General features: G+C 70.4%; 54 protein-coding genes and 1 pseudogene (1 of these 55 running past the window's edge). 30 read left to right on the forward strand and 25 right to left on the reverse strand.

The window, feature by feature from the left end:
• Positions 1-99 precede the first annotated feature (99 nt).
• A complete protein-coding gene (locus ABZ930_RS10175) occupies positions 100-972 on the forward strand; it encodes a hypothetical protein (RefSeq protein ID WP_361544545.1) in 873 nt (290 codons plus the stop codon).
• On the opposite strand, the gene ABZ930_RS10180 is transcribed toward ABZ930_RS10175, so the two are convergent.
• Entirely contained in the window at positions 956-1,561 is a 606-nt protein-coding gene (locus tag ABZ930_RS10180; protein WP_361544547.1) for a hypothetical protein, read from the reverse strand. The two genes, ABZ930_RS10175 and ABZ930_RS10180, sit on opposite strands and share 17 nt — an antisense overlap.
• 114 nt (positions 1,562-1,675) lie before the next feature.
• On the opposite strand from ABZ930_RS10180, the gene ABZ930_RS10185 reads away from it, so the two are divergent.
• The 9 genes from ABZ930_RS10185 to ABZ930_RS10225 all read left to right on the forward strand — a co-directional run bounded on the left by ABZ930_RS10185 (position 1,676) and on the right by ABZ930_RS10225 (position 11,255).
• Positions 1,676-2,449 (forward strand): IclR family transcriptional regulator, encoded by a 774-nt coding sequence (locus ABZ930_RS10185; protein ID WP_361544550.1) that lies wholly within the window; start codon positions 1,676-1,678, stop codon positions 2,447-2,449.
• The gene (locus ABZ930_RS10190; protein ID WP_361544553.1) at positions 2,446-3,285 is read left to right on the forward strand and encodes an SMP-30/gluconolactonase/LRE family protein; all 840 of its coding nucleotides are present in this window, start codon (positions 2,446-2,448) and stop codon (positions 3,283-3,285) included. Before ABZ930_RS10185 ends, ABZ930_RS10190 begins: the two co-directional genes overlap by 4 nt.
• A gap of 235 nt (positions 3,286-3,520) precedes the next feature.
• Positions 3,521-4,870: an extracellular solute-binding protein gene (locus tag ABZ930_RS10195; RefSeq protein WP_361544556.1), complete on the forward strand. Its 1,350-nt coding sequence runs from the start codon at positions 3,521-3,523 to the stop codon at positions 4,868-4,870.
• On the forward strand, positions 4,867-5,811 hold the full coding sequence (locus tag ABZ930_RS10200) for a sugar ABC transporter permease (RefSeq protein WP_361544559.1): 945 nt from the start codon (positions 4,867-4,869) through the stop codon (positions 5,809-5,811). Before ABZ930_RS10195 ends, ABZ930_RS10200 begins: the two co-directional genes overlap by 4 nt.
• Positions 5,808-6,683, forward strand: a complete 876-nt coding sequence (locus ABZ930_RS10205) for a carbohydrate ABC transporter permease (RefSeq protein WP_361544562.1) — start codon at positions 5,808-5,810, stop codon at positions 6,681-6,683. The genes ABZ930_RS10200 and ABZ930_RS10205 overlap by 4 nt, the downstream gene beginning before the upstream one ends.
• Before the next feature lie 32 nt (positions 6,684-6,715).
• Positions 6,716-8,221, forward strand: coding sequence for an alpha-N-arabinofuranosidase (locus ABZ930_RS10210; RefSeq protein ID WP_361544565.1), 1,506 nt, complete (start codon positions 6,716-6,718; stop codon positions 8,219-8,221).
• Between the two features lie 267 nt (positions 8,222-8,488).
• Positions 8,489-9,745 (forward strand): peptidase S8, encoded by a 1,257-nt coding sequence (locus ABZ930_RS10215; RefSeq protein ID WP_361544935.1) that lies wholly within the window; start codon positions 8,489-8,491, stop codon positions 9,743-9,745.
• Positions 9,746-9,873: 128 nt separating this feature from the next.
• Positions 9,874-10,800, forward strand: coding sequence for a sulfite exporter TauE/SafE family protein (locus ABZ930_RS10220; protein ID WP_361544568.1), 927 nt, complete (start codon positions 9,874-9,876; stop codon positions 10,798-10,800).
• Positions 10,797-11,255 (forward strand): Rrf2 family transcriptional regulator, encoded by a 459-nt coding sequence (locus tag ABZ930_RS10225; RefSeq protein ID WP_361544571.1) that lies wholly within the window; start codon positions 10,797-10,799, stop codon positions 11,253-11,255. The genes ABZ930_RS10220 and ABZ930_RS10225 overlap by 4 nt, the downstream gene beginning before the upstream one ends.
• A gap of 33 nt (positions 11,256-11,288) precedes the next feature.
• Here ABZ930_RS10225 and ABZ930_RS10230 read toward each other — a convergent pair.
• The 8 genes and pseudogenes from ABZ930_RS10230 to ABZ930_RS10265 form a co-directional block, all read right to left on the reverse strand.
• Positions 11,289-12,494: pseudogene (locus tag ABZ930_RS10230) on the reverse strand (histidinol-phosphate transaminase); the annotation flags it as partial.
• Positions 12,495-12,577: 83 nt separating this feature from the next.
• Entirely contained in the window at positions 12,578-13,726 is a 1,149-nt protein-coding gene (locus ABZ930_RS10235; protein ID WP_361544574.1) for an aldose epimerase family protein, read from the reverse strand.
• 128 nt (positions 13,727-13,854) lie between these two features.
• Positions 13,855-15,099 (reverse strand): multiple monosaccharide ABC transporter permease, encoded by a 1,245-nt coding sequence (gene mmsB, locus ABZ930_RS10240; protein ID WP_361544577.1) that lies wholly within the window; start codon positions 15,097-15,099, stop codon positions 13,855-13,857.
• Complete coding sequence (gene mmsA, locus ABZ930_RS10245; RefSeq protein ID WP_361544580.1) at positions 15,096-16,646, reverse strand: multiple monosaccharide ABC transporter ATP-binding protein; 1,551 nt, start codon at positions 16,644-16,646, stop codon at positions 15,096-15,098. The genes mmsB and mmsA overlap by 4 nt, the downstream gene beginning before the upstream one ends.
• A 53-nt stretch (positions 16,647-16,699) precedes the next feature.
• On the reverse strand, positions 16,700-17,815 hold the full coding sequence (chvE, locus tag ABZ930_RS10250) for a multiple monosaccharide ABC transporter substrate-binding protein (RefSeq protein WP_361544583.1): 1,116 nt from the start codon (positions 17,813-17,815) through the stop codon (positions 16,700-16,702).
• Between the two features lie 139 nt (positions 17,816-17,954).
• Entirely contained in the window at positions 17,955-18,911 is a 957-nt protein-coding gene (locus ABZ930_RS10255; protein WP_361544586.1) for a hypothetical protein, read from the reverse strand.
• A gap of 165 nt (positions 18,912-19,076) precedes the next feature.
• A complete protein-coding gene (locus tag ABZ930_RS10260; protein ID WP_361544589.1) occupies positions 19,077-20,081 on the reverse strand; it encodes an alcohol dehydrogenase catalytic domain-containing protein in 1,005 nt (334 codons plus the stop codon).
• A complete protein-coding gene (locus ABZ930_RS10265) occupies positions 20,078-21,238 on the reverse strand; it encodes a mandelate racemase/muconate lactonizing enzyme family protein (protein WP_361544592.1) in 1,161 nt (386 codons plus the stop codon). Before ABZ930_RS10265 ends, ABZ930_RS10260 begins: the two co-directional genes overlap by 4 nt.
• A gap of 201 nt (positions 21,239-21,439) precedes the next feature.
• Here ABZ930_RS10265 and ABZ930_RS10270 point away from each other — a divergent pair, with 201 nt between their 5' ends.
• Positions 21,440-22,114 carry a hypothetical protein gene (locus ABZ930_RS10270; protein ID WP_361544595.1) on the forward strand — a complete coding sequence of 225 codons (675 nt, stop codon included), beginning with the start codon at positions 21,440-21,442 and terminating at the stop codon, positions 22,112-22,114.
• Between the two features lie 29 nt (positions 22,115-22,143).
• Here ABZ930_RS10270 and ABZ930_RS10275 read toward each other — a convergent pair whose 3' ends face one another.
• Positions 22,144-22,581, reverse strand: coding sequence for a MarR family transcriptional regulator (locus ABZ930_RS10275; RefSeq protein ID WP_361544598.1), 438 nt, complete (start codon positions 22,579-22,581; stop codon positions 22,144-22,146).
• 122 nt (positions 22,582-22,703) lie between these two features.
• Between ABZ930_RS10275 and ABZ930_RS10280 the strand changes: the two genes are divergently transcribed.
• The 4 genes from ABZ930_RS10280 (at position 22,704) to ABZ930_RS10295 (ending at position 25,457) form a co-directional block, all read left to right on the forward strand.
• On the forward strand, positions 22,704-23,729 hold the full coding sequence (locus tag ABZ930_RS10280) for an NADP-dependent oxidoreductase (protein WP_361544601.1): 1,026 nt from the start codon (positions 22,704-22,706) through the stop codon (positions 23,727-23,729).
• Positions 23,730-23,829: 100 nt separating this feature from the next.
• A complete protein-coding gene (locus tag ABZ930_RS10285) occupies positions 23,830-24,252 on the forward strand; it encodes an organic hydroperoxide resistance protein (protein WP_361544604.1) in 423 nt (140 codons plus the stop codon).
• Between the two features lie 39 nt (positions 24,253-24,291).
• Positions 24,292-25,131 carry an EI24 domain-containing protein gene (locus tag ABZ930_RS10290; RefSeq protein WP_361544607.1) on the forward strand — a complete coding sequence of 280 codons (840 nt, stop codon included), beginning with the start codon at positions 24,292-24,294 and terminating at the stop codon, positions 25,129-25,131.
• Positions 25,128-25,457, forward strand: a complete 330-nt coding sequence (locus tag ABZ930_RS10295; protein WP_361544610.1) for a YrdB family protein — start codon at positions 25,128-25,130, stop codon at positions 25,455-25,457. The genes ABZ930_RS10290 and ABZ930_RS10295 overlap by 4 nt, the downstream gene beginning before the upstream one ends.
• On the opposite strand, the gene ABZ930_RS10300 is transcribed toward ABZ930_RS10295, so the two are convergent.
• Positions 25,458-26,042, reverse strand: coding sequence for a TetR/AcrR family transcriptional regulator (locus ABZ930_RS10300; protein WP_361544613.1), 585 nt, complete (start codon positions 26,040-26,042; stop codon positions 25,458-25,460).
• A 120-nt stretch (positions 26,043-26,162) separates the two neighbouring features.
• Here ABZ930_RS10300 and ABZ930_RS10305 point away from each other — a divergent pair, with 120 nt between their 5' ends.
• The gene (locus ABZ930_RS10305; protein WP_361544616.1) at positions 26,163-28,628 is read left to right on the forward strand and encodes a glycoside hydrolase family 3 C-terminal domain-containing protein; all 2,466 of its coding nucleotides are present in this window, start codon (positions 26,163-26,165) and stop codon (positions 28,626-28,628) included.
• 61 nt (positions 28,629-28,689) lie between these two features.
• On the opposite strand, the gene ABZ930_RS10310 is transcribed toward ABZ930_RS10305, so the two are convergent.
• Positions 28,690-29,700 carry an aldose epimerase family protein gene (locus ABZ930_RS10310; protein WP_361544619.1) on the reverse strand — a complete coding sequence of 337 codons (1,011 nt, stop codon included), beginning with the start codon at positions 29,698-29,700 and terminating at the stop codon, positions 28,690-28,692.
• A 31-nt stretch (positions 29,701-29,731) separates the two neighbouring features.
• Entirely contained in the window at positions 29,732-30,652 is a 921-nt protein-coding gene (locus ABZ930_RS10315; RefSeq protein ID WP_361544622.1) for an SGNH/GDSL hydrolase family protein, read from the reverse strand.
• Positions 30,653-30,942: 290 nt separating this feature from the next.
• Between ABZ930_RS10315 and ABZ930_RS10320 the strand changes: the two genes are divergently transcribed.
• Positions 30,943-31,437 carry a DUF3145 domain-containing protein gene (locus ABZ930_RS10320; protein WP_361544625.1) on the forward strand — a complete coding sequence of 165 codons (495 nt, stop codon included), beginning with the start codon at positions 30,943-30,945 and terminating at the stop codon, positions 31,435-31,437.
• Positions 31,438-31,690: 253 nt separating this feature from the next.
• Here the strand turns inward: ABZ930_RS10320 and ABZ930_RS10325 are convergent, their stop codons facing one another.
• From ABZ930_RS10325 to fasR, 5 genes are all read right to left on the reverse strand, one after another.
• Complete coding sequence (locus ABZ930_RS10325; RefSeq protein WP_361544628.1) at positions 31,691-32,962, reverse strand: beta-ketoacyl-[acyl-carrier-protein] synthase family protein; 1,272 nt, start codon at positions 32,960-32,962, stop codon at positions 31,691-31,693.
• A gap of 88 nt (positions 32,963-33,050) precedes the next feature.
• A complete protein-coding gene (locus ABZ930_RS10330; protein ID WP_111662126.1) occupies positions 33,051-33,299 on the reverse strand; it encodes an acyl carrier protein in 249 nt (82 codons plus the stop codon).
• A gap of 72 nt (positions 33,300-33,371) precedes the next feature.
• On the reverse strand, positions 33,372-34,403 hold the full coding sequence (locus ABZ930_RS10335) for a ketoacyl-ACP synthase III (protein WP_361544632.1): 1,032 nt from the start codon (positions 34,401-34,403) through the stop codon (positions 33,372-33,374).
• 18 nt (positions 34,404-34,421) lie between these two features.
• Positions 34,422-35,345, reverse strand: a complete 924-nt coding sequence (locus tag ABZ930_RS10340) for an ACP S-malonyltransferase (RefSeq protein ID WP_361544635.1) — start codon at positions 35,343-35,345, stop codon at positions 34,422-34,424.
• 89 nt (positions 35,346-35,434) lie between these two features.
• Positions 35,435-36,574: a fatty acid biosynthesis transcriptional regulator FasR gene (gene fasR, locus ABZ930_RS10345; protein WP_361544937.1), complete on the reverse strand. Its 1,140-nt coding sequence runs from the start codon at positions 36,572-36,574 to the stop codon at positions 35,435-35,437.
• 190 nt (positions 36,575-36,764) lie between these two features.
• Between fasR and ABZ930_RS10350 the strand changes: the two genes are divergently transcribed.
• Entirely contained in the window at positions 36,765-37,415 is a 651-nt protein-coding gene (locus ABZ930_RS10350) for a pirin family protein (protein ID WP_361544940.1), read from the forward strand.
• A 4-nt stretch (positions 37,416-37,419) separates the two neighbouring features.
• Here ABZ930_RS10350 and ABZ930_RS10355 read toward each other — a convergent pair whose 3' ends face one another.
• Both ABZ930_RS10355 and ABZ930_RS10360 read right to left on the reverse strand, forming a co-directional pair.
• Positions 37,420-38,229: a serine hydrolase domain-containing protein gene (locus tag ABZ930_RS10355; protein ID WP_361544638.1), complete on the reverse strand. Its 810-nt coding sequence runs from the start codon at positions 38,227-38,229 to the stop codon at positions 37,420-37,422.
• A 52-nt stretch (positions 38,230-38,281) separates the two neighbouring features.
• Positions 38,282-38,749 carry a GNAT family N-acetyltransferase gene (locus tag ABZ930_RS10360; RefSeq protein ID WP_361544641.1) on the reverse strand — a complete coding sequence of 156 codons (468 nt, stop codon included), beginning with the start codon at positions 38,747-38,749 and terminating at the stop codon, positions 38,282-38,284.
• Positions 38,750-38,845: 96 nt separating this feature from the next.
• Between ABZ930_RS10360 and ABZ930_RS10365 the strand changes: the two genes are divergently transcribed.
• A complete protein-coding gene (locus tag ABZ930_RS10365) occupies positions 38,846-39,301 on the forward strand; it encodes a MerR family transcriptional regulator (RefSeq protein ID WP_361544643.1) in 456 nt (151 codons plus the stop codon).
• A 3-nt stretch (positions 39,302-39,304) separates the two neighbouring features.
• Here the strand turns inward: ABZ930_RS10365 and ABZ930_RS10370 are convergent, their stop codons facing one another.
• The 3 genes from ABZ930_RS10370 to ABZ930_RS10380 form a co-directional block, all read right to left on the reverse strand.
• Positions 39,305-40,183 (reverse strand): DUF4429 domain-containing protein, encoded by an 879-nt coding sequence (locus ABZ930_RS10370; RefSeq protein ID WP_361544646.1) that lies wholly within the window; start codon positions 40,181-40,183, stop codon positions 39,305-39,307.
• A gap of 76 nt (positions 40,184-40,259) precedes the next feature.
• Positions 40,260-41,471, reverse strand: a complete 1,212-nt coding sequence (locus ABZ930_RS10375; RefSeq protein WP_361544649.1) for an alpha/beta hydrolase — start codon at positions 41,469-41,471, stop codon at positions 40,260-40,262.
• Between the two features lie 184 nt (positions 41,472-41,655).
• Positions 41,656-42,297: a TetR family transcriptional regulator gene (locus tag ABZ930_RS10380; RefSeq protein ID WP_361544652.1), complete on the reverse strand. Its 642-nt coding sequence runs from the start codon at positions 42,295-42,297 to the stop codon at positions 41,656-41,658.
• A gap of 110 nt (positions 42,298-42,407) precedes the next feature.
• Here ABZ930_RS10380 and ABZ930_RS10385 point away from each other — a divergent pair, with 110 nt between their 5' ends.
• The 3 genes from ABZ930_RS10385 (at position 42,408) to ABZ930_RS10395 (ending at position 44,972) form a co-directional block, all read left to right on the forward strand.
• The gene (locus ABZ930_RS10385) at positions 42,408-44,018 is read left to right on the forward strand and encodes an MFS transporter (protein WP_361544655.1); all 1,611 of its coding nucleotides are present in this window, start codon (positions 42,408-42,410) and stop codon (positions 44,016-44,018) included.
• Between the two features lie 192 nt (positions 44,019-44,210).
• A complete protein-coding gene (locus ABZ930_RS10390; protein ID WP_361544658.1) occupies positions 44,211-44,585 on the forward strand; it encodes a peptidase inhibitor family I36 protein in 375 nt (124 codons plus the stop codon).
• A 75-nt stretch (positions 44,586-44,660) separates the two neighbouring features.
• Positions 44,661-44,972, forward strand: coding sequence for a small hydrophobic protein (locus ABZ930_RS10395; RefSeq protein WP_361544661.1), 312 nt, complete (start codon positions 44,661-44,663; stop codon positions 44,970-44,972).
• A gap of 231 nt (positions 44,973-45,203) precedes the next feature.
• Here the strand turns inward: ABZ930_RS10395 and aceE are convergent, their stop codons facing one another.
• On the reverse strand, positions 45,204-47,936 hold the full coding sequence (aceE, locus tag ABZ930_RS10400) for a pyruvate dehydrogenase (acetyl-transferring), homodimeric type (protein ID WP_361544664.1): 2,733 nt from the start codon (positions 47,934-47,936) through the stop codon (positions 45,204-45,206).
• Between the two features lie 430 nt (positions 47,937-48,366).
• Here aceE and ABZ930_RS10405 point away from each other — a divergent pair, with 430 nt between their 5' ends.
• From ABZ930_RS10405 to ABZ930_RS10430, 6 genes are all read left to right on the forward strand, one after another.
• The gene (locus ABZ930_RS10405; RefSeq protein ID WP_353942365.1) at positions 48,367-48,798 is read left to right on the forward strand and encodes a DUF3052 domain-containing protein; all 432 of its coding nucleotides are present in this window, start codon (positions 48,367-48,369) and stop codon (positions 48,796-48,798) included.
• Positions 48,799-48,977: 179 nt separating this feature from the next.
• Positions 48,978-49,436, forward strand: a complete 459-nt coding sequence (locus tag ABZ930_RS10410; RefSeq protein ID WP_361544668.1) for a peroxiredoxin — start codon at positions 48,978-48,980, stop codon at positions 49,434-49,436.
• Between the two features lie 144 nt (positions 49,437-49,580).
• The gene (locus ABZ930_RS10415) at positions 49,581-50,156 is read left to right on the forward strand and encodes a TerD family protein (protein WP_111662106.1); all 576 of its coding nucleotides are present in this window, start codon (positions 49,581-49,583) and stop codon (positions 50,154-50,156) included.
• Between the two features lie 116 nt (positions 50,157-50,272).
• Entirely contained in the window at positions 50,273-50,848 is a 576-nt protein-coding gene (locus tag ABZ930_RS10420; RefSeq protein WP_361544671.1) for a TerD family protein, read from the forward strand.
• A gap of 70 nt (positions 50,849-50,918) precedes the next feature.
• On the forward strand, positions 50,919-52,061 hold the full coding sequence (locus ABZ930_RS10425) for a DUF475 domain-containing protein (protein WP_361544674.1): 1,143 nt from the start codon (positions 50,919-50,921) through the stop codon (positions 52,059-52,061).
• A 165-nt stretch (positions 52,062-52,226) separates the two neighbouring features.
• The gene (locus tag ABZ930_RS10430) at positions 52,227-52,964 is read left to right on the forward strand and encodes a Tellurium resistance (RefSeq protein ID WP_361544677.1); all 738 of its coding nucleotides are present in this window, start codon (positions 52,227-52,229) and stop codon (positions 52,962-52,964) included.
• 13 nt (positions 52,965-52,977) lie between these two features.
• On the opposite strand, the gene ABZ930_RS10435 is transcribed toward ABZ930_RS10430, so the two are convergent.
• Complete coding sequence (locus ABZ930_RS10435) at positions 52,978-53,841, reverse strand: TerD family protein (RefSeq protein WP_361544680.1); 864 nt, start codon at positions 53,839-53,841, stop codon at positions 52,978-52,980.
• A 252-nt stretch (positions 53,842-54,093) separates the two neighbouring features.
• Here ABZ930_RS10435 and ABZ930_RS10440 point away from each other — a divergent pair, with 252 nt between their 5' ends.
• Complete coding sequence (locus tag ABZ930_RS10440) at positions 54,094-55,269, forward strand: HpcH/HpaI aldolase/citrate lyase family protein (protein ID WP_361544683.1); 1,176 nt, start codon at positions 54,094-54,096, stop codon at positions 55,267-55,269.
• Positions 55,266-56,378: the 5' portion of a phosphoribosyltransferase gene (locus tag ABZ930_RS10445; protein WP_361544686.1), read on the forward strand. The gene runs 1,368 nt beyond the window's last position; only the first 1,113 of its 2,481 coding nucleotides appear in the window; the start codon lies at positions 55,266-55,268; the stop codon falls past the right edge of the window. Before ABZ930_RS10440 ends, ABZ930_RS10445 begins: the two co-directional genes overlap by 4 nt.

Below are 56,378 nucleotides of genomic sequence, written 5' to 3' on the forward strand. Positions count from 1 at the left end.
GCGGGTGGAGTACTGCCTAGGGGCGCGGGGAACTGCGCGGGAAGCCCCGCCGGGTGGTGAGCGGGCTGTGGTCGGGTGGGTAGGTCGTAGCCTCGGGGGATGTCTCGTATAGCTCTCGTCACTTGCCGGCCCGGCCCCGAGATCAGCGTCGACCGCGATCTGCCGCTGCTCGTCGCGGAGCTGAGACGCGGGGCCGACGCCGTCGCCGTCGCATGGGACGACCCGGACGTCGACTGGGCCGCCTTCGACCTGGTCGTCCTGCGCTCCACCTGGGACTACAGCTGGCGGCGCGCGGAGTTCCTGCGGTGGGCCGCGCGGTGCGCCGCCGTCACCCGGCTCGCCAACCCCGTCGACGTGCTCCGCTGGAACACCGACAAGCGCTACCTCGGCGAACTCGCCACCGCCGGGGTGCCCACCGTGCCCACCGCGTACATCGCGCCCGGCGAGACCCCCGACCTGCCGGACGACCGCGCGTACGTCGTCAAGCCGGCCTCCGGCGCCGGCGCCCGGTACGCGGCCCGCTACACCCCGGGCGAACGGGACACGGCGCTACGGCAGTTGGTCCACATGCACGCCGAGGGGCTGACCGCGATGGTGCAGCCGTACATCGACGGGATCGACATCAGCGGCGAGCGCGCCGTGCTGTTCTACGGCGGGCAGTTCCTGCACTCCGTGCGCAAGGGCGCCGTCCTGGCCCCGGGCGTCGCCTTCGACACCCGTAAGCTCGCGCACCCCGCGCTGGAGCCGTGGCAACCCACGGACGCCGAACATGCCGTCGCCGAGCGGGCGTTGGCTGCCGTACCGGGCGGCCCGGAGCAGCTGCTCTACGCGCGCGTCGACCTGGTGGACGGCCCCGACGGGCAGCCGTGCGTGATGGAGCTGGAACTCGTCGAGCCCAATCTGTTCCTCGCCGCCGTGCACCCCGGATCCCTCCCGGCCGTCGCCGAGGCGATCCTCAAGGCCGCCCCGTGAGCGTCCAGCGCTGAAGCAGCCCGTACGTGAACTCGGCCCGCACCCCGCGCGGCGTCCCCGACGGATCCGGCGCCGTGAACGCCAGCCCCCAGCGGGTCGGCGCCGAGCCTTCGAGGGGGCGGGCCGGGGCGAAGGCGCGGGCCGCCTCGTCGACCGTGCACGACCACGGGGCGAGGTCGTCGAGCGTGCGCAGGTCTGGGCCCGGGGCGCCGGGCGCGCGGATCAGCCAGTCGTTCCACACCGCGCCCTGCGGGGAGAGCAGCACCTCGAAGCGCAGGTCGGGCCAGAGAGGCACCGGCCACAGCAGCGCCTCGCACTCCATGTCCCCGATGCGCCGGATCAGCGTGCGCTCGGGGGCGCCGAGGACCGAGCGGTAGCGGGAGACGGCCGCCCGCGCCCGGGGCGAGCGGACCATGGCCTGCCAGCGGCGGTTCGCCTCCCGCATCTCGGCGACGGAGACGCCCAGGTCGGCGCGGGCGGTCTCGACCAGCTCCGGGTTGTGGTCGGCCATCCTGCGCAGCAGCACCAGCTGGAAGTGGAGCGGGGTGAAGGGTTCGGCGGGACCTGGGGACGGTGTGGGGCGCGGCATGCCCTCCATGGTCGCGCAGCGTCGGCCCATTGCCCGGTCAAGGGCACTGTGCATAGCCTATGTTCGCCATACCGACCGTCAGTTGAAATATCGAACATAGGGAGGGGATCGGTCGTGGGACGCCTCGTACCAGCCGTGACCCGGGCTCTGGACATCCTGGAGCTCTTCCTCGACGGGGACGGCACGCTGTCCGCCCCCGACATCGTCCGCAAGCTACAGCTGCCGCGCACTACGGTCCACGAGCTCGTCACCACGCTCGCCGCCCGTTCGTACATCGTGCAGGTCCCCGGCCAGCCCGGGCGCTACCGGCTCGGGGTGCGGCCCTACCAGCTCGGCAGCCGGTACGCGGAGCAGCTCGATCTCGCCGCCGAGGGCCAGCAGGTCGCGCGCTCGGTCGCCGAGACGTGCGACGAGACGGTACACGTGGCGATCCTCGAAGGCACCGACGTCATCTACATCGCCAAGGTCGACTCCACGCACGCGGTGCGGATGGTCTCGGCGGCCGGGCGCCGGCTGCCCGCGCACTGCACCTCGGTCGGCAAGATGCTCCTCGCGTCCCTGCCCGAGCCCGAGCTGGCCGCCCGCTTCCCGGACGACGCCCCGCTCTCGGCGATGACGGAGAACTCGATCACCGACCCGGGCGCCCTACGCGAGGCCCTGCACGCGATCCGCGAGCGCGGGGTCGCCGTCGAGAGCCGTGAGTCGAACCCGGACGTGAGCTGCGTCGCCGCACCCGTGCGCGACCGCACCAACCGGGTCGTCGCCGCGCTCTCCATCTCCGTACCGATGATCCGCTGGACGGACGCCCGCGAGGAGGAGCTGGCGCAGCTCGCCGCGAAGGGCGCGGCCGATCTGTCCGAGCGCCTCGGCCACCGGGGCACGCCGTGATACCCGAGCCGGCGGTGCGCGAGACCGCCGAACTCGGCGAGGGGCCCACCTGGGACGCGGCCGCCGGACGGCTGATCTGGGTCGACATCCTCGGCTCGCGCGTGCACACCTACGAGCCCGGCAGCGGTCGTCGCACGGTCCTGGCGACCGAGCAGCACGTGGGCGCCGCCAAGCCGGGCGCCGACGGCTGTCTGATCGTCAACCTCCGTGACGGAGTGGGCCGTTACGCCCCGGACGGCACCTTCGGCTGGCTGCACCGAGAGCCGGTCCCCGGGCGCCGGGGCAACGACGCGGCGGTCGCCCCCGACGGCGCGCTGTGGGCGGGCTCGATGGCGTACGACGAGCGGCCCGGCGGCGGCAATCTGATCCGCCTCGCCCCCGACGGCACGGCGACCGAGATCCTCGACGACGTGACCGTCTCCAACGGCACCGGCTGGAGCCCCGACGGCTCGCTCATGTACTACGTCGACACGGCGACGAGCCGCATCGACGTCTTCGACGTGGACGGCGAACGCATCGCCAACAGGCGGGAGTTGGCGACCGTCGAGAAGGGCGCGGGCCTCCCTGACGGGCTCACCGTGGACGCCGACGGCTGTGTCTGGGTGGCCCTGTGGGACGGCGGCGCGCTGCGCCGGTACACCCCGTCCGGCGCCCTGGACCGGGTGGTCCCGCTGCCCGTGCGCCGCCCGACCGCCTGCGCCTTCGGCGGCCCGGACCTGCGCGACCTGTACGTCTCGACGGCCCGGGTGGGCCTGGACCGCCCGACCCCGCTCGCCGGATCGCTGCTGGTCCTCCCGGGGATCGGCCAGGGCCTGCCTCAACCCGCCTTCGGATAGCCCCGCCAGGGGCGCGGGGCCGTGTCGATATGCGGCTCCGCCGCGTGGGCGGGCTCAGTCACGACGAAAGCCGCGGACGCGTCTGCTCATGAACCAGGCTGACGCATCCGCGGCTTTCGCCTGTGGCGGGTCGCGGCAATTGCTGCGCGAACCATTGACGTCGAAGCGCTTCGAATCTACGGTCCCGTTCGAAGTTACGGGCACCATTCGACATTTCGAACAGTAAGGGCAGGGCATGGGACGACCTGGCCTGAATCGCAGGCAACTTCTCGCCACAGCAGGCGGGTTGACCGTCGCCGGAAGTGCCGCCTTCGCGGCGCTCGGCACCGGAGCCGACGCGCTCGCGTCCGGCGCCGACACCCGCGTGCGCTACTGGAACCTCTTCAGCGGCGGCGACGGCTCCAACATGATCGCGATGCTGGACGCCTTCCGGAAGGAACACCCGGACATCGCGGTCAAGGACTCCACGCTCCAGTGGGGCAACCCCTTCTACACGAAGCTCGCGATGGCCGCCGCGGGCAACCGGGCCCCCGAACTCGGCGTCATGCACCTCGGCCGCGTCGCGGGCTTCTCACCCGGCCGCCTCCTCGACCCGTGGGACGAGAACCTGCTGGCCAAGTACGGCGTGCGCAGGGCGGACTACAACCCGGCGCTGTGGAACCGCGGCGTGATCGACGGCAAGCTCTACGCCCTGCCGCTCGACATCCACGTACAGCTCTGCTTCTACCGCAGGGACGTGCTGAAGAAGGCGGACCTGCTCGGCGACGACGGCCGGATGATCGACGTCACCTCCACCGCCGACTGGTTCGACGTGCTGAAGAAGGCGAAGAAGGTCCAGAAGAAGGGGCTGCAGACCATCGGCCTGTGGACCAACGACCAGAACTTCCAGTGGTGGTTCTTCGTCGCCTTCTACACCCAGCTCGGCGGGCAGTGGTTCGACGACGAGAACACCGAGGTCCTCTTCGACGCCGACAAGGCCGCCGAGGTCCTGGAGTTCCTCCGCAAGCACGTCACCGACGGATACGTGATCCCGGGCGCCCCGACCGGCGAACAGTTCATCAACGGCGCCCCGTTCACCTGGGAGGGCAACTGGTCGGTGCCGGTCTTCTCCGGCGCGAAGCTGGACTACGGCGCGACCCCGCTCCCGCCCGTCTTCGGGAAGAAGGCCACGCACGCGGAGTCCCACTCGTTCGTCCTGCCGCACCAGTCGGGCCGCGGCGGCGCCACGAACGAGGCGGCCCACGAACTCGCCGCCTACGTCGTCACCCACGCCCTGCAATGGGCGGCCGGCGGCCACATCCCCGCCTACACGCCGACGCTGTCCACGGCCGCGTACAAGAAGCTCACCCCGAACAACGAGTACGTGACCGCCATGGACCACCAGGCCACCGAGCCGAAGGTCTGGTTCGCGGGCTCCACCGGCGTGCTCGCCCAGGACCTCGGCCCGATGGTCGTCTCCTCGACGATGGGCTCCGCCAAGCCCGCCTCGGTCGCCCAGCGCATGAAGAAGGAGCTGGGCAAGCTCCTCGCCTCGAAGAACCCGATGGACGGCACGACTGCCGCGCAAGGAGGTGCCGTCGCATGACGACGACCAGTGCGGAGACGACCCTGCTCCCGCCGTCGCGGGCGAGCAGCGCGACCGCGACGGCCACCGTCCGCCGCAAGCAGGGCTTCCAGCACGGTGGCTGGTTCATCGCCCCGTTCCTGCTCCTGTTCGCGCTGTTCGTGATCTGGCCGCTGCTGCGCGGCGTCTGGCTCAGCCTCACCGACGCCAACATCTCCGGCGACGGCGCGAGCTTCGTCGGCCTCGACAACTACCGCGAGGCGCTGCACGACGCGGCGATGTGGGACGCCCTCGGCCACAGCGCGTACTTCACGCTCCTCGTCGTCCCCTGCATCACCGTCCTCGCCTTCCTCCTCGCGATGCTCGCCCACCACATCGAGCGCGGGAAGTGGCTGTGGCGGCTCTGCTTCTTCGTCCCGTTCCTGCTGCCGTCGACGGTCGCGGCCAACATGTGGCAGTGGCTGTTCACCCAGGGCATCGGCCTGTTCAACGAGACCTTCGGACTCACCACACCCTGGCTGACCGACAAGTCGTACGCGATGCTCGCCATCGTCATCGAGACCCTGTGGTGGACCGTCGGCTTCTCCTTCCTGCTCTACCTGGCCGCGCTCCAGGGCATCCCCGCCCATCTCTACGAGGCCGCGAAGCTGGACGGCGCGAACGCCTGGCGCCGGATCGTCCACATCACGCTGCCGATGCTGCGCCACATCACCGGGCTCGTCGTCGCCCTCCAGATCCTCGCCTCGCTCCAGCTCTTCGACCAGGCGGTCGTGATGATGGACTTCGGCCCCGGACCGGAGACCAGCACCCGCTCCTTCGTCCAGTACACCCTCGAACAGGGCTTCACCAGCTACCGCGTGGGCTACGCCTCCGCGATGTCCATCATCTTCTTCGTGATCATCGCGGCCGTCGCGCTCGGCCGGATGGTGCTGCTGCGCAACCGTGAGGAGGGCACCCGATGAGCACCACGGAGCCGAGCACCACTGAGACACGGGTGGTCAGATCCCGCACGCCGTGGACGCCGGGCCAGATCGTGCTGACCCTCCTCGGCGCCGCCGTCTCCGCCGTCTTCGTGGCGCCGATCGCCGCGGCCCTGTTCACCTCGCTCAAGTCCGAGGCGGAGGCCGCCGAGATCCCGCCGCACTGGCTGCCGAAGACCTGGACCGTCCAGGCGTGGAAGGGCCTGTGGAACACCGGCAACATCAGCGACTGGTTCCTGAACTCGCTGGTCGTGTCGGTCCTCGTGACGGCCGTCGTGCTCACGGTCGCCGCCCTCGCCGGATACGGCTTCGCCCGCACGGAGTTCAGGGGCAAGTCCGTGCTGATGGGCGTGGTGATGTCGGGCCTGATGATCTCCCCGGCGGTCCTCGGCGTGCCCCTGTTCACCACCGTCCAGCAGATGGGGATGGTCGACACCTACTGGGGCATGATCCTGCCCCAGTGCGCGCCCGCGGCGATGGTCTACATCCTCTACAAGTTCTTCCAGGGCATCCCGCGCGAACTGGAGGAGGCCGCCTTCATCGACGGCGCGGGCCGCTGGCGGGTCTTCTTCACGATCGTCCTGCCGCTGTCCCGCCCCTCGCTCGCCGCGGTCGGCATCTTCACCTTCATCAGCTCGTGGAACAACTTCCTGTGGCCGTACATGGTCACCAACAACCCCGACCTGATGACCATGCCGAACGGCATCGCGACCGTCATGAACTCCTACGGCATCCAGTGGGCCCAGCTCATGGCCGGCGGCCTGATGGCGGGCCTGCCCCTGATCGTCGTCTTCGTCTTCTTCCAGCGGCAGATCGTGGCGGGCGTCGCCCACACGGGACTCGCCGGACAGTGACGGCACCTGCCTCCCGCAACGAAAGGAACGCATTGAGCACCGCACGCTTCACCCTCGACCCCGCCTTCACGATCGGCACGGTCGACCCGCGCCTGTTCGGGTCGTTCGTGGAACACCTCGGCCGCTGCGTCTACACCGGCGTCTTCGAACCGGACCACCCGAGCGCGGACGAGGCGGGCCTGCGCACCGACGTCCTCGACCTCGTACGGGAGCTGGGCGTCACCGCCATCCGCTACCCCGGCGGCAACTTCGTCTCCGGCTACAAATGGGAGGACTCGGTCGGCCCGGTCGAGGACCGTCCGCGCCGCCTCGACCTCGCCTGGCGCACCACGGAGTCGAACCGCTTCGGCCTGTCCGAGTACATCGCGTTCCTGCGGAAGATCGGCCCGCAGGCCGAGCCGATGATGGCGGTGAACCTGGGCACGCGCGGCGTCGCCGAGGCGATCGAACTCCAGGAGTACGCCAACCACCCCTCGGGGACCGCGCTTTCGGACCTGCGCGCCGAGCACGGCGACAAGGACCCCTTCGGCATCCGCCTGTGGTGCCTGGGCAACGAGATGGACGGCCCCTGGCAGACCGGCCACAAGACGGCCGAGGAGTACGGCCGGATCGCCGCCGAGACCGCCCGCGCCATGCGCCAGATCGACAAGGACGTCGAGCTCGTCGCGTGCGGCAGCTCCGGCCAGGGCATGGACACGTTCGCCGCGTGGGAGTCGACGGTCCTCCAGGAGACGTACGACCTCGTCGACTACATCTCGCTGCACGCCTACTACGAGGAGCACGACGGCGACCGCGACTCCTTCCTCGCCTCCGCGGTGGACATGGAGTCGTTCATCGAGAACGTCGTCGCGACCTGCGACCACGTCGGCGCCCGCCTCAAGTCGAAGAAGAAGATCAACCTCTCCTTCGACGAGTGGAACGTCTGGTACATGACGCGCACCGAGGCTCAGGTCTCCGCGCTCGACTGGCCCGAGGCCCCGCGCCTCCTGGAGGACGTCTACTCGGTCACCGACGCCGTCGTCTTCGGCTCGCTGCTGATCGCCCTGCTGCGCCACGCCGACCGCGTCACCGTCGCCTGCCTCGCCCAACTGGTCAACGTCATCGCCCCGATCATGACCGAGCCGGGCGGCCCGGCCTGGCGGCAGACGACGTTCTTCCCGTTCGCCCAGGCGGCGAAGTACGGCCGCGGCGAGGTCCTCGACGTCCGCGTCGACTCACCGACGTACGAGACCGCGCGGCACGGCACCGCCGATCTGCTGCACGCGACAGCGGTCCGCGCGGAGGACGGCACGGTCACCGTCTTCGCGGTCAACCGCAGCCAGACGGAGCCGCTGCCCCTCGAAGTCGCCCTCAGCGGACTCGACCTGACCTCGGTCACCGAGCACTCGGTCCTGGCCGACGCCGACCCGGACGCCCGCAACACCCTCGCCGACCCCGAGCGGGTCGCCCCGCACGTGACGACGGGGACGGTCCTGGAGGACGGCACGCTGCGGACGACCCTGGAGCCGCTGTCCTGGAACGTGATCCGCCTGGGATGAACCGGCGGGCGCAAACCGTGGGTTTCCTGTGACCACGGTCAACTACCGTCCATCTACGCCTCGTCGAAGGGACCGGATTCGGTAAAGCGGAGGCCTGGACTCCCCGCTGTCTCTTGTTGAAGTGTGCGCAACAAAGCAAGCATCGTCGCGGCCGCCGGGGACACAGGACCGGCGGTCGCACAGCACCCGCACCGCCCCTGTCCACCCTTCTCAGGAGGCAGTACGTTGCGCGACACACACCCCCCAAGAAAGCACCGCCGCGGCCGGATAGGCGCCGGCGTCCTCGGCGTCGCGGCCCTCGTGTTCGCCGGATTCGGCACGGCGGCCCAGGCCGACGCCGCCGCCTCGCCCACGGCGCACGTGACCTGGAAACGAGCCTGTTCCGAGCCCGCCAGGGCCGGCGAGATGGCCTGCGGCGCGAAGCGGGTGACCGGCGGCACCACCGCGTACGCCGTCCAGCGCGCCAGGGCCGGGCACGCCGCCCCCGACGCGGCCGACGCGTCCACCCCCTCCGGGTACGGGCCGACCGACCTCCAGGCCGCCTACGGCCTGACCTCGGCGGCCGCGGCGAAGGGCGCCGGTGAGACGATCGCCGTCGTCGACGCCTACGACGACCCGAACGCCGAGGCCGACCTCGCCAAGTACCGTACGTACTACGGCCTTTCCGCCTGCACCATGGCCAACGGCTGCTTCAAGAAGGTCAGCCAGACCGGCTCCACCACGTCCCTGCCCACCGCCGACACCGGCTGGGCCGAGGAGATCTCCCTCGACCTCGACATGGCGAGCGCCGTCTGCCCCAAGTGCAACATCACGCTCGTCGAGGCCAAGTCCGCGACGATGGCCAACCTCGGCACCGCCGTGAACCGGGCCGTCACCCTCGGCGCCAAGTACGTCTCCAACAGCTACGGCGGCTCCGAGTCCTCCTCGGACAGCTCCTACGACTCCTCGTACTTCAACCACCCCGGCGTCGCCATCACCGTCAGCGCGGGCGACGAGGGCTACGGCGCCGAGTACCCGGCGGCCTCCCGCTACGTCACCGCGGTCGGCGGCACGGCCCTCACCAAGGCCACCTCCACCACCCGCGGCTGGACCGAGTCCGTGTGGCGGACCAGCAGCACCGAGGGCACCGGCTCGGGCTGCTCCGCGTACGACACCAAGCCCGCCTGGCAGACCGACACCGGCTGCGCGAAGCGGACCATCGCGGACGTCGCCGCGGTCGCCGACCCGGCCACCGGCGTCTCCGTCTACGACTCGTACGGCATCACCGCCGGCTGGTACACCTTCGGCGGCACCAGCGCCTCCGCGCCGATCATCGCGGCGGTCTACGCGCTCGGCGGCGTCCCGTCGGCAAGCTCGTACCCGGCGAAGTTCCCGTACGCCGTGGCCGGGACCTCCGCGCTGAACGACGTCACGTCCGGCAACAACGGCAGCTGCTCCAGCAGCTACCTGTGCACCGCGAAGACCGGCTACGACGGTCCGACCGGCTGGGGCACCCCGCAGGGCGTGTCCGGCTTCACCGGCTGACAGCCGTCCCGTGAGGGGGGTGCGGGCCGTGGCGTGGAAGCGCCGCGGCCCGCACCGCCGATTCCACCCAGTGAGACCGGACGGCTATTCATACCTTTTCCCTAGGGATGGTGTGCATAGTGGCCGCCATGGACTTCTCGTGGACGATCGTCGTCGCCGGCGCCCTGGTCGGTCTCGCCGTGGGACTCACCGGCATGGGCGGCGGCGCCCTCATGACCCCGATCATGGTCATGTTCTTCGGGGTCAACCCCACCGCCGCCATCGGCAGCGACCTGGCCACCTCCCTGTTCATGAAGCCGTTCGGCGCCGCCGTGCACCACAAGGCGGGCACGATCCGCTGGGACATCGTCCGCTGGCTGCTGCCCACCGCCCTGCCCGCCGCCTTCGGCGGAGCCCTCCTGCTCCAGGCGCTCGGCGACGGCGACACCCTCCAGACCCGGGTCAAGTACGTCATCGGCGGCGCCCTGCTGCTCGCGGTGACCGGCATGCTCGCCCGGATGTGGCTCGACCGGCGCCGCGGCCTCGGCTCCGCCGCGGCCGAGGACGCCGAGGTGCGGGTCAGGCCGGTGGCCACCCTGCTGATCGGACTGGTCGGCGGGGTCGTCGTCGGGATGACCTCGGTCGGCTCCGGCTCCCTGATCATCGTGATGCTGATGCTCGCCCACCCCCGGCTCCGGGCGAACCACCTGGTCGGCACCGACCTCGTGCAGGCCGTCCCGCTGGTCGGCGCCGCCGCCCTCGGCCACCTCCTCGTCGGCGACGTGTCCCTCGGCCTCACCGGCACCCTGCTGATCGGCGCGATCCCCGGTGTCGTGGCCGGCGCCCTGCTCTCCACCCGGGTCTCCGGACCCGCCCTGCGCTGGGCCCTCATCGTGCTGCTCACCGGCTCGGGACTCGCCATGTGGGGCGTGTCCGGCACCCCGCTGGTGGCGGTCTGCCTGGCGCTCGCCGCCGTCGGCGCCGTCGTGACCCTGCGCACCCGCCGCGCCGCGCCCGCCCGCCCCGACGACGAGCGGACCGAGGAGCGGGAACCGTCCCCGACAATGACGGCATGAGGATTTCAGCCCGAGCCGACTATGCCGTGCGCGCGAGCCTGGAGCTGGCCGTCCGCGGCGGCGCAGAACCGGTCAAGGCGGAGGCCGTCGCCGCCGCCCAGGACATCCCGCACAAGTTCCTGGAGGGCATCCTCAGCGATCTGCGGCGCGGCGGCATCGTGCTCAGCCGGCGCGGCGGCAACGGCGGCTATCTGCTGGCCCGCGCCGCCGACGAGATCACCGTCGCCGATGTCGTGCGCGCCGTCGAGGGCCCCATCGTCTCGGTGCGCGGCGAGCGGCCCAGCGCCCTCGCCTACAGCGGCGCCGCCGAACCGCTGCTCCCGCTGTGGGTGGCGCTGCGGGCCAACGTCCGCAAGATCCTCGAAGGCGTCACCCTCGACGACCTCGCCCACGACCGGCTCCCCGACCCGGTGCGGCAGCTGGCCGAGGACCCGGCGGCCTGGCACAACCCCTGACGCGGCCGGCCGGGCTCACCCGGGGAACCCCGTGACGATCCGGTCCACCGCCGCCGTGCCCGAGCTGTAGGCGGTCCCTCCGCCCAGCTCGGGCACGGCGGCTCCTCTCCCCGCGCCGAGCACGCCCTCCAGACCGGACACCAGGCGCATGACGTCGGTCTGGGGGCGCACCACGAGGCGCAGGAAGCCACTGGACGAGCCGATCTTGTTGCCGCACTCGCGGACCAGCACCCCGTGCCGCTCCAGGAGGCGGTCGCGGACCACGGTGCCGTCGACGCCGTCCGGCAGCCGCACGTACAGGAAGTTGCCCTGCGACGGATAGACGGTCAGGCCGGGCAGCCGGGACAGGTGCCAGCGCATGTCCTGGCGGTCGCGGCACACCTGCCGGATGCTGTCGGCGTACTCCTGGCGGTGCTCGCGCAGCATGAACACCACCGTCTCCGCGAAGGAGTTGAGGTTCCACTTGGGCAGGGCCGCGCGCACCCGCCCGGCGAGCCCGGGGTTCGCGACGAGGTAGCCGAAGCGGATGCCGTGCAGCCCGAAGTTCTTGCCGAGGCTGCGCAGCACGATGACGTTGGGCCGCAGCACCGCCTCGTGGACGATGCTCGGGGAGCCGCCGTCGACCCCGCCGTCGGCGAAGTCCAGGAACGACTCGTCGACGACGACCAGGTCCAGATGGCGCAGTTCGTCGAGGAGGGCGAGCAGCGCGCGGCGGGGGAGCAGGCCGCCGTCGGGGTTGTTGGGATTGCAGACCACCGCGACCCGCGAGCCGCGCGCGTGCAGGAACTCCGCGTACGCGCCCGGGTCCAGGGCGAAGCCGTCGCGCTCCGGCAGCGGGAACATGTCGACGCGCTTGCCCGTCTCCATCGGCTGGTCGGTCCAGCGGCCGAACGTCGGCACGGGGACCGCCAGCGACTCCCGTACGAGCAAGTGGTCGATCCACGTGATGAGTTCGGTGGAGCCGTTGCCCATCGCGACCGTCTGCGGGTTGAGGCCGAGGACCTGGCACAGCTCGGCCGTGATCGTGGAGGCGTCGCTCGGGTAGTACGTGAGGATCTCGTGCAGCCGGCCGCGCAGCGCGTCCAGCATCGCGGGCGTCGGGAAGTACGGGTTGCAGGGGATGCAGAAGTCGGTGACGGCCCCGCCGGTCCCCGCCGCCGCCCCGGCCCGCGTGAGCTGGCCGTAGGAAGGGGAGTGGGCCGTACTGCCCTGGAACAGCGAAACGACGCTCGCGCTCATCAACTGCCTCCGCCCGTATCCGTGTCGGGTGGAGTTACGGACACGGGCGGGGCAGCGTTCAACGGCAGGTGCTCAGGTGGCGCTCACGTGGTGCTGAACGTGTGCACGGTCGTCGTGCGGTAGGTCTCGCCGGGCCGCAGCACGGTGGACGGGAACGACGGCCGGTTCGGCGAGTCCGGGAAGTGCTGGGTCTCCAGGCACAGGCCGTCGCCCTGCCGGTAGGTGCGCCCGGACGGGCCGACGAGGGTGCCGTCGAGGAAGTTGCCGGAGTAGAACTGCACGCCCGGCTGGTCGGTGGCGATCCTCAGGGTGCGGCCGGAGCCCGGGTCGCGCAGCGTCGCGATGTGCCGCGGCCCGGACGTGACGCCCTTGTCGAGGACGAAGTTGTGGTCGAAGCCCTTGGCGGTGACCAGCTGGGGGTGACCGGCGCGGATGTCCCGGCCGATCGCCTTGGCCCGCCGGAAGTCGAAGGGCGTGCCCGCGACCTTCGCGAGCTCGCCGGTCGGGATGAGGCCGGCGTCGGTGGGCGTGTAGCGGGCGGCGGCGACCGTCAGCTCGTGGTCGTACACCGATCCGCTGCCCTCGCCCGCGAGGTTGTAGTACGTGTGGTTCGTCAGGTTCACGACCGTGGCCCGGTCGGTCGTCGCCCGGTAGTCGATCCGCCAGTCGCCGGACGCCGTCAGCGTGAAGGTGACCCGGGTCCGCAGCGTGCCCGGGTAGCCCATCTCGCCGTCGGCCGAGGTGTAGTACAGGTGCAGGCCGACGTCCGGGCCGGACGTGAAGCCCTCCACGTCGAACACCCGGGTGTTGAAGCCCTTGGCGCCGCCGTGCAGCGAGTTCGCCCCGTCGTTCACCGACAGCTGGTGGGCGGTGCCGTCGAGGGTGAACTTCCCCTTGGCGATACGGTTTCCGTAGCGGCCGATGGTCGCGCCGAAGAAGGTGGTGCCCGCGACGTAGGCCGCGAGGGTGTCGTAGCCCAGGGAGACGTTCGCGTACCGGCCGTGGCGGTCCGGGATCTCCAGGGACTGCACGATCCCGCCGTAGGAGAGGACCCCCAGCCGGGTCCCGCCGTTCTCCAGACTCCAGCGGTAGATCTTGGTGCCGTCGGCAAGGGCGCCGAACAGCTCTTTGGTGGGGGCCTTGCGGCTGTGCGCGGATGCCGTGCCCGGGGCGGCGACGGCGAGGCCCGCCGCGGCGGCCCCGGCCAGAACTGCACGTCTGCTCGTACTCATGAAGCGGCTCTCCATTCGACGAAGGTGCATTTGTGGGCCCCCGCGCCCCGAAGGGGCGCGGGGAACTGCGCGACAAGCCACGACGGCGCGTAGGCCGACAACCGACCGCGGCCCCACGGCGAGAAGGGCTACCGCCCCCCGCGCCGCTTGTTCCAGACGTCAAAGCCAACGGCGGCGAGCAGCGCGAGCCCCTTGATCACCGACTGCCAGTCGGAGCCGACGCCCAGCAGGTTCATGCCGTTGTTCAGCACACCGAGCACGAGACCACCGATGATGGCGCCGAGCACGGTGCCGACACCGCCGCTCATCGACGCGCCGCCGATGAACGACGCCGCGATGGCCTCCAGTTCGAAGTTGAGCCCCGCCTTGGGCGAGGCCGCGTTCAGCCGCGCGGCGACCACCAGACCGGCCAGGGCGGCGAGCACCCCCATGTTCAGGAAGACGTAGAAGGTGACCCGCTTGTCCTTGACGCCGGACAGCTTGGCCGCCGGCAGATTGCCGCCGATGGCGTAGATGTGGCGTCCGAAGACGGAGTTGCGCATCAGGTAGCCGTAGCCGACGACCAGCACACCGAGGATCAGCAGCACGATCGGCACACCCTTGTAGCTGGCGAGCAGCAGGGTGACGACGGCGATCGCCGCGACGATCGCGACCAGCTTCAGGATGAAGAGGTTGCGGGGCACCACGTCGAGGGAGAACTCCCGCTGCCGGCGCCGGTCGCGCACCTCCTGCCAGGCCACCGAGGCGGCGAGCAGGATGCCGAACAGCAGCGTCAGGTTGTGGTAGTTGGTGTTCGGGCCGACCTCCGGCAGGAAGCCGTTGCCCAGGTCGCCGATGTTGGACGGGAACGGGCCGAGGGTCTGCCCCTTGAGCAGGATCTCGGTGAGTCCGCGCCACACCAGCATCCCGGCCAGCGTCACGATGAACGACGGTATGCCGCCGTACGCGATCAAGTAGCCCTGGAGGGAACCGGCCGCCCCGCCCATCACCAGGCACACGATCAGGGCGATCGGCCAGGAGACGTCGTTGTTGACCATCAGTACGGCGGCCGTCGACCCGACGAACGCCGTCAGCGATCCGACGGACAGGTCGATGTGGCCCGCGATGATCACCAGCATCATGCCGATCGCGAGGATCAGCACGTAGGAGTTCTGCAGGACCAGGTTGGAGACGTTGTGCGGGGTGATCAGGGTGCCGTCGGTCCACACGGCGAACACCGCGATGAGCAGCCCCAGCGCGATCAGCATGCCGTACTGGCGCATGTTGCGGCGCAGCCCGTCCACGACCAGGCCGAGAAGACCGCCCTCCGCGTCGGAGGACCCGCCCTTGCCCGGCGGGGCCGCCGCCGGGGTCTTCGTGACGTCCGTACTCATCGCGCTACCTCTTTGTCCTTCGTCATCAGGCGCATCAGCGATTCCTGCGTCGCCTCGGCGCGCGGCACCTCGCCGGTCAGGCGGCCCGCGGCCATCGTGTAGATGCGGTCGCACATGCCGAGCAGCTCGGGCAGCTCGGAGGAGATGAAGACCACGGCCTTGCCCTGGGCGGCCAGCTTGTCGATGACCGTGTAGATCTCGTACTTGGCGCCCACGTCGATGCCGCGGGTCGGCTCGTCGAGAATGAGGATCTCCGGGCCCGCGAAGATCCACTTGCTGAGGACGACCTTCTGCTGGTTGCCGCCCGACAGCTTGCCCGCCGGTTCGAAGACCGTCGGGGCCTTGATGTTCATCGACTTCCGGTACTCCTCGGCGACCTGCCGCTCCCCGTGCTCGTCGACGATGCCGCGCTTGGCGACCTTGCCGAGCGCCGCGAGCGAGATGTTGCGGTGGATGGTGTCGATGAGGTTGAGGCCGTAGTGCTTGCGGTCCTCGGTGGCGTACGCGATCCCGTGGCCGACCGCTTCGGAGACGTGCCGGGTCCGGATCTCCTCGCCGTCCTTGAGGACCGTGCCGCCCGTGTACCGGCCGTACGTGCGCCCGAAGACGCTCATCGCCAGCTCGGTGCGGCCCGCGCCCATCAGCCCCGCGATGCCGACGATCTCGCCCCGGCGCACGTGCAGCGAGACGTCGTCGACGACCTTGCGCTCGCGGTCGATGGGGTGGTGCACCTTCCAGTTGCGGATCTCCAGGGCGGGCGCGGCGCCGGCCTCGGCGTGGTGCGGGGTGCGGTCGGGGAATCGGTGGTCGAGGTCGCGGCCGACCATCCCGGAGATGATCCGGTCCTCACTGGTCTCCGCGGCCTTCACGTCCAGCGTCTCGACGGTGCGCCCGTCCCGCAGGATCGTCACCGAGTCGGCGACCTTGCGGATCTCGTTGAGCTTGTGGGAGATGATGATCGAGGTGATGCCCTGGTTCTTCAACTCCAGGATCAGATCGAGGAGTTTGTCGGAGTCCTCGTCGTTCAGCGCGGCGGTCGGCTCGTCGAGGATGAGCAGCTTCACCTCCTTGGAGAGCGCCTTGGCGATCTCCACGAGCTGCTGCTTGCCCACCCCGATGTCGGCGACGGCGGTGTTGGGGTTCTCGTCCAGACCCACCCGGCGCAGCTGGCGCGTGGCGTGCCCGAGGGTCTCGTGCCAGTCGATGAGCCCGCGCGAGGCGTGCTCGTTGCCGAGGAACATGTTCTCGGCGATCGACAGGTACGGGACCAGGGCCAGCTCCTGGTGGATGATGACGATGCCGCGCTTCTCGCTGGCGTTGATGTCCTTGAACTGACAGGGCTCACCCTCGAAGAGGATCTCCCCGTCGTAACTTCCGTGCGGGTGGACGCCGGAGAGCACCTTCATCAAGGTGGACTTTCCGGCGCCGTTCTCCCCGCAGATGGCGTGGACCTCGCCCGCGCGGACGCTCAGAGAGACGTCCGACAGCGCCTTGACGCCCGGGAAGGTCTTGACGATCGAGCGCATTTCCAGGACGGGTCCCGCCATGGTCGTGCCCTTCATCTAGTGTGCGGAGGCGGTCAACTGGGTCTCTGGGCGGCCTACTTCAGGCCCAGGTCCTTCTTGGTGTAGTAGCCGCCGTCGACGAGGGTCTTCTCGTAGTTGTCCTTGGTGACGGCGACCGGCTGCAGCAGGAACGACGGGACGACCTTGGCGCCGTTGTCGTACGTCTTGTCGTCGTTGGTCTCGGGCTTCTTGTCGTTGAGCACGTCGTCGACCATGGTCACGGCTTCCTCGGCGAGCTTGCGCGTGTCCTTGTAGACCGTCGAGTACTGCTCGCCCGCGATGATCGACTTCACCGAGGCGACCTCGGCGTCCTGGCCGGAGACGGCCGGCAGCGGCTTGGACTTGGAGCCGTAGCCGTCGGACTTCAGCGCCGAGATGATGCCGATCGAGATGCCGTCGTACGGGGAGAGCACCGCGTCGACCCGGTCGCTCGAGTACTTCGAGGTCAGGATGTCGTCCATGCGCTTCTGCGCGGTGGCGCCGTCCCAGCGCAGCGTCGTGACCTGGTTGAGCTTGGTCTGCTTGGACTTGATGACCAGCTGCTTCTTGTCGATGTAGGGCTGGAGCACGGTCATCGCGCCGTTGAAGAAGTACTTGGTGTTGTTGTCGTCGTTCGAGCCGGCGAACAGCTCGAGGTTGAACGGGCCCTTCTTGCCGTTCGACAGACCCAGCTTGTCGACCAGCGAGGTGGCCTGGAGCTCGCCGACCTTCTCGTTGTCGAACGTCGCGTAGTAGTCGACGTCCTTGGAGTCCAGGATCAGCCGGTCGTACGCGATCACGGGGATGTCCGCGTCGGCCGCCTCCTTGAGGACGTTGCCCAGCGACTTGTTGTCGATCGCCGCGATGATCAGCGCCGAGACGCCCTGCGTGATCATGTTCTCGATCTGCGATACCTGCTGGTCGGGGTCGTCCTCGCCGAAGACCAGCTGGGTCTTGTAGCCCTTGGCCTTGAGGGACTTGACAACGTTGTTCCCGTCCGCGATCCAGCGCTCGGAGGACTTGGTCGGCATCGCGATGCCGACGGTGGAGCCCTTGGCGCTGCCCTTGTCCTCCTTGCTGCCGCCGTCGCTGTTCTGGCCGCAGGCGGAGAGGGTCAGGGCGAGGGTGGCGCTCGCGGCTATCGCGCTGAGTGCGGCTCGGCGGTTTCGCATGGTCATCATCCTTGATGTGTGGGTGCGAGCTCGGTCGGCGGTGCGGCGAAGTGGCCTACGCGGAGGGGTGGTTGACCGAGGAGGTGTGTCGGATTGTGCGCGGCTGTGTTGTGTGCTGTGAAGTTGTGTTTCCGGAACGTTATTGACTGGTGTCGAACCGCTCGAGGTCGCCGGGCAGCCGCGAGCCGAGCGGGGACATGCCGCCGCCGGCCCCGTGCCGGGCGAGCAGGTCGAGCGCGAGCCGTCCCCGGCGCACCCGCTCGCGGGCCGTGTCGAGGGTGACGTCGCGCAACTGGGCGCCGTACGGATAGATCGAGGGCGCCTTGGCGAGACCGAACTTCAGGTACAACGGCGCGCCGCGGCGCACCAGTTCGGCGATCTCGTACATGCGGACATAGCCGCCGAGGTCGTCCGGAGCCTCCACATACATGTCCATCGGGGCGGCCGACACCCGGCGGATCTCGGTGAGGTGGGCGAGCGTCAGATCGGACGGCACGTTCAGCGAGTCGGCGCCGAGCCGCTCGTACACGGCGTACGAGGCCGGGTTCACGGGCCCGACGAGCGCGGACACCTTGAGGGTGGTGTCGGCCGGGATGATCCCTTGGGCGCGCGCCCGGTGCAGCGTCCACAGCACGCCCTCGTCGGCGACGAGCAGGCACTTGACGCCCAGCTCGGTGGCCCGGACGGCGTCCTCGACGCACCCGGCGACGGCGTCGTGACCGCGGGCGCGCAGCCCCGCGCCGCCGGAGTCGGTGCGCACGGAGGCGCCGGTGTCCCAGGTGCCGCGCGGCCCGGTGAACAGGCACAGCTCGATGTCGCGTTCGGCGGTCGCCTCGGCCATCTCCAGGATCTCGGCGTCGCGCAGCATCCAGATGCCGCTGCCCTGGCTGATCCGGTGGATCGGCACGTCGAGCCGCGACGCTTCCTTGAGGACGACCCCGACGGCCTCGGGCCCCTCGACGGACGGAATCTCCACGCGCCAGGTCCCCCCGTCGGGGAACGTGTGCGGGGAGGCGTCCGCCGGATCGTGTTCGGGCGCGCTCAGCCCGAGCGCGGAGAGGGCGGGTTCGCCGGGTCGGCGGGGGGTGGTGGTCACGCGGGTTCCTTTACGTTCATCATGGTTCGAGATATCGAACGCGGATCGGTCGACGGTGCAGCCAGGGGGCGCGGGGAACTGCGCGACCAGCCACGACGAGACAGTCGGCCGACCGCGCACCCGCACCTCTACGGCGAGAGGGATCGAGGGGCGAAGCCCTGACAACTAAGGCCGCAGCAAAACCTTCCCCACCTTCGGATCCCCGGCCCCCACCAGCTCGATGGCCTCAGCGAAGCGTTCCAGCGGCAACTCGTGCGTGACGAGCGGCGACGGATCGAGCAGCCCCGCCCCGAACGCCCGCACGGCGTGCGCCCACGCGTCCGGCGCGGCCCCGAACACGGTCTGCACCTCCAGCTGGCGCACGACGAGATCGGTCGGGTCCAGCCCGTCGGCCCCGGCGGGCGGCAGCCCGGTGAGGACCAGCCGCCCGCCGCGCCGCAGCAGCGACGCCGCGGTCCTCGCGGCCGACGCGGACCCGGCGGTCTCGATCACGACGTCGATGTCGTCCGGGAGCGGCGCGTCGCGCAGCCGGAAGTCGGTGGCCCCGAACCGCCGCGACAGCGCGGCCCGGTCGTCGCGGGTGCCGACCACCAGCAGCTCGGCGGGGGAGTGCGCCGCGAGGAACTGCACGGCGAGCATCCCGAGCGTCCCGGTCCCGACGACGGCCATCCGCTCACCGGCCAGGGCCCGGGCCTTGAGCGCGGCGGCGGCGACGCAGGCGGCCGGCTCGAGGAGCGCCGCGGCGGTCAGGTCGGCGTCGTCGGGCAGGACGTGCAGCAGCCGCGCGGGCAGCACGAGCGTCGCCGCCATCGCCCCCGGCTGCGTGAACCCTGTCTCCTCGTACCCTGCGGTGCACAGCGTCGTCTCACCGGCGTGGCAGCGCTCGCACACCTGACAGTTCCGGAATCCCTCGCCGACGACCTTGCGGCCCACCAGCGAATCGGGCACCCCGGCGCCCACGGTGTCCACGACGCCGGACCACTCGTGGCCCGGAGTCAGCGGGTAGCGCACGTATCCCTCGGGCCGGTTGCCCTGGTAGAGCTCGCGGTCGGAGCCGCAGATCCCGACCGCGTGCACGCGGACCAGCGCCTCGCCGGGTCCGGGCGCGGCGGGCTCGTGCGCGACGACCCGGTGCGCGCCCGGCGCCTCGACGACGACGGCGGAGCTCACTGGCCGCCGCCCTTCGGGTCGCGCTTCTCCCAGCCCTCGGCCCACAGGTCGAACCGGGCCTGCTGCTGCGGGAACTCGGCGGCGGCGTCGACGTCCAGCTCGACACCGAGACCGGGCTCGTGCGACAGCTCGAAGTAGCCGTCCACGACCTGCGGCGCGCCCTTGACGACCTTCTTGATGTCGGCGTCGGCGAAGTCGTTGAAGTGCTCCAGGATCTTGAAGTTCGGCGAGGTGAAGCCGACTTGGAGGGAGGCCGCCGTCAGCACGGGCCCGCCGACGTTGTGCGGCGCGACCAGCATGTAGTGCGTCTCGGCGGTCGCGGCCAGCTTCCGGGTCTCCCAGATGCCGCCGAGGTGGCCGACGTCGGGCTGGATGATGTCCACGGCCTGGCTCTCGAACAGCTCGCGGAACTCGATCCGGTCGTGGATCCGCTCACCGGTCGCGACCGGCATGTCGACCTTCGCGGCGACCTTCTCCAGCGCCTTGAGGTTCTCCGGCGGCACCGGCTCCTCCAGCCACGCGGGCTTGAACGGCGCGAGGTCGCGGGCGAGGCGGATCGCGGTGGCCGGCGAGAACCGCCCGTGCATCTCCAGCATCAGCTCGGCGTCCGGGCCGATCGCGTCGCGCACGGCCTCGATCAGCGAGACGGCGTACAGCGACTGCTCGTGGTCCAGCTCGAAGTGCCCGGTGCCGAACGGGTCGATCTTCAGCGCCTTGTACCCGCGCTCCATCACCGCCTGCGCGGCCTTGTGGTACGCCTCCGGGGTCCGCTCGGTGGTGTACCAGCCGTTCGCGTACGCCTTGACCCTGTCGGTCACCTTGCCGCCGAGCAGCTGCCAGACCGGCACGCCCAGCGCCTTGCCCTTGATGTCCCAGCAGGCCATCTCGATGACGGCGATGCCGGACATGACGATCTCGCCCGCCCGTCCGTAGTCGCCGTACTTCATCCGCTTGACCAGGTCCTCGACGGCGAACGGGTCGGAGCCGAGAATGTGGTTGGCCTTCGCCTCGTTCAGATACCCGATGAGCGCGTCGGTGTGGCCCAGCATCCGGGTCTCGCCGACGCCCGTGATCCCCTCGTCGGTGTGCACCTGGACGTAGGTGAGATTCCGCCACGGAGTACCGACTACGTGTGTGCTGATTCCCGTGATGCGCAAGGCAGTTGCCCCCTGAGCCGTTCGATATTTCGTCACTCGTTCGAAATGCTGGCGTGACAGTAAGGACGGCTCTGCGGAGGTGTCAATGGGTCTGCACGGAACAGTGGCCGGTGAGAGGTGAAGGGGAACCCCGTGTTCCACACAGGAGCTTCACAGCGCCAGCATCTTCCGTCACTCTTGCGCCTCTAGCCTCACTGCACCATGGACTACTGCCACCCGTGCCACAGGCACCTCAACGGCGCCCTCATCTGCCCCGGTTGCGGCACCCCCGCCGACGCCGTGCGCGCCTACGCCGAGACGGTCGCCGAACAGGAGGCGGTGGATCCGGACGGCGCGGGGTACGAGGACGAGCCGAGCGTGCGCCGTCCCGGCCGACGCCGGCGCGCCCGCAGGAAGTCGCCCCGGCGGCGCGTCCTGCTCGCCGTCGCGGGTGTGGCGCTCGTGGCCGGTGGTGTCGGTGTGGTCGAACTCGGCACGGAGTCCCCGGGGGAGGGCGGCGCCCGGGCGGCGCCGGACATATCCGGCGACGCGGTGGACGCGAGCGCCGACGGGACGGCCTCGCCCGGTGCGGACGGCGCGGCCACGGCGCAGACCCCGCCCGTGTCCCGCTCCTCGCCGCGCGCCTCCGCGTCGGCCTCCCCGTCCGTCTCCGCCTCGGCCTCCGCGTCGCCGGACACGTCGGAGGGGACCGGATCGACGGGCGCCGGATCGGCCGTGCCGGTCGACCCGGGCTCCACGGCGGGCGGTTCGCCGGACGGTCCGCCGGCCACGTCGTCCCGCCCCACGACCTCATCGCCCCGCCCCACGGCCACGGAGCCGACGGCCGAGCCGAGCCCGTCGGAGACCTGCGACCGCTTCCTGTGGTGGTGCACCTGAGGGACTGAGGTGCGGGTGGGGCTGTGGGGTCAGTCGGTCCCGAGCATCCTGCGCAGCATGTCCCTGAGCGCCGTACGCTCCTCGCGCGACAGCTCGGCCAGCGGCTCCCGCGCGAAGTCCAGGGAGTCCCGCAGGCCTCGCGCCACCTCGCGGCCCTCCGCCGTCGGCGCGGCCACCTTCACCCGCCGGTCCCCGGGCGACGGCTGCCGCTCCACGAGCCCGTGCGCCTCCAGCCGGTCCACGATCCCCGTGATGTTCGACGGCTCGCACTTCAGGCGCTGCGCGATCTGCCGCATCGGCAGAGGTTCGAGCGTGAGCAGACTGAGCACCCGTGCCTGCGCCCCGGTCAGCCGGTGCCGGGCCGCGGCCTCCTCGTACTCCTGGTGGTAGCGCGCGACGACGCCCCCGATCAGCTCGACCACTTCGATCGTGAGCGGGTCCATACGGCGGGAAACAGGGGCGGTCATGGGCTCCAGGATACCCATTTACTTGACATAGTGAAATATTCAGACGCATGGTTGTTTCAGGTACTGAAATAGTTTTCGACGCAGTTCCTGATCGAGTCGCCCCCTAGCCGAAGGATCAGCGCATGTCCGCCGACACCCCCCAGATCCCCGCCACCGGTCGCGAGTGGGTCCTCCTCAGCCGTCCGGTCGGCTGGCCGAAGCCCGAGGACTTCGAGCTGCGCGAGGCCCCGGTCACCGAGCCGGGCGCAGGCCAGGTCCTGGTCAAGAACCTCTATGTCTCCGTCGACCCGTACATGCGCGGCCGGATGTCCGCCGCGAAGTCGTACGTCGCCCCCTACGAGCTGGGCAAGGCCATGCAGGGCGGCGCGGTCGGCGTCGTCATCGCCTCGAACGACGAGGGTGTCGCGGTCGGCGACCACGTCCTGCACTTCTTCGGCTGGCGCGAGTACGCGACGTTCGACGCCAAGCAGGCCGTGAAGGTCGACCCCGAGGCCGCGCCGCTCTCCACGTACCTCGGTGTGCTGGGCATGACCGGCCTCACCGCGTACGCGGGCCTGCTGCGCACCCTGTCCTTCAAGGAGGGCGACAGCGTCTTCGTCTCCGGCGCGGCCGGCGCGGTCGGCGGCCAGGTCGGCCAGATCGCCAAGCTCAAGGGCGCCTCGCGCGTCATCGGCTCGGCGGGCTCCGACGAGAAGGTGAAGCTGCTCCTGGAGGAGTACGGCTTCGACGCGGCCTTCAACTACAAGTCGGGCGACGTCCACACGCTGCTCAAGGAGGCCGCGCCCGACGGCGTCGACGCCTACTTCGACAACGTCGGCGGCGACCACCTGGAGGCCGCCATCGGCCGCCTCAACCGCGACGGCCGCATCGCCATCTGCGGCGCCATCTCGGTCTACAACAACACCGAGCCGGCCCCCGGCCCGCGCAACCTCGCGCGCCTGATCCAGACCCGCGGCCGCATCGAGGGCTTCCTCGTCGGCGACCACTACGACCTCCAGCCGCAGTTCGTCCAGGAGGTCGGCGCCTGGGTCCGCTCCGGCGAGCTGAAGTACCGCGAGACGTTCGTCGACGGCATCGAGAACAACCTGGAGGCCTTCCTCGGCGTTCTGCGCGGCGACAACACCGGAAAGATGGTCGTGAAGCTCTGACCTGCCGCAAGTGACCCCGGTCACTTCCAGTAGTTCCATGATTCGGTAACCTCGTTCCGCCTAACGAAAAACAGTGAACGCGCGAACGAGGGAGCCGGTCATGGCCATCACGCAGTCCGACGTCGTCTACACCGCCGTAGCCACCGCCGAGAACGGCCGCGACGGCCGGGTCTCCACCGACGACGGCAAGCTGGACGTCGTCGTCAACCCGCCGAAGGAGCAGGGCGGTTCGGGCAACGGCACCAACCCCGAGCAGCTCTTCGCGGCCGGTTACAGCGCCTGCTTCCAGGGTGCCCTGGCCGTCGTCGCCCGCCAGGAGAGCGCCGACATCACCGGCTCGACCGTCACCGCGAAGGTCGGCATCGGCAAGAACGACGACGGCTTCGGCCTGATCGTCGAGATCGCCGCCTCGATCCCGAACGTGGACGCGGCCACCGCCAAGTCCCTGGTCGAGAAGGCCCACCAGGTCTGCCCGTACTCCAAGGCGACCCGCGGCAACATCACGGTCACGCTCTCGTCCTGACCGTCCACGGCCTGTGGCCCGTCCCGTAAGGTTTGCGCCATGCGTGATCTCGGGGCGGGCTTCGGCTACTTGATGAAGGGGCAGCGCTGGGTTGCCCGGCACGGCAAGCAGTACGGATGGGGCCTGCTGCCCGGTCTGATCACGCTCGTGCTGTACGTCGCGGCCCTGGTCTGCCTGGCCGTCTGGGGCGACGACCTCATCTCCTGGGCGACGCCGTTCGCCGACGACTGGTCGTCCCCGTGGCAGGGCCTGTTCCGCGGCTTCCTGACGGTGGTCCTCTTCGCCCTGGGCCTGCTGCTCGCGGTCCTCACCTTCACCGCCGTGACCCTGCTGGTCGGCCAGCCCTTCTATGAGTCCCTCTCCGAGGAGGTCGACCGGAGCGAGGGCGACGGCACGGCCCCCGAGTCGGGCCTCCCGCTCTGGCGGGACCTGTGGATCTCCGCCCGCGACAGCCTCCGCATCCTGGTCCGCGCGGCCCTGTGGGGCGTGCTGCTCTTCGCGTGCGGCTTCCTCCCCTTCGTCGGCCAGACCGTCGTCCCGGTCATCGGCTTCTTCGTCACCGGCTTCTTCCTCACGGAGGAGCTGACGGCGGTGGCCCTCCAGCGCCGCGAGGTCCAACTCCGCGACCGGCTCGCCCTGTTGCGCTCCCGCAAGGGCCTCGCGTGGGGCTTCGGCGCCCCGCTCGCGGTGGCGTTCCTGGTGCCGTTCGTGGCGGTCTTCCTGATGCCGGGCGCGGTGGCGGGGGCGACCTTGATGGTCCGGGACCTGGAAGCTCCCTCAGGGGAAGCGCAGCCGGGGGCGCGGCCGGCCACGACGCACCCGCAGACGGCCCCGGACGGCAACCAGGCGGACGAGGCCCCGCAGGGAACGGCCTGGTGAAGACGGCCAACCTCGGCATCCTCTTCGCCATCGAACTGATCGCCCTCGGCGCCGTCGCCGCCTACGGCTTCACCCGCGACGTACCGACCCCGCTCTCCCTGCTGCTCGGCTTCGCCGGCCTCGCCGTGATGATCACGGCCTGGGTCCTCTTCGGCTCCCCGAAAGCGACCTGGAAAACCCGCGGAGCGACCCGCGTCGCCTTCGAGGTGATCTGGTTCGGCGCGGGAGTGGCCGCCCTGGCGCTGATGGGCGCGTACGTCTGGGCGGGAGTCTTCGCCGCCCTCTGCCTGGTGAGCAAGGCGCTCGCGGCGGCCTGGGACCAGTGACTACCCTTCGGCGCCCAGCAGTTCCAGGAAGTCCCGGAACGCGCCCGGCATGTCCACCGACTCCGGGTCGAGCAGCCACTGGTACTGCAGCCCGTCCATCACCGCGACCAGCAGCGGAGCGGCCCGCTCCGGTGTGAGCCCGCCCGGCAGCCGCTCCCCGTACTCGGCACGCAGCACCTGCGCCATCGCGCCCCGCACCCCGGCATAGCGCTCGGTGAAGAACTCCCGCGCCGGATGCCCGTCGGTCACCGACTCCCCGAGCAGCGCCGAGAAGGTCTGCACGATGCCGGGCCGCATCGCGTTGTACTCCACCAGCGAGCCCAGCAGATCGAGCCGCCACTGGCTGTCCGGCACCGCGTCCCACTGGTCCCGCTCCTCCAGGACGGCGACGAGCAGCGCCTCCTTCGTCGGGAAGTGGTGCAGCAGCCCCTGCTGGGTCAGGCCCACGCGCTCGGCGACGGCCGCGAGGCTCGCGCCCCGGTACCCGCGCTCGGCGATCACTTCGAGCGTGGCGCGCAGGATCTTCGCCCGCCGCTCACCGCTCCGGGCGCTTCTGGTGCCGCTCATGCCGTCACCGTACGACATGACCGGGGCGCCCCCGCCGACTGAATATAACGGGCAGATAACAAAACCTACTGCTCTACAGGTAACGGGTGCAGGATGGAGGTGCCCAGACTTGATGAACCTCGACGAGGAGGTGCCGGCATGGCGCAGCAGCACGTGGACGGCGACGAGCGGGCGCGAGCCCGCGAGGCGGCCGTGGAGGCCGCACTCGGCAAGATGGACCTCGACGGCAAGACCCGGCTGCTCGGCGGCCGCGACATGTGGTCGCTGCCCCCGGTCCCGGAGATCGGGCTGAAGTCCCTGGTCATGTCCGACGGCCCGATCGGCGTGCGCGGCACCCGCTGGAGCGCCGACGACCCGTCGATCGCCCTGCCGTCCCCGACCGCGCTCGCCGCCACCTGGGACCCCGCGCTGGCCCGCCGGGCCGGCGCCCTGCTCGCCCAGGAGGCCCGCCGCAAGGGCGTCCACGTCCTGCTCGCCCCCACCGTGAACCTGCACCGCTCACCGCTCGGCGGCCGCCACTTCGAGGCGTACAGCGAGGACCCGTACCTGACCGGCGCGATCGGCACCGGCTACGTACAGGGCGTGCAGTCCGGCGGCGTCGGCACCACCGTCAAGCACTTCGTCGCCAACGACGCGGAGACCGACCGCTTCACCGTGAACAACCTGGTCGGCGAGCGCGCCCTGCGCGAGCTGTACCTGGCCCCCTTCGAGGCGATCGTCGCGAACGCCCACCCGTGGGGCATCATGACCGCCTACAACCAGGTCGACGGCACGACGATGACCGAACACCGCTACCTCGTGAACGAGGTGCTGCGCGGCGAGTGGGGATTCGACGGCTTCAACGTCTCCGACTGGCTGGCCGCCCGCTCCACCACCGGCGCCCTCAAGGGCGGCCTCGACGTCGCCATGCCGGGCCCGCAGACCGTCTACGGCCCGGCGCTCGCGGCGGCCGTCCGCGCGGGCGAGGCCGACGAGTCCGAGGTCGACGACGCCGTCCGCCGCGTCCTGCGCCTCGCCGCCCGCGTCGGCATCCTCGACGGCGCCGACCCCGTCGTCACCGACCCCCCGGCCGAGATCGACGGGGAGGCGCTGGCCCGCGAGATCGCCCGCCGCGCCTTCGTCCTCGTCCGCAACTCCGGCGCCCTGCCGCTGCGCCCGGACGCCCGGATCGCCCTGATCGGCGCCGCCGCCCGCGACGCCCGCGTCCTCGGCGGCGGCTCCGCCACCGTCTTCCCGGCGCACATCACCTCCCCGCTCGACGGCCTCGGCGCCGCGTTCCCCTCGCTCTCGTACGCCGTCGGCGCCGACCCGAGCGACGAACTCACCCCCGCCGACAAGGGGTTCGAGCTGCGCGCGGTCTGCCGCGACGCCGACGGCACCGTCCTCGGCGAGGGCACCCTGCCCAACGGTCAGCTCCAGTGGCTCGGCGACGACCTGCCCGCGGGCGTCACCCACGAAGCCCTGCACAGCATCGAGATCACGGGCACCTTCACCCCGCGCGAGAGCGGCGACCACGCCTTCGGCACCCGGGGCCTCGGCGCGTTCACCCTCACCGTCGACGGCACCGTCCTCTACGACGGCGTGCAGGCGATGGGCGCCGAGTCCGATCCCTTCGAGGCGGTTTTCGGCGCCCCGCAGGAGCGCGGCAGGGTCACGCTCACCGAGGGCCGCCCGGTCGAGGTCTCCCTGCTCCATCCGCTCGACAAGTCCTTCGCGCTGCCGCTGCCCGCCGTGCTGTTCAGCCTCGTCCACCTCGGCCCGCGCCGCGACGCCGACGCCCTGATCGCCGAGGCCGTCGAGGCGGCGCGCGACGCCGAGGCGGCGGTGGTCGTGGTGGCGACGACCGAGCGGGTCGAGTCGGAGGGCTTCGACCGCACCGACCTGCGGCTGCCCGGCCGCCAGGACGACCTGGTGCGCGCCGTCGCGGCCGCCAATCCGAACACGGTCGTGGTCGTCAACTCCGGCTCCCCGGTGGAACTCCCGTGGCGCGACGACGTGGCCGCCGTACTCCTGAGCTGGTTCCCCGGCCAGGAGGGCGGCGCCGCCCTCGCCGACGTGCTCACCGGCGCGGAGGAGCCCGGCGGCCGGCTGCCCACCACCTGGGGCGCGCTCGCCGACGCCCCCGTCACCAGGACCACCCCGGCCGACGGCGAACTCGCCTACACCGAGGGCGTGTTCATCGGCTATCGCGCCTGGGACCGGGCCGGCGCCACCCCCGCCTACCCCTTCGGCCACGGCCTCGGCTACACCGACTGGAGCTACGAGTCGATCGACGTCAACGGCGCCGAGGACGCGGCCGGCACCACGGTCACGGTCCGGGTCCGCAACACGGGGGAGCGCGCCGGCCGCGAGGTCGTCCAGCTCTATCTGGCCCCCGCGCCGTCCCAGGCCGACACCGACCGCCCGGCCCGCTGGCTGGCCGGCTTCGCGACGGTCACCGCGGGCCCCGGAGAGACCGTCGAAGCGGTGATCGACATCCCGCGCCGCGCCTTCGAGAGCTGGGACGAGACCGCGGGCGCGTGGACCCACCGGGCGGGCGCGTACGTCCTGACGGCGGGCCGTTCCCTCACCGACGCCCGCCTCCACGAGACGATCGCCGCCTGACGATCGGTCCCTCTGATCAGGGGCGGCGGCACCTGACCCCGCCGCCCCTTCCCGGAACCTCCTACCGGGTCCCGAACCCGTACACCGTCTCCGACCGGTACACATCGCCCGGCCGCAGCACGGTGGACGGGAAATCCGGCCGGTTCGGTGAATCGGGGAAGTGCTGCGTCTCCAGCGCGATCCCGTCGCCGGGCGCGAACGGCAGCGACGCGTCGAAGTGATCGGCCGTGTAGAACTGCAGCCCCGGCTCGGTCGTGGCCACGCTCAGCACCCGCCCGGACGCCGGGTCGTACACCTCGGCGACCTCGACGGCCGTCTCCCCGACGCCCTTGTCGAGTACGTAGTTGTGGTCGAACCCGGGACCGGCCTTCCGGCCCTCCCGCAGGTCGAACGGCGTGCCGTCCACCGGCCGCAGCTCCCCGGTCGGGATCAGCGTGTCGTCGGCGACGGTCACCTTCCCGGCGTCGATCCGCACCTCGTGCCCGCCCGCCGCGCTCCCCGCGCCGGGCCCGCCCAGATTCCAGTACGTGTGATTGGTGAGGTTCACCGGCGTCGCCGCGTCGGTGACCGCCTCGTACGAGATCCGCAGCGAGCCGCCCGCTTCGAGCGCGTACGTCACCGAGACGTCGAGCCGCCCCGGATAGCCCTCTTCGCCGTCCGGCGACACCCGGCTGAGCCGCACCCCGTGCTCACCCGCGGGCTCGGCCGCCCACACCCGCTTGTCGAAGCCGCGCTCGCCGCCGTGCAGCGCGTTCGGCGCGTTGTTCGCGGCCAGCCGGTACTCCTGCCCGTCCAGGGTGAAGCGGCCGTCCGCGATCCGGTTCGCGTACCGGCCGACCGTCGCGCCCAAGTAGGGCTCCGGGTGGGCCAGATACCCGGCGAGGTCCGGAAAACCGAGCACGATGTCGGCGATACCGCCCGCCCGGTCGGGCACCTCCACCGACTGCACGATGCCCCCGTACGTCAGGACGCGTACCCGCACCCCGTCCCGTTCCAGGACCCACCGGTGGACGTCGATCGGGCCGCTGTCGTCGCTGCCGTCGGCCAGGGTGCCGAAGAGTTCACTGCGCATGATCGAGACCCTACGCCCGCGCCCCGGCCCCTCAGCCGACAGGCTCCTTGGCGGTCACTCCGCGATACGCGATCTCCGCGAGCCTGGCCTGCCCGTCCACACTCGGATGGAACCAGTCCCAGTGGCTCAACTGCCGCTCCCCGAACCGGAAGCCGAAGACCGCGCCGCCGTCGTAGCGGCACCGCTTGTCCTGTGCGCACACGTCCTTGAGCACCTTGTTGTACTCCTCCACGCGCTGCTGCACCGCACCGCGCCGGGCGGTCGCCGCGGCGTCCACCGCGTCGGGATCGGCCAGCATCGACGAGCAGATGCCCAGCTTCCACACCTGCTTGCCCAGCGGATTCTGCCGGCCCTCGGACCACAGCCGCTTCAGATCCGGAATGCTCATCACGTACACCTGCGCCTTGGGCACCGTCCGCCGCAACTGCCGCAGGGCGTCGCTGAAGTCGGACCGGAACGCGGCCACCGAGGTCATGTCGTCGGCGCTGTCCCGGCACGCGTCATTGGCCCCGGCCATCACCGTCACCAGCTCGGGCCGCTCGGCGGCGGCCCGCGCCATCTGCCCCGGCAGGTCCGCCATCCGCGCCCCGGTGCGCGCGTGGTTCCAACTGTGCTTCGCGGCGCCGCCGCTGCCGAGCAGCCGGACGGCGAGGCTGTCGACGTCCTGGTCCGTGCCGGTCGCCCAGGACACCTCGGGGCAGTCGGACAGCACCCCGCACGCGTCGAAGCCCCGGGTGATCGAATCGCCCACGGCGGCGACCGAACGCGGACTGGTGTCCCACGTCGGAGTGGGCTTCGGCGACGGCTTCGTCGCGGAGACGGAACCCCCGGCACCGGGGGAGTCGCCCCCCGAACCGTCGCAGGCGGTGAGCCCCACGGCACCCAGCGCGACGGCCGTCACGGTGGTGATCGCCGCCCGAACGGCGGTCGACCGATGGCGTGGCTTTCGCATCCCGTGGCCCTCCATGACTGAACGGTGCGTCCCGCCGGGTGAAAGGTCGGCGTTTGCGTGCCCCCGGACCGACAGTACGTCACACTCCTTGCACCGCTGCGCGATAGCCTCGCCACGGGGTCCCCGGTCGACCCGGTGGGACTCCGCTGTACCGGTTCCGCTAAATTACAACACGTCAGATGTGTCCCTTTTTGTCTGGACCTTCACGGTCCGGGCGGTGAGGGAAGAAGGCTCGGCAGGGGCGCGAGGCCGCTGGGGAAGGCGAACCTCGACCCACACTGGAGGTCCCGGTGACGACACGTGGAGTTCTGTACGTGCACTCCGCACCGCGCGCGCTGTGCCCGCACGTCGAATGGGCGGTCGCGGGCGTTCTCGGCGCGCGCGTCAGCCTCGACTGGATCCGGCAGCCCGCGGCGCCGGGCACCTGGAGATCGGAGTTCTCCTGGCGCGGCGAGGCCGGCACCGCCGCCAAGCTGGCGTCCGCGCTGCGCGGCTGGCAGCTGCTGCGCTTCGAGGTGACGGCCGAGCCCTGCGCGGCCGCCGAGGGCGAGCGCTACAGCGCCACCCCCGAACTCGGCATCTTCCACGCCGTCACCGGCATCCACGGCGACATCCTCGTCCCGGAGGACCGCCTGCGCGCCGCCGTGGCCCGCTCACAGGCCGGCGAGGCCCACCTCGAATCAGAACTCGCCAAACTCCTGGGCAAGCCCTGGGACGACGAACTGGAGCCCTTCCGCTACGCGGGCGAGGGCGCCCCGGTGAGATGGCTGCACCAGGTGGTCTGACCCGTTCCGGTGCGCTGTCGCCCGCGGCCCGGTGGGACGTCTCGCGCAGTTCCCCGCGCCCCTGAAGGCTGCGCTGCGCGCGCCTTCCCCTGGGGGCACACGGAGTGTGCCTCTCAGGGGCGCGGGGAACTGCGCGACCAGCCACGACGAGACCCGCACCCGCGACACAACAGGCTGAGGCACCCCCTGAGGCGCAAAAAAGTGGGCCCGCCCGGAACTCCCCGGGCGGGCCCACTTCCGGTTCAGCGGAGCGTCAGATCGTGCGGAAGGCCAACACCACGTTGTGCCCCCCGAACCCGAACGAGTCGTTCAGCGCGGCGATCCGTCCCTCGACCGGCAGCTTCCGGGCCTCACCGCGCACGACGTCGGCGGCGGCCTCGGCCTCGGGGTCGAGGTTCTCCACGTTGATGGTCGGCGGAGCGAGGCGGTTGTACAGCGCCAGCACCGACGCCACGGTCTCGACACCACCGGCACCACCGAGCAGATGCCCGGTCATGGACTTGGTGGCGGACACCGCGAAGTGGTCGGCGTCGTCGCCGAAGACCTTGCGCAGCGCCTTCAGCTCGGCCACGTCACCGGCGGGCGTCGACGTCGCGTGCGCGTTCACGTGCACGATCTCGGCCGGATCCAGGTCGGTGTTGTCCAGCAGGTTCTGCAGGGCGTGCGCGATACCGCGGCCCTCCGGCTCCGGCTGCACGATGTCGTGGCTGTCGGCGGAGATGCCCTGGCCGACGGCCTCCGCGTAGACGCGGGCGCCGCGCTTGGCGGCGTGCTCGGCGGACTCCAGGACGATGACGCCGGCACCCTCACCGAGGACGAAGCCGTCCCGGGCGGTGTCGTAGGGGCGCGAGGCACCCTGCGGGTCGTCGTTGTTCTTGGACATCGCCATCATGTTGCCGAACGCGGCGATGGGCAGCGGGTGGATGGCCGCCTCGGTGCCACCGCAGACGACGACGTCGGCGCGGCCGGTGCGGATCATCTCGATGCCGTAGCCGATCGCCTCGGCGCCCGACGCGCAGGCGGAGACCGGCGTGTGCACACCGGCCCGGGCGCCCACGAGCAGGCCCACGTTGGCCGACGGGCCGTTCGGCATCAGCATCGGCACGGTGTGCGGGGAGACGCGGCGTACGCCCTTCTCCTTCAGCACGTCGTACTGGTCGAGCAGCGTGGTGACACCGCCGATGCCGGAGGCGATGACGGTGCCGAGCCGGTCGGGGTCGACGCTCTCGTCCTCGCCGGCCTTGGCGGTGAAACCGGCGTCGGCCCACGCCTCCTTGGCGGCGATCAGCGCGAACTGCGCGGAGCGGTCCAGCTTGCGGGCCTGCGGGCGAGGAATGACCTCGCTCGGGTCCACGGCGGCCGGCGCCGCGATACGGACCGCCTGCTCGGCGGCCCACTCCTGGTCGAGGGGCTTGACGCCGGAACGTCCGGCGATCAGGCCCTCCCAGGTGGATGTCGCGTCGCCACCCAGCGGTGTGGTTGCGCCGATACCGGTGACGACCACGGTGCGATTGGTCGGGCTCACAGGGATTCTTTCTCCAACGGATGCGAGGGATTCAGCGGCGCCACCGCCGGGTGGCGGAGCGACTGACCGGTCAGGTCGAGCTGGTGGCTCAGGCCTGGTGGTCGAGGATGTACTTCGTGGCGTCGCCGACGGTCTTCAGGTTCTTGACGTCGTCGTCGGGGATCTTGACGTCGAAGCGCTCTTCGGCGGCGACGACGACCTCGACCATGGACAGCGAGTCGACGTCCAGGTCGTCGGTGAAGGACTTGTCCAGCTGGACGTCCTCGGTGGGGATGCCGGCGATCTCGTTGACGATCTCAGCGAGACCGTCGACGATCTCCTTCTCGGTGGCGGCCATTGTGGCGCTCCTTCGGTGTGTTTCCAGAGGTGTGGCGGTATCTGCACGGATCGAGTGATCCGTACGGGATGCCTAGGGGAGGGTAACGACCGTGGCGGCGTAAACGAGACCCGCCCCGAAGCCGATGACGAGCGCGGTGTCGCCGCTCTTCGCTTCGCCGGTCGCCAGGAGCCGCTCCATCGCGAGCGGGATCGAGGCGGCCGAGGTGTTGCCGGTGGTGCGTACGTCGCGGGCGACCGTGACGTGCTCCGGCAGTTTGAGAGTCTTCACCATCGAGTCGATGATCCGCTCGTTGGCCTGGTGGGGAATGAAGACATCCAGGTCGTCCGGGCTGATCCCGGCCGCGTCCAGCGCCTGCTGGGCGACCTTCGCCATCTCGAACACGGCCCAGCGGAACACCGCTTGGCCCTCCTGCGTGATCGCAGGGAACTTGACGTTGCCCTCGGAGTCCAGGGGCAGCTGCGAGACGTCGCCGACGGCGTACTTGTCCCACGACACGGTCTGCTTGATCGTGCCGGCCTTGTCGCCCTCGGAACCCCACACGGTCGGGCCGATCGCGGGCTCCTGGGACGGGCCGACGACCACGGCGCCGGCGCCGTCGCCGAACAGGAAGGCCGTCGCGCGGTCCTCCAGGTCGGTCAGGTCGGAGAGCCGCTCCACGCCGATGACGAGCACGTACTCGGCGCTGCCCTCGACGATCATGCCCTTGGCGAGGGTGAGGCCGTAGCCGAAGCCCGCGCAGCCGGCGGAGATGTCGAACGCCGCGGCCTTCTGCGTGCCCAGCCTGTCCGCGATCTCGGTGGCGATGGCCGGGGTCTGCGCGAAGTGCGAGACGGTCGACACGACGACGGCGCCGATCCGCTCCGGGCCGATGCCCGCGTCGGCGATGGCCTTGCCGGACGCCTCGATGGACATCATCGCGACGGTCTCCTCGTCACCGGCCCAGTGGCGGGTGGAGATGCCGGAGCGCGAGCGGATCCACTCGTCGGAGGAGTCGATCTTCTCGAGGATCACCTCGTTCGGCACGACCCGCGTCGGCCGGTAGCCACCGACACCGAGGATGCGCGCGTACGGGGCGCCCTGACTGGGCTTGATCTTCGACATGCTGCTCGGATCTCCTTCTCAGGCCGTTGCTTCGGATGCTTCGGCGATCAGGGCGCGGGCCGCGTCGAGGTCGTCGGGGGTCTTCAGGGCGAGGGTCTTGACGCCGGGCAGCGCACGCTTGGCGATGCCGGTGAGGGTGCCGCCCGGGCACACCTCGATCAGCGCGGTGACGCCGAGCGCCTGGAACGTCTCCATGCACAGGTCCCAGCGGACCGGGTTCGCGACCTGGCCGACCAGGCGGGAGACCACCTCGGCGCCGGAGGAGACGGTCTGCCCGTCCTTGTTCGAGACGTACGGGACCGTGGGGTCGGCCGGGGACAGCTTCGCGGCGGCCTGCTCCAGCGTGGCCACGGCCGGGGCCATGTGCCGGGTGTGGAACGCGCCGGCCACCTTCAGCGGCACCACGCGGCGCACGCCCTCGGGCTTGTCGGCGTCCAGCGCGGCCAGCTCCTCGAGGGTGCCGGCGGCCACGATCTGGCCCGCGCCGTTGACGTTCGCCGGGGTCAGGCCCAGCTTCTCCAGGTGCGGGACGGTGACCTCGGGGGAGCCGCCCAGCAGCGCCGACATGCCGGTCTCGGTGATCGCGGCGGCCTCGGCCATCGCGAGGCCGCGCGTGCGCACGAGCCGCAGCGCGGCGTCGTCGTCGAGCACACCCGCGAACGCGGCCGCGGTGATCTCACCGACGCTGTGCCCCGCGACGGCGCCCGGCGTGACGTCGCCGAGAGCGGAGGCGGACAGGAGACCGGCCGCGACGAGCAGCGGCTGGGCCACGGCGGTGTCGCGGATCGCGTCGGCGTCGGCCTGGGTGCCGTAGTGGGCCAGGTCGAGTCCGATGGCGTCGGACCACGCGGCGACGCGGTCGGCGGCGCCGGGGAGGTCGAGCCAGGGGGTCAGGAAGCCGGGCGTCTGAGCGCCTTGGCCGGGAGCGACGAGTACGAGCACTCTCACACTCTCTCTTGTGGACGGTGCGGGCCGCCCGTGGGGACAGGGACGAAGAACCGAAGACGGAATTGTAGGCCCCCGACAAAAGCCTACGACTGGGGATCTCCATCGGCCAGACGCCCCAGGATGAGCGCGATGCGCAGGGTGAATGCCGAGCGGACGTCCGACGGGGACCAGCCGGTGACGTCGGTCACACGTCGGAGCCGGTAGCGGACGGTGTTCGGGTGGACGAAGAGCATCCGGGCGGCGCCTTCCAGGCTGCTCGCCTGCTCCAGATAGACACTGAGTGTCTCAAGGAGAGCCGAGCCCGCTTCCTCCAGCGGTCTGTAGATCTCCTCCACCAACTGCTCACGGGCGGACGGGTCGCCCGCGATCGCTCGCTCGGGCAGCAGATCGTCCGCGAGGACCGGGCGCGGCGCGTCCTGCCAGGCACCGCAGGCTTTGAGCCCGGCGGCCGCGGCCTGCGCGGACCGGGTGGCGGCGAGCAGGTCGGGGACGACGGGGCCGGCGACCACGGGCCCGGACGCGAACGGCCCGATCAGCGACTTCGCCACCGCCAGCGGGTTGTCGCTGCCGCCCGCGATGACGACGAGCCGGTCCCCGAGCACTCCGGTGAGCACCTGGAGCTTGGCGTGCCGGGAGGCCCGCCGGATCGCCTCGACGGTCAGTTCGCTGTCCCCGTCGGGGGCGGTGCCGAGCACGACGCAGACATGCTCGGGAGAGTTCCAGCCGAGGGCCGCGGCGCGGCTGACGGCGCCCTCGTCGGCCTCCCCGGACAGCACCGCGTTCACGACGAGCGATTCGAGACGCGCGTCCCAGGCGCCCCGCGCCTCGGCGGCCTGCGCGTACACCTGGGCGGTCGCGAACGCGATCTCCCGCGCGTACACGAGCAGCGCCTCCCGCAGCACGCTCTCGTCGCCGGGCGCGGCCACCTCGTCGATGGCCGACTCCATGACCTCGATGGTGGTGCGCACCATCTCCACGGTCTGGCGCAGCGTGATGGCCCGCGTCAGCTCGCGCGGCGCGGTGCCGAACACGTCCGTCGAGATCGCCTGCGGGGCGTCGGGGTGCCGGAACCACTCGGTGAACGCGGCGATACCGGCCTGCGCCACGAGCCCGATCCACGACCGGTTCTCCGGCGGCATGGCCCGGTACCAGGGCAGCGTCTCGTCCATGCGCGTGATGGCCTGCGCGGCCAGCGCCCCGGACGACTTCTCCAGGCGCTTCAGGGTCGCCGAGTGCGGATGAGGGACCGCGCGGACGTCCGGGTGGAGGTCCGCGGGGTCGTTCGCTGAGGGCTGCGCTGATTCCGATTGGGGCACGGGGACAAGACTGCCTTATCGGTACGGCTCAGCGGAGTGGAGGGTCCGACCCGGACGGGGCCGAGGACCGGAAAGGACGGCTACCGTGGAGTACGTGATGGATGTACGTCGCTCAGCCGACCGGTACGCAGGAGGCGAGCCCGGGGCCGGGATCACCTCGCGCCACGCGTTCTCCTTCGGCCCGCACTACGACCCGGACAACCTGCGTTTCGGCGCGATCCTCGCCTGCAACGAGGAACATCTGGCGCCCGGCGCGGGCTTCGACGAACACCCCCACAGCCACACCGAGATCGTCACCTGGGTCGTCACCGGCGAACTCACCCACCGGGACAGCACCGGCAAGGTCTCGATCGTGCGCCCCGGCGACGTCCAGCGGCTCAGCTCCGGCGGCGGCGTCCGCCACGTCGAACGCAACGACGGCACCGAGCCCCTGACCTTCCTCCAGATGTGGCTGGCTCCGCGCGATCCCGGCGGCGAGCCCGCCTACGAGGTGGTGCACGGCATCGCCGACTCCACCCCGTACGACGTCCCCGAGGCCGGCGCCATGCTCCACGTACGGCGCCTGGCCGCGGGCGAACGCGCCGAACTGCCCACCGCGCCGCACGTCTACCTGCACGTGGTCCAGGGCGGCGTACGCCTCGGCGAGACCGAACTGGCCCCGGGCGACGCGGCCCGCATCACCGGCGAGACCGGCCTGGAGGTCCTGGCCGCCGCGGACACCCAGCTGCTGATCTGGGAGATGAGCTGAGGGCTCAGAGCTCCGCGCGCACCGCGTCGGTGAACGGCGGCCACACCTCGGCCGCCCACGGCCCGAACGCCCGGTCCGTCAGCGCCACGCAGGCCGCCCCCGCATCCGGGTCCACCCACAGGAACGTCCCCGACTGCCCGAAGTGACCGAACGTCCGCGGTGACGACGAACTCCCCGTCCAGTGCGGCGACTTGTGGTCCCGAATCTCGAAGCCGAGCCCCCAGTCGTTCGGATTCTGGTGCCCGTACCCCGGCAGCACCCCCTTCGTCCCCGGGTACTGCACCGACATCGCCTCGGCCACGGTGCGCGGGTCGAGCAGCCGCGGCGCCTGCACCTCCGCGGCGAACCGCACCAGGTCGTCCACCGTCGACACCCCGTCCTTGGCGGGCGAGCCGTCCAGCGTGGTCGCGGTCATCCCCAGCGGCTCGAGCACCGCCTGACGCAGATACTCGGCGAACGGGATGTCTGTCGCCTTCGCGATGTGATCCCCGAGCACCTCGAACCCGGCGTTCGAGTACAGCCGCCGCGCCCCCGGCTCCGATGTCGCCTTGTGCTCGTCGAAGGCCAGCCCACTGGTGTGCGCCAGCAGGTGCCGCACCGTCGAGCCCTCCGGCCCGGCCGGCTCGTCGAGCTCGATCGCCCCCTCCTCGTACGCGACCAGCGCCGCGTAGGCCGCCAACGGTTTGGTGACCGAGGCCAGCGGAAAACGGTGGGCCGTCGGCCCGTGCGTCCCCAGCACGGTGCCGTCCGCACGGACGACGGCTGCGGCGGCGGTCGGGACCGGCCAGTTCTCGATCAACGCGAGGCTCTGCATGCCTCCGAGCCTAATTCCTCCCCGGGAACGCCCGTCGAGCGCCTGCGGCCGCTCAGAGCGTCAGTCTCATCGCGGGCGCCGGAGTGCGGGCGAAGCCGAGGGAGCTGTACAGCGGCTCACCGTCCGCCGTCGCCAGCAGCTCGACCCGGTGCACCTCGTGCTCCTTGTACCAGGCCAGCAGCGCTTCCACGCAGGCCCGCGAGTAGCCCCGCCGCCTGTGGTCCGGGTCGGTGGACACATTGAAGAGGTGCGCGGAGACACCGGACGGATTGCCCGGACCGCCCAGGCCGCGCTGGGTCACCCCGGCCGCACACGCGGCGAGCCGACCCGAGCCGTCCGGATCGTCGACGACGAACGCCGTCAACTCGCCCCCGGCGTCGGCCAACCGGTCCCGCAGCGCCTCCAGCGCCGGCTGCTGCCAGGCCACGTCGTCGCTCGGTCTCATCGAGTCGAGCATGATCTTGCGCAGGCGCACCAGTTCCTCGGCGTCCTCGGGGCGCGCACGGCGGGCAGACGTCATGATCGAAACGGTAGCGAGAGCGCCGTCCCGCTGTCCTCCGGATTTCTCCCCGATCTGCTTGCCTGGAGTGCACTCCAAGGTTCTAGCGTGGGGCCCATGACGGTGATGGAGACCACCCCCGCACCCACCCAGACCGGGGTCGACGCCTGCAGAGCGGCCCCCGAAGCGCATCCGCGACCGAACGGGCAGGACCGCTACACCATCAGCGAGGTCTCGGCCAGCACCGGGCTGACCGCGCACACCCTGCGCTGGTACGAGCGGATCGGCCTCATGCCCGACATCGACCGCTCGCACACCGGCCAGCGTCGCTACAGCAACCACGACCTGGACTGGCTCGCCTTCGTCAACAAGCTCCGGCTCACCGGCATGCCGGTCGCCGACATGGTCCGCTACGCCGAGCTCGTGCGCCTCGGGGACCACACCTTCGACGAGCGCCGGGAACTCCTCGAATCGACCCGCCGCGACGTCCTGCACCGCATGGCCGAACTCCAGGACACCCTGGCCGTGCTGGACCACAAGATCACCTTCTACGGCTCGGCCCAGCAGGGCTAGCCGTCACAGCTCGGCGAGCAGCTCGGCCTTCTTCGTCGTGAACTCCGCGTCCGTGACCAGGCCCGCCTGGTGCAGCTCACCGAGGTGCCGTATCCGGTCGGCGATGTCCGCCGGATCCCGGCGCGCGGGCACCGTCGCCTGCGCGGTGGGCTGCCCGGCGGCGGACGGAGCCGAGCCGGACGCGCGCACGGCCGCGAGCACGGACGCGGCGAACGGCAGCGACTCGTGGACCGGCCCGTAGCCGAGCCCGAAGACGACCGCGGCCGGATCCTGGTCGGCCTGCCCCGGTTGCTCCCCGGCGACGTCACGGTGCAGGAGCCGCAGGTGCCCTTCGAACAGCTCGGGGGAGCGCCATTCGACGCCGCTCAGATCGCCGACCGGGAAGGTCTTGTCGCCGGCCTTCCACTTCGCGGACGACGCACCCGTCCAGAACCAGCGGAAGGAGACCGACGAGCCGTCGAAGGAGGCCTTGCCGTCGTAGGCCTTGAACTGGAGCGGAGCGCCGGGAGGCGCCACCAGGTAGCCGTCGCTGCGCACGTCCTCCTCGGCGACGAGCTGCCCGCGCAGCTCGTCCGCGTAGTACTCCGCGAGCGTCTCCCGCTCGGCCGGCAGCACCAGCCGATAGGGGTCGCAACTCTCCTTCAGCTGCCCGGCCGCGGCGTCCATCAGCGGATCGGCGCCGGGTCTCGGAACGGCCTGCAGTACTACGGTCCCGCGTTTCCCCGGGGTCAGGGTCACCGCCGCGATCGCTTCCAGAGGGATGTGGCGCTCGCCCAACGCCTGAAGGAGCTTCGGCGTGCGGATCCCCCGTTCGAAGCGGATGCGCACGGAGTCCGAGTCGAACTCCCAGGCGGCATGAAATCCGGCCAGTACGTCACCCATGCGGCTCATCGTATGCGGCACGCTCGCCTCCGTCGCCTGTTGCGTCGGACCACTGTTTCGCCGTTCTCTACGCGCGTCAGGCCGAGACGTCGCCGGAAAATCCCTTCCGGCAGTCCTGGTCCGAGTCGGCGCAGAGCACCGATCGGTACGAGCCAGTTCCGATCTCGGCGAAGTTCCTGAGGCTTTCGGTGCCGGGTTCGAAGTAACCGGCGTGGCCCTTGGCGTCTCCCGCGGAGACGACCCGGGCGCCGAAGCCCGAGGAGACCGGGTCGGCGCCGTGCCCGAGGCCGCCGACCTCCATGTAGGGCACGTCCTGGATCCAGTCGTCCTTGTCGCGCATGGCCCACACGCGCGCGTGGGTGCGCAGGCCCGAAGCGCTCTGGGCCCGCATCCCGGGACTTCCGGCGACCGCGATGTCACTCACCCGCGACGGCAGGCCGTGCGCCGCGACACCGCAGACCACGGAGCCGTAACTGTGGCAGTACAGGGCGACCGGCGAGCCGCCGGGCAGCCCGCGCAGCATGGCGTTGAGCCGGACCGCGCCGTCGTCCGCGCGCATCGACGTGGCGGCGTCCACCCCCAGACCGGCGGGGGCCGTGTAGTCGGCCCACGCGACCACCGCGGTGCGGGTGCCCGGGCTCTTCTCGCGCTCGGCGGCGTACAGGGAGCGAGCCATGCCCACCGGAGCGGAGTACTGGCGGAACGTCCGCTGGAACGTCAGCACGTTCGTGTCGACGCCGGGAACCACGACCGAGACGCGCTGCGCCCGGTCGAGGTCGCCGAAGACCTCGGCCACCCGGCCGCTGCCCATGGGGTCGAAGGCGAGGATCTTGCGGTCGGGATCGGCCAGGAGCGCGAAACGCCGCATCCTTTGCTGCGCGTCGGAGTGACCGGCGGACGAAAGCCGCTTGTCATGGATGCGCTCGTGCTCGACCTTGCGCGCCTCGTCCAGCGCGATGCGATTCGCGCGATAACGCAGCGCTACAGGAGCGCCGTTCATATTGCCGACGGCGAGTGGATAGCGGATGGCGAGGCGACCGCGCTGGTGGGGAGTCAGCGTGGCGAAGAAGTGCCCGAGACGGGTGGGGGAGCCGTCGTGCGAGGGCAGCGCGTGCCCGCCTATCCGGCCGTGGTCCCAGGCGTTGAGAGCGGATTGGAGCGGCGTGTCGACGCCCCGCTGGTGACGCACCGCGGTCCAGCCGGTGGTCGCCAGCATGACGAACACGACGGCCAGCGCAAGCAGTGCGCGCCAGACGTTCAGTTGGGGGGATGAGTCGAAGGAAGTCACTGCGGGACACCCTAGGAGAAGCATGACGGGCCTCGCTAAACGCGTGAGGCAGATCACGTTTTGCAGGGTGTATTTGGGTAAAAGCGGACGTAGTTGAGGTCAGGCCCTCACTCTGCGTAGGGGGTGAAGTGCCTGGTGTGCGCGGGAGTGCGACCCGTGTCACGTCGCTCCGCTTACGCGCTGTTCACGCCTGAGTGCGTCGCCAGTGATCGCCGATCGACGGGGTCAGATGATCGAGATACGTCTCCGTGAGCGCGCGGATGGCGTCGATGCTCGTGTCCTCGCCGGCTCCCCACAGACGCCCGGCCAGCCGCATCACTCCGCTGAACGCGGCCACGGCCACCCGCGGGCGCGGGTCGCTGTCCACGTCCACGCCCTCGCGTTCGGCGATGACGCGCGCGATCTCCTCCTCCAGTTCGATGGAGCGGCGCAGGTGCACGGCCAGCAAGGAGGGCGTCGATTCGATCAACTGGTACGTACGCATGTGGAGTTCAACCGGAATGACTTCCTCCACGGATCGGCCCAAAGCGTGCCAGGTGTCGAGGACCGTGTGGCGCAACGCCTCGAACGGGCTTTCCTCCGCGGGGCGTTCGCGCAGAGCCGCGACGAAACCTCTCTCCACCATGTCCTGCACCGCGAAGGCGGCCTCCTCCTTGTTCGCGAAGTACCGGAAGAAGGTGCGCTGGGACACCTCGCAGGTCTCGACGATCTCGTCGACCGTGGTCCGGTCGAAACCCTGCGTCGTGAAGAGCTCAAGTGCCGCACGCAGCAGCGCTGTTCGCGTGCGCTGCTTCTTGAGTTCACGCAGGTTGAGTCGAGCGGCCATGTTCCTCTTTCCGACCGTGGGCGCGGCGCGGCGCAGTGTGAGCGAGGCGACAGTTACCGAATGGTGAAATGCTTTGTCAACTGTCAGGAGCTGTCACTAGCCTCGAACGTATGACTAGTCAGATCACTGTCGACAAGGCGGACCGGGTTCCGGAGCCCGACCCCGCCCCGGCATCTGCCAAGGGATTTCGCGGCCACCCCTGGCTGACTCTCTTCTCTGTCGCGATCGGCGTGATGATGGTCGCCCTCGACGGCACCATCGTCGCCATCGCCAACCCGGCCATTCAGAAGGATCTCGGCGCGAGCTTCGCCGACGTCCAGTGGATCACCAACGGCTACTTCCTCGCCCTCGCGGTCACGCTGATCACCGCGGGCAAGCTCGGCGACCGGTTCGGCCACCGGCAGACCTTCCTCATAGGCGTGGTCGGCTTCGCCGCCGCCTCCGGAGCCATCGGTCTGTCCGACAGCATCGCGCTCGTCATCACCTTCCGCGTCTTCCAGGGCCTGTTCGGCGCGCTGCTGATGCCCGCCGCGCTCGGTCTGCTGCGCGCCACGTTCCCGGCCGAGAAGCTGAACATGGCGATCGGCATCTGGGGCATGGTGATCGGCGCCTCGACCGCGGGCGGTCCCATCCTCGGCGGCCTGCTCGTCCAGCACGTCAGCTGGCAGTCGGTCTTCTTCATCAACGTTCCCGTCGGCGTTCTCGCCCTGGTCCTCGGGCTCGTCATCCTGCTCGACCACCGCGCCGAGAACGCGCCGCGGTCCTTCGACGTCCCCGGCATCGCCCTGCTGTCCGGTGCGATGTTCTGCCTCGTCTGGGCCCTCATCAAGGCGCCGACGTGGGGCTGGGGCGACGGCATGACGTGGACGTTCATCGGCGCGGCGGTGCTCTGCTTCGTGCTCTTCGCGATCTGGGAGACCCGCGTCGCCGAACCCCTCATCCCGCTGGGGCTGTTCCGCTCCGTGCCGCTGTCGGCCGGTGTGGTGCTGATGGTGCTCATGGCCATCGCGTTCATGGGCGGCCTGTTCTTCGTCACCTTCTACCTGCAGAACGTGCACGGCATGAGCCCGGTCGACAGCGGTCTCCACCTGCTGCCGCTGACCGGCATGATGATCGTCGCCTCCCCGCTCGCGGGCGCGATGATCACGAAGGTGGGCCCGCGGATCCCGCTGGCCGGAGGCATGGCGTGCACCGCCCTCGCGATGTACGGGATGTCCACGCTGGAGGCGGGGACCGGCAGCGGCATCATGTCCGTCTGGTTCGGTCTGCTCGGCCTCGGGCTCGCCCCCGTGATGGTGGGAGCCACCGAGGTCATCGTCGGCAACGCGCCGATGGAGCTCTCCGGCGTCGCCGGCGGTCTCCAGCAGGCCGCGATGCAGATCGGCGGCAGCCTCGGCACCGCCGTGCTCGGCGCCGTGATGGCCTCGAAAGTCGACAACGACCTCGCGGGCAACTGGACCGACGCCAAGCTGCCGCCGCTCAGCCCGGCCCAGCTCGACCAGGCGTCGGAGGCGGTCCAGGTCGGTGTCGCCCCGGTTCCGGCCGGAACCCCGGCCGGCATCGCGGCGAAGATCACGGACGTCGCCCACGACACGTTCATCTCCGGCATGAGCCTGGCCTGCCTGGTCGCCGCGGGTGTCGGTGTCGTCGCCATCCTCGTCGCGCTGCTGACCAAGCGGGGCGACAACCCGGAGGCGGCGGCGGGCGCCGCGCACATCTAGCGTCCGCCAGGCGCGGGCGAGGCGGGAAACCGCCCGTGTGGGGGAAGCCCTCGGGAACTTTCCGAGGGCTTTCGCTTATCCGGGTGACGTCGCTCGACAGCCCTTCCCGGAATCGGATCGTCCGGGCCAGAGTGGCAGGCAAGCGATCAGTCGCGAACGCAACTGGTCGATATGACACGGGGGTTGATGCACATGCGTACGTCCATGACGGTCAAGCTCGCCACAGCCACGTTCGCGGCGGTGGCGCTCACACCGGGCTTCGCCACCGCGGCCGCGCCACCGACGCTGGGGGACTGCGGCGCGGGGGAGCTGTGCCTGTGGTCGAAGACCGGATTCAAGGGGGCCCGGCACACCTACGAACTGGCCGGGACCGACATCGAGAGCTGCGTCGCGCTGCCGGAGGGGAGCAGCGCGGCGTCCCTCGCCAACCGCACCCGCCGTCCCGTCACCACCTATCAGTCCGCGGAGTGCGCGGAGACCGGGGAGTTCCAGACCTATCCCGGCAGTGGGACCTGGGAGCCCGAATCGCCCTACCACGTACGGGCGTTCAAGATCTGGGAGAGATAGCGGAGCGCCGTGCGCGGTAGGCGGCGGCAAGCGGGGTACCCGGAGTACCGCCCGAGTCCACGAACCCAAGGAGTGATGATGGCGGGCTTCGGACACACCACGCGCAAGCACCCCCGTTCACGTGACCGCATGGGCACACGGAGCGGGCCGGACCGCGCGACGCTCGGAATCATCGGAGTCATCTGCGCGGTCGTCGGGTTCTTGACCCTGGGGATCGTGTTCGGTCCGGTCGCCGTCGTCTGCGGCTGGCTGGCCATGGGACGCCGCTGGACCGGCACCCAGTCGATACCGGCCCTGGTCGCGGTCGTGCTCGGCGCGATCGACACGCTGCTCGCGGTCATCGGGCTGATCACATCGGTCGGCATCGCCGCAGGCGGAATGTTCTGAGCACGAGCGGCTGACCGCGCGGAGCGGTCGACTCCAGGCGGCCCCGGGGCAATCTCCCGGGGCCGACCCGACCCGACCCGCACCGGCTTGGCTCTCCCACACCGGCGCCCTTGCACACGCGCATCGGGCGCCCCCGCACACGCGCATCTCAGGCAAAACCGAAGGGCGGCGGGACCGGAGTCCCGCCGCCCTCGGAAGAGGCACCCGTGGAGGCGCCTGCCCAGCGAGCCGTTACGCGTCGCCCCCGGCCGCACCGGGATCGGCGGCGGTGACGTCGAGCAGCTGGTAGCGGTCGATCGCCTGCTTCAGGACCGAGCGGTCGACCTTGCCCTCACGGGCGAGTTCGGTGAGCACCCCGACCACGATGGACTGCGCGTCGATGTGGAAGAAGCGGCGGGCGGCGCCCCGGGTGTCCGCGAAGCCGAAGCCGTCCGCACCGAGCGACTGGTAGGTGCCCGGCACCCAGCGGGAGATCTGGTCCGGCACCGAGCGCATCCAGTCGGAGACCGCGATGAACGGACCCTCCGCACCGGACAGCTTCTGTGTGACGTAGGGCGTGCGCTGCTCCTCCTCGGGGTGCAGCAGATTGTGGCGCTCCACCTCCACCGCCTCGCGGCGCAGTTCGTTCCACGAGGTCGCGGACCACACATCCGCGCGCACGTTCCACTCCTGCGCGAGGATCTGCTGGGCCTCCAGGGCCCAGGGGACGCCGACACCCGAGGCCATGATCTGCGCCGGGATCGTGCCCGAGGTTCCGGTGCTGATGCGGTGGATGCCCTTGAGGATGCCCTCGACGTCGACATCGGCCGGCTCCGCGGGGTGCTGGATCGGCTCGTTGTAGACGGTCAGGTAGTAGAAGACGTTCTCGCTGTCCGGGCCGTACATCCGGCGCAGACCGTCCTTGACGATGTGCGCGATCTCGTAGGCGTAGGCCGGGTCGTAGGCGACACAGCCCGGATTGGTCGAGGCCAGCAGTTGCGAGTGGCCGTCGGCGTGCTGAAGGCCCTCGCCGGTGAGCGTCGTCCGGCCGGCTGTCGCGCCGAGCACGAAGCCGCGCGCCAACTGGTCGGCCATCTGCCAGAACTGGTCGCCGGTGCGCTGGAAACCGAACATCGAGTAGAAGACGTAGACGGGGATGAGGGGTTCGCCATGGGTGGCGTAAGCGGAACCGGCGGCGATCAGCGAGGCGGTGCAGCCGGCCTCGGAGATGCCGTCGTGCAGCATCTGGCCGGTCGGCGACTCCTTGTAGGCGAGCAGGAGTTCACGGTCGACAGACTCGTACTGCTGGCCGAGCGGGTTGTAGATCTTCGCACTCGGGAAGAAGGAGTCCATGCCGAAGGTGCGGTACTCGTCGGGTGCGATCAGCACGAAGCGCTTGCCGATCTCCTTGTCCCGCATGAGGTCCTTGAGGAGCCGGACGAACGCCATGGTCGTGGCGATCGACTGCTGACCCGAGCCCTTCTTCACGCTCGCGTACGTCTTGTCGTCCGGAAGTTGCAGCGGCTTCGCGCGCACCACACGGGTCGGCACATAGCCGCCCAGTGCCTGGCGGCGGTCGTGCATGTACTGGATCTCCTCGGACTCGCGGCCCGGGTGGTAGTACGGCGGGGCGCCGCCCTCGAGCTGCGCGTCGGTGATCGGGATGTGCAGCCGGTCGCGGAAGCCCTTCAGGTCGTCGACCGTGAGCTTCTTCATCTGGTGCGTGGCGTTGCGGCCCTCGAAGTTCGGGCCGAGGGTCCACCCCTTGACCGTCTGCGCCAGGATCACCGTCGGCTGGCCCTTGTGCTCCTTGGCCGCCGTGAACGCCGCGAAGATCTTCTTGTGGTCGTGCCCGCCGCGGCCCAGGTGCAGGATCTGGTCGTCGGTCATGTTCTCGACCATGGCGCGCAGACGGTGGTCGTCGCCGAAGAAGTGCTGGCGGATGTAGGAGCCGGGCTCGGTGGCGTACGTCTGGAACTGACCGTCGGGCGTGGTGTTCAGCCTGTTCACCAGGACGCCGTCGCGGTCCTGCGCGAGCAGCGGGTCCCAGCTGCGGTCCCAGACCAGCTTGATGACGTTCCAGCCGGCGCCGCGGAACTGGGACTCCAGCTCCTGGATGATCTTGCCGTTGCCGCGCACGGGGCCGTCGAGGCGCTGCAGGTTGCAGTTGACGACGAAGGTGAGGTTGTCGAGGCCCTCACGGGCGGCGATGGAGAGCTGGCCCAGGGACTCGGGCTCGTCCATCTCGCCGTCACCGAGGAAGGCCCACACCTGCGACTTGGAGGTGTCGGCGATGCCGCGGGCCTCCATGTAGCGGTTCATCCGCGCCTGGAAGATGGCACCGAGCGGGCCGAGACCCATGGAGACGGTGGGGAACTCCCAGAAGTCCGGCATCAGCCGCGGGTGCGGATACGAGGACAGCCCGTTGGGCGCCTTCGACTTCTCCTGGCGGAAGGCGTCCAGCTGGTTCTCGGTGAGCCGGTCCAGGAGATAGGCGCGGGCGTAGATGCCCGGCGAGGCGTGCCCCTGGAAGAAGATCTGGTCGCCGCCGTCGCCCTCGTCCTTGCCGCGGAAGAAGTGGTTGAAGCCCACGTCGTACAGCGACGCCGAGGAGGCGAAGGTCGCGATGTGCCCGCCGACACCGATGCCGGGGCGCTGGGCGCGGGACACCATCACCGCGGCGTTCCACCGCGTCGCGTTGAGGACCTTGCGCTCGATCTCCTCGTTGCCGGGGAAGAAGGGCTCGTCCTTGGTGGCGATCGTGTTGATGTAGTCCGTGCTGCGCATCTCGGGCACGGCCACGCGCTTCTCGCGGGCGCGCTCGATCAGCCTGAGCATCAGATAGCGGGCCCGCTCGCGGCCACGTTCGTCGACCGCCGCGTCAAGAGAGTCGAGCCACTCCTGAGTCTCTTCGGGATCGAAGTCCGGGACCTGGCTGGGGAGACCGCCAATGATGATCGGGTTGCGATCGGATCCGGAAGCCACGCTGTTCCCTCACTGTCGGTGATGCCGCTGATTCACTGTCGGGTACGCCGGTGTCCATCGTGTACCGCGGAATCGGAATCGTCATCTCTACCGCGAGGTAATCCGGATTCCGTTCGATACCCCGAGAGCGCGTGCGCACATTTCGCAACGATACGCTCATGTCGTTCACGTGTTCCGGGGGCCGTTCGGCCCTGGTCACCCTCCGTGGTCGGGCAGTGCGGGCAAACCCGGCAGAATGCAGTGGCATACATCACTGACCTGGGGGGATCCTTGACTGGAGTTGCGGTGACACAGCCGGGAACGTCACCGTTTCGGCGGTCTCGGCGGCCGGGTACTTGCGCGATCCGTCGCGCACGTGTGGACTACGGCCAACGCTTCGCGTGCGCGCGAAGCTGAAGACAACTTCGTAAACATGATCAGGAGGCAATCCGTGAGCGCGACCGCGGACCACGCGGAGACGAACCTTGCCGTGAGGCTTGGTTTCCAGCCCGACCAGGTGGTCCAGGAGATCGGCTACGACGACGACGTCGATCGGGAGCTCCGCGAGGTCATCCAAGAGACCATCGGCTCCGAGCTCGTCGACGAGGACTACGACGACGTGGCTGACGCCGTGGTGCTCTGGTTCCGTGAGGACGACGGGGACCTTACTGATGCGTTGGTGGATGCCATCGCGTACATGGAAGAGGGCGGGTCCATCCTGCTTCTGACGCCGAAGACCGGGCGTGACGGGTACGTCGAGCCGAGCGAGATCGGTGAGGCCGCCACGACCGCCGGGCTGTCCGCGAGCAAGAGCGTCAGCGCGGGCAAGGACTGGACCGGCAGCCGTCTTGCCACGCCGAAGGCAGCCGCCAAGAAGCGGTAAGCGTCCCGGCTGAACGGGAAATTAGGAGATGAGGCCCTGGCGGGCGCGCTTCGGTGCGCCTGCCAGGGCCTCGGGCATGCCCGGCCGGCGCCGGCGGCACGCCGGGCGGCGAAGGAGCACGCAGGGGTGGGAACTAGGCTGAAGCCACCTGAACAGCCCCATCGAAGGGAAGCTCCATCATGGCGATCGAGGTCGGCACCAAGGCTCCGGATTTCGAGCTGAAGAACCAGCACGGCGAGAGCGTGAAGCTCTCGGACTTCCGGGGCGAGAAGAACGTGGTGCTGCTCTTCTACCCGTTCGCCTTCACCGGCGTGTGCACCGGCGAGCTGTGCGCCCTGCGCGACGAGCTGCCGAAGTTCGTCAACGACGACGTGCAGCTGCTCGCCGTGTCGAACGACTCCCCGTTCACGCTGCGGGTCTTCGCCGAGCAGGAGGGTCTCGAGTACCCGCTGCTGAGCGACTTCTGGCCGCACGGCGAGGCCTCGCGCGCCTACGGCGTCTTCGACGAGGAGAAGGGCTGCGCGGTGCGCGGCACCTTCATCATCGACAAGGAGGGTGTCGTGCGCTGGACCGTCGTCAACGGCCTGCCCGACGCCCGTGACCTGAACGAGTACGTCAAGGCGATCGACAGCCTGTAGGCGCACCCTGTAAAGAACCCCTGCAGGGCGACACCCTGTAGGAAGCCTCGCGGGCTGCGGGAACCCGTCACTAGGATCCAGACGTTGATCCGATGCCAGACGTACTACGGGGCTCCCCGCCCCCAAAGACCACAGGGAGGACTCGTGGGAGTCAGCCTCAGCAAGGGCGGCAACGTATCGCTGAGCAAGGAGGCCCCGGGCCTCACGGCGGTCGTCGTGGGCCTGGGTTGGGATGTTCGCACCACCACCGGTGCGGACTTCGACCTCGATGCCAGCGCGATTCTGACGAACGCCGAGGGCAAGGTCCGCAACGACCAGGACTTCGTGTTCTTCAACAACCTGAAGAGCGCGGACGGCTCGGTCGAGCACACCGGTGACAACACCACCGGTGAGGGCGAGGGCGACGACGAGCAGGTCAAGGTCAACCTCGCGACGGTCCCGGCCGACGTGGACAAGATCGTTTTCCCGGTCTCGATCTACGACGCCGAGAACCGCCAGCAGTCGTTCGGCCAGGTGCGCAACGCGTTCATCCGCGTGGTGAACCAGACGGGCGGCGCCGAGATCGCCCGTTACGACCTCTCCGAGGACGCGTCCACCGAGACCGCCATGGTCTTCGGCGAGCTGTACCGGAACGGGGCGGAGTGGAAGTTCCGCGCCGTCGGCCAGGGGTATGCCTCAGGCCTGCGCGGTATCGCCCAGGACTTCGGCGTCAACGTCTGAGTCCCAGCGCACCACCACGCTCGTCCGTCCGGCGCCGCACTCCCGCAGTGCGGCGCCGGACGCGCTGCACCACAGCACAGCCAGCCATGCCGTACACCTCGGGGAGGACCACCAACATGGGCGTCACGCTCGCCAAGGGAGGCAATGTCTCCCTCTCCAAGGCCGCACCGAACCTGACGGAGGTCCTCATCGGCCTCGGTTGGGACGCGCGATCCACCACCGGAGCCGACTTCGACCTGGACGCCAGCGCGCTGCTGTGCAGCGGCGGCCGGGTGATGGGCGACGAGTGGTTCATCTTCTACAACCAGCTCACGAGCCCCGACGGCTCCGTGACGCACACCGGCGACAACCTCACGGGTGAGGGCGACGGCGACGACGAGTCGATCATCGTGGACCTCACCAAGGTGCCGGCCACCTGCGACAAGATCATCTTCCCCGTCTCGATCCACGACGCGGACAACAGAGGACAGACCTTCGGCCAGGTCAGCAACGCGTTCATTCGCGTCGTCAACCAGGCGGACGGCCAGGAGCTCGCCCGTTACGACCTCTCCGAGGACGCTTCGTCCGAGACCGCGATGATCTTCGGCGAGGTGTACCGGTACGGGGGCGAGTGGAAGTTCCGTGCAGTCGGTCAGGGGTACGCGTCGGGGCTCCGGGGCATCGCTCTAGACTTCGGAGTCAATGTTTCGTAAAGCCGTGCGCGGAGCGGGGGAGCCCCGTACAACCAGCACGGGGAAACCCGTACACACGATGGGGTAGCCAGTGGTTCTGAAAACCTTCGGCTGGTCGTTCGCGATCACCGTGCTCGGTTTGGTCGCGGCGGTGTTCTATGACGGCTGGACAGCTTTCGGGGTCGTCGCGATCCTCGCGATCCTCGAAATCTCGCTGTCCTTCGACAACGCGGTGGTCAACGCCGGTGTCCTGAAGAAGATGAATGCCTTCTGGCAGAAGATCTTCCTCACGGTCGGCGTGCTGATCGCGGTCTTCGGCATGCGGCTCGTCTTCCCGGTCGTGATCGTCGCGATCAGCGCCAAGATGGGCCCGGTCGAGGCCGTCGACCTGGCCTTCAACCAGCCCGACCGCTACCAGCAGTTGGTGACGGACGCGCACCCGTCCATCGCTGCCTTCGGTGGCATGTTCCTGCTGATGATCTTCCTCGACTTCATCTTCGAGGACCGGGACATCCAGTGGCTGCGCTGGATCGAGCGCCCGCTGGCCAAGCTGGGCAAGGTCGACATGCTGTCGGTCTGCATCGCGCTGATCGTCCTGCTGGTCTCCTCCATGACGTTCGCGATCCACGCCCACCAGCACGCCGGGCACGCGGACAAGCAGTCCACCGTGCTCATCTCCGGTGTCGCCGGTCTGATCACGTACCTCGTGGTCGGCGGTCTGTCCGGCTTCTTCGAGAACCGTCTCGAGGAAGAGGAGGAGCGGGAGCAGGAAGAGGAGGAGAAGGCCGCGCGGGAGGGCAAGCCCAAGTCGGCGGTACTGCTGGCCGGCCAGGCCGCGTTCTTCATGTTCCTCTACCTGGAGGTCCTCGACGCGTCGTTCTCCTTCGACGGCGTGATCGGCGCCTTCGCGATCACCAACGACATCGTGCTGATGGCGCTCGGCCTCGGTATCGGTGCCATGTACGTCCGTTCGCTCACGGTCTACCTGGTCCGCCAGGGCACCCTGGACGACTACGTGTACCTGGAGCACGGCGCGCACTACGCGATCGGCGCGCTCGCCGTGATCCTGCTGGTCACCATCCGCTACGAGATCAACGAGGTCATCACCGGCCTCGTCGGCGTCGTCCTGATCGCCTGGTCGTTCTGGTCGTCGGTCCGGCGCAACAAGCGGCTGGCGGCCGAAGAGGGCAACACGGGGAACCCGGACAAGGCCGAGGTGCCGTCCGGAGTCTGAGCCACCGAGCCGCCGGGGTTTGACCCGGGGGGCAATGCTGGAACCCTGTCAGCGGGGCGGTCGTACGAGGACAACTCCTCGAACCGGCCGCCCCGCAGGCGTGTACAGGCGACTGCGAACAGGTACGGGTAGTACAGGCGGGGCACGTACAGGCATGGGGGCGGTATGTCCTTCTGGGACAAGCTATGGCGGGGCAACTCCGCGCAGTCCGACTTCGATTCGGGCAGCGCGGCGACCAACAGCATCGAACTCACCAAGCGGCACCCGGTCGTCTCGCTCTCCAAACAGGGCGCGGCCACCGGCAATCTCCGGGTCAATCTGTCGTGGCGGATGCGCACCTCGGACATCGGCGGACCGGAGAAGAACAGTCTGCTGCGGCACCCGTTCAGCATGTTCAAGCCCGACGTCGTGCAGGCGCACACCCAGTCGATGGTCAACGTCGACCTGGACCTTGGCTGCCTGTACGAGCTGATGAGCGGCGAGAAGGGCGTCGTACAGCCACTGGGCAACTTCTTCGGGTCGCTCAACGCCCCGCCGTACGTGAAGCTCAGCGGCGACGACCGGTTCGGTTCGGCGTCCGGCGAGACCCTCTACGTCAATCTCGATCACCGCGAGTCCATCAAGCGGCTGCTGCTGTTCGTCTACATCTACGACCAGACGCCCGCCTTCGACCGGACCCACGCGCACGTGACGCTCTACCCGAGCAACGGCCCGCGGATCGAGATCAGCCTCGACGAGCGCCACCCACAGGCCCGTTCCTGCGCCGTCGTCTCCATCGAGAACGTCAAGGGCGACCTCGTGGTGCGGCGCGAGGTCCGCTTCGTGTACGGCTTCCAGGCCGAACTCGACCGCCTGTACGGGTGGGGCCTGCAGTGGGGCAGGGGCTACAAGACGAAGGTCTAGCGCGGGTGTCCGGTCACCGGCCGATGAACTGAGGGCCCTGCGGCGGCAGTCGGAAGGACGGGTCCGGGTACGCCTGAGCGGCCACCGGCTGCGGATAGCCGTACGCCGGCTGGTGCTGCGGGGCCGGCTGTGTCGTGGGCTGCGGCGGATAGCCGTACGCCGGAGGCCGCTGCGGCGGCGGCAGCGGGAACGACGAGGGTTCGGTGGGCCGGCCCTGCTGCGGGGCCGGGACCGGCGCGGTGGCCGGTGTGGGCGTCGGAGGCGCGGGCTCGGTGGCCCCGGTGGGCTCCATCGACGTCGAGGCGGCCGGGACCGCCTGCTGGGCCGACGCGACGGACTCGTCGACCGAGATGCCGAAGTCGGTCGCCAGCCCCACCAGGCCGTTGGAGTACCCCTCGCCGACCGCGCGCAGCCGCCAGCCGTCACCGCGCCGGTACAGCTCGCCGCAGATCAGCGCGGTCTCGGCGCCGGTCTCCGGCTTGATGTCGAAGTGCGCGATCGGCTCGCCGCCGTCGGCCGCGGTGTCGTAGACGGACATCCGCAGCGCCGGTACGTGCTTGAACTGGATGTCCTCCGCCGACGCCACCAGCAGGATGCTGCCGATCTCCGCGGGAACGCCGCCGAGGTCCGCCTGCACGGTGTCGGTGAGCCCTTCGGCCACCCGCTTCTTGCCGAGCCGCCAGACCTTGCCCGAGGGGTGCCGGGGCTGGTTGTAGAAGACGAAGTCCTCGTCGGAGCGGACCCGTCCGTCGGGGCCGAGCAGCAGGGCGGAGGCGTCCACGTCCGGCACGCCCTGCCCCGGGGTCCAGCGGAGCACGGCGCGCACCGCCGTGGCGTCGAGCGGGACGTTCGCCCCCTTGAGCATCGCGTGCGTCATGCCGTCATCCTGCCTTCCCCGCCCCGGTCGGGACAACGCGGGGTGCCGGGTCCGACGGCCGTACCGACGGCCGGAAGACACCCCAGGACATGCACGGGTTACCAGAATTTCATTGCAGGCGGGAACCCTTGACATGGCTTTGTACGTACTATTACCGGCCACCTCATACGCTTCGCGTCGAGGAGCGCCGGGCGGCTCGGAAGCCGTGACGGGACGAGGCAGGTCGTAGCAGGGTCGTATCGGGGGAGTCTCATGCGTCACTTCGGGCACATTGCCCCTCAGGTGCGGAAGCGTCTGTTCCATCGGGAGCCGCAGCCCTTCGGCGCGGACTCCTCGCCCCGCATGCTCGCGGCAGCACTGGGCGCCACGCTCTACAGCCCGGCCACCCGGCCGCGGCTGGCGGACGACGTGCTCAAGCAGGCCGGCCGCGGCGTCGTCTCCATGGTGCTGTGCCTGGAGGACTCGATCGACGACGCCGAGGTGAGCGGCGCCGAGGACAATCTGGTCCGCCAGTTCACCGACCTGCTGGCGAGAAGCGAGCGGGACGGGGCCGAGCCGCCGCTGCTCTTCGTTCGCGTCCGCACTCCCGAGCAGATCACCGACCTCGTCCGGCGCCTCGGACCGGCCGTTGCGCTGCTGTCCGGATTCGTCCTGCCGAAGTTCACCGAGGAGCGGGGTGTTCCGTTCCTCGAGGCGCTGACCGCCGCCGAGGCGGCCTCCGGGCGGCGACTTTTCGCCATGCCGGTCCTCGAGTCCCCCGAGCTGCTGCACCTGGAGACCCGCACCGAGACCCTCGCCGGGATCTCCCGCACCGTCGACAAGTACCGCGACCGCGTGCTCGCGCTCCGGCTCGGCGTCACCGACTTCTGCTCGGCGTACGGGCTGCGCCGCCCGGCCGACCTGACGGCGTACGACGTGCAGATCGTGGCCTCCGTGATCGCCGACGTGGTCAACCGGCTGGGACGGGCCGACGGCACCGGCTTCACGGTGACCGGACCGGTCTGGGAGTACTTCCGCCACCAGGAGCGGATGTTCAAGCCGCAGCTGCGCCGCAGCCCCTTCCTGGAGGAGGGCGCCGAGCCGCTGCGCGCGGCGCTCATCGAGCACGACCTGGACGGGCTGCTGCGCGAGATCGCCCTCGACCGGGCCAACGGACTGCTCGGCAAGACCTGCATCCACCCCTCGCACGTGCTGCCCGTCCACGCCTTGTCCGTGGTCAGCCACGAGGAGTACAGCGACGCGCGGGACATCCTGAGCCCCGAGCGGGACGGCGGCGGCGTCCTCAGGTCGGCGTACACGAACAAGATGAACGAGGTGAAGCCGCACCGCGCCTGGGCCGAGCGGACCCTCCAGCGCGCGGAGGCGTTCGGCGTGGCCCAGGAGGACGTCGGTTTCGTGGAGCTGCTGACGGCGGGGCTGCCCGCATGACGACCGAGGCGAGGAACACGGTGAACACGGGGGACACGGTGGACGCGGTGGACGACGTGTGGTCGGGGACCTGGGTGGCCGACCGGCTCGGCGTCGAGCTGGCCGGTGACCCGGAGCTGACCGGGCTGCTCGGGCTCGCCCTGCGCCGCAACCCCAAGCGCGCCCACCTCCTGGTGTCGAACGTGCTGGGCAAGCACGTGCCGCAGCGCCCGTCGCTGGTCTGGCGCACCGGCCACGCCCTGGGCGTCCGCGTCCGGGAACTGCTCGGCGACGACGCCGCGCGGCGCTCCGTCGTGCTCGGCTACGCGGAGACCGCGACGGGCCTCGGCCACTCGGTCGCCGACGGCCTCGCCCTCGCCCCGTACCTGCACTCCACGCGCCGCCCCGTCGCCGGAGTGGCCCGCGCGGGCGGCTTCGAGGAGTCCCACTCGCACGCCACCTCCCACCTGCTCCTGCCGGAGAACCCGCGACTGCTGGCCGGTGACGGCCCGCTGGTCCTCGTGGACGACGAGTTCTCCACCGGCAACACGGTCCTCAACACCATCCGGGCCCTGCACGAGCTGCACGCGCGGGAGCGGTACGTGATCGTCGCGCTCGTCGACATGCGCTCGCCCGAGGACCAGGGCCGGCTCGACGCGTTCGCGCGCGAGATCGGCGCGCGCGTGGACCTGATCGTGTCCGCGCGCGGGACGGTCCGGCTGCCCGACGGCGTCCTGGAGAAGGGCCAGGCGCTGGTCGCCGAGCACGAGAAGAGCCACGCGACGGCCGCCCTCCCGCGGCCGCGCCGCACGCGCGGCGAGATCGTCCGGGTCGACGGACTCGGCTGGCCCGAAGGGATACCCGACGGCGGACGGCACGGGTTCGGGCCGCGGCACCGCGAGCGGCTGGACGCGGCGCTCCCCGCGATGGCCGGGCGGCTGGCCCCGCACATCAGCGGCCGCGTCCTCGTCCTGGGCAACGAGGAGCTGATGTACGCCCCGCTGCGGCTCGCCACCGCCCTCGAAGCGGCCGGCGCCGACGTCGCGTACTCCACCACCACCCGCTCGCCCGTCCTCGCCGTCGACGACCCGGGCTACGCGATCCGCACCCGCCTCGTCTTCCCCGCGCAC

This window comes from Streptomyces sp. NPDC046716 (assembly GCF_040645755.1).
Classification (GTDB): Bacteria; Actinomycetota; Actinomycetes; order Streptomycetales; family Streptomycetaceae; genus Streptomyces.

Excerpts from the sequence above, each read along its gene's own strand:
- ABZ930_RS10175 (WP_361544545.1), top strand. The coding sequence starts at position 100 with ATGTCTCGTATAGCTCTCGTCACTTGCCGGCCCGGCCCCGAGATCAGC.
- ABZ930_RS10180 (WP_361544547.1), bottom strand. The coding sequence starts at position 1,561 with ATGCCGCGCCCCACACCGTCCCCAGGTCCCGCCGAACCCTTCACCCCG.
- ABZ930_RS10195 (WP_361544556.1), top strand. The coding sequence starts at position 3,521 with ATGGGACGACCTGGCCTGAATCGCAGGCAACTTCTCGCCACAGCAGGC.
- ABZ930_RS10200 (WP_361544559.1), top strand. The coding sequence starts at position 4,867 with ATGACGACGACCAGTGCGGAGACGACCCTGCTCCCGCCGTCGCGGGCG.
- ABZ930_RS10205 (WP_361544562.1), top strand. The coding sequence starts at position 5,808 with ATGAGCACCACGGAGCCGAGCACCACTGAGACACGGGTGGTCAGATCC.
- ABZ930_RS10220 (WP_361544568.1), top strand. The coding sequence starts at position 9,874 with ATGGACTTCTCGTGGACGATCGTCGTCGCCGGCGCCCTGGTCGGTCTC.
- ABZ930_RS10225 (WP_361544571.1), top strand. The coding sequence starts at position 10,797 with ATGAGGATTTCAGCCCGAGCCGACTATGCCGTGCGCGCGAGCCTGGAG.
- ABZ930_RS10235 (WP_361544574.1), bottom strand. The coding sequence starts at position 13,726 with ATGAGTACGAGCAGACGTGCAGTTCTGGCCGGGGCCGCCGCGGCGGGC.
- mmsB (WP_361544577.1), bottom strand. The coding sequence starts at position 15,099 with ATGAGTACGGACGTCACGAAGACCCCGGCGGCGGCCCCGCCGGGCAAG.
- mmsA (WP_361544580.1), bottom strand. The coding sequence starts at position 16,646 with ATGGCGGGACCCGTCCTGGAAATGCGCTCGATCGTCAAGACCTTCCCG.
- chvE (WP_361544583.1), bottom strand. The coding sequence starts at position 17,815 with ATGCGAAACCGCCGAGCCGCACTCAGCGCGATAGCCGCGAGCGCCACC.
- ABZ930_RS10270 (WP_361544595.1), top strand. The coding sequence starts at position 21,440 with ATGGACTACTGCCACCCGTGCCACAGGCACCTCAACGGCGCCCTCATC.
- ABZ930_RS10275 (WP_361544598.1), bottom strand. The coding sequence starts at position 22,581 with ATGACCGCCCCTGTTTCCCGCCGTATGGACCCGCTCACGATCGAAGTG.
- ABZ930_RS10280 (WP_361544601.1), top strand. The coding sequence starts at position 22,704 with ATGTCCGCCGACACCCCCCAGATCCCCGCCACCGGTCGCGAGTGGGTC.
- ABZ930_RS10285 (WP_361544604.1), top strand. The coding sequence starts at position 23,830 with ATGGCCATCACGCAGTCCGACGTCGTCTACACCGCCGTAGCCACCGCC.
- ABZ930_RS10290 (WP_361544607.1), top strand. The coding sequence starts at position 24,292 with ATGCGTGATCTCGGGGCGGGCTTCGGCTACTTGATGAAGGGGCAGCGC.
- ABZ930_RS10300 (WP_361544613.1), bottom strand. The coding sequence starts at position 26,042 with ATGTCGTACGGTGACGGCATGAGCGGCACCAGAAGCGCCCGGAGCGGT.
- ABZ930_RS10305 (WP_361544616.1), top strand. The coding sequence starts at position 26,163 with ATGGCGCAGCAGCACGTGGACGGCGACGAGCGGGCGCGAGCCCGCGAG.
- ABZ930_RS10310 (WP_361544619.1), bottom strand. The coding sequence starts at position 29,700 with ATGCGCAGTGAACTCTTCGGCACCCTGGCCGACGGCAGCGACGACAGC.
- ABZ930_RS10315 (WP_361544622.1), bottom strand. The coding sequence starts at position 30,652 with ATGCGAAAGCCACGCCATCGGTCGACCGCCGTTCGGGCGGCGATCACC.
- ABZ930_RS10330 (WP_111662126.1), bottom strand. The coding sequence starts at position 33,299 with ATGGCCGCCACCGAGAAGGAGATCGTCGACGGTCTCGCTGAGATCGTC.
- ABZ930_RS10335 (WP_361544632.1), bottom strand. The coding sequence starts at position 34,403 with ATGTCGAAGATCAAGCCCAGTCAGGGCGCCCCGTACGCGCGCATCCTC.
- ABZ930_RS10350 (WP_361544940.1), top strand. The coding sequence starts at position 36,765 with ATGGATGTACGTCGCTCAGCCGACCGGTACGCAGGAGGCGAGCCCGGG.
- ABZ930_RS10355 (WP_361544638.1), bottom strand. The coding sequence starts at position 38,229 with ATGCAGAGCCTCGCGTTGATCGAGAACTGGCCGGTCCCGACCGCCGCC.
- ABZ930_RS10360 (WP_361544641.1), bottom strand. The coding sequence starts at position 38,749 with ATGACGTCTGCCCGCCGTGCGCGCCCCGAGGACGCCGAGGAACTGGTG.
- ABZ930_RS10365 (WP_361544643.1), top strand. The coding sequence starts at position 38,846 with ATGACGGTGATGGAGACCACCCCCGCACCCACCCAGACCGGGGTCGAC.
- ABZ930_RS10370 (WP_361544646.1), bottom strand. The coding sequence starts at position 40,183 with ATGGGTGACGTACTGGCCGGATTTCATGCCGCCTGGGAGTTCGACTCG.
- ABZ930_RS10380 (WP_361544652.1), bottom strand. The coding sequence starts at position 42,297 with ATGGCCGCTCGACTCAACCTGCGTGAACTCAAGAAGCAGCGCACGCGA.
- ABZ930_RS10385 (WP_361544655.1), top strand. The coding sequence starts at position 42,408 with ATGACTAGTCAGATCACTGTCGACAAGGCGGACCGGGTTCCGGAGCCC.
- ABZ930_RS10390 (WP_361544658.1), top strand. The coding sequence starts at position 44,211 with ATGCGTACGTCCATGACGGTCAAGCTCGCCACAGCCACGTTCGCGGCG.
- ABZ930_RS10395 (WP_361544661.1), top strand. The coding sequence starts at position 44,661 with ATGATGGCGGGCTTCGGACACACCACGCGCAAGCACCCCCGTTCACGT.
- ABZ930_RS10410 (WP_361544668.1), top strand. The coding sequence starts at position 48,978 with ATGGCGATCGAGGTCGGCACCAAGGCTCCGGATTTCGAGCTGAAGAAC.
- ABZ930_RS10420 (WP_361544671.1), top strand. The coding sequence starts at position 50,273 with ATGGGCGTCACGCTCGCCAAGGGAGGCAATGTCTCCCTCTCCAAGGCC.
- ABZ930_RS10430 (WP_361544677.1), top strand. The coding sequence starts at position 52,227 with ATGTCCTTCTGGGACAAGCTATGGCGGGGCAACTCCGCGCAGTCCGAC.
- ABZ930_RS10435 (WP_361544680.1), bottom strand. The coding sequence starts at position 53,841 with ATGACGCACGCGATGCTCAAGGGGGCGAACGTCCCGCTCGACGCCACG.
- ABZ930_RS10440 (WP_361544683.1), top strand. The coding sequence starts at position 54,094 with ATGCGTCACTTCGGGCACATTGCCCCTCAGGTGCGGAAGCGTCTGTTC.